The sequence below is a fragment of the Chitinophaga sp. genome, assembly GCF_036569185.1.
In the GTDB taxonomy this organism is placed as follows: domain Bacteria; phylum Bacteroidota; class Bacteroidia; order Chitinophagales; family Chitinophagaceae; genus Chitinophaga.
Window position 1 is genome coordinate 1 of the sequence record NZ_DATCRD010000003.1, and the last position, 42,006, is coordinate 42,006.

Genomic DNA, 42,006 nt, shown 5'->3' on the forward strand with positions numbered 1-42,006 from the left:
ATGTATTATACCGTGAGCTATAAGCATACGCCGCTGATCCTGGAATCGCTGCTGGATATACAGCTGGACAACCATCTCAGTGAAAGCGCCATGGCGCTGAAGGTGGACCATCATGCCAGCTGGTGTGAGAACCTGGCAGTGAAAGGTATTACCAAAAGAACACAGGATACCACCTGGGCGCCGGTGTATGGAGAAAGACAGCTTATCAGGGATTATTTCAACGAAGCAGTTGTTCACCTGGTAAAGGATGACAACCCCATCTACAATATGGATGTGGAGCTGAGAGCCTATAATGAAGGGATCGCCCTGCGTTACTTCTTCCCGGAAAATGAAAAAGGAACTTATTACCGGGTTACCGCAGAGCATACAAACTTCACCCTGCCCGAAGGAACAAGGGCATGGCATGCCAGCTGGGCACAGGCGCCGTATCGCCTGCTGCCGTTGTTCCAGTGGCCCGACAATAGCGAGCGCCCCCTAACCCTGCAGCTGCCCGATGGAAAGTTTGTATGCCTTGCAGAAGCACAGATGACGGATTATTCAAGAACGAAATTTACATTGGATGAGCGAAAGCCCAATACCATTGTAACCGCTATGCATGACCCTGCAGACCTGGTATCGCCGGTAGGTACGCCGTGGCGCGTGATCATGGCAGGGGAAAAGGCAGGGGATCTGATCGAAAATGATTTCCTTGCATTGAATCTCAACCCGCCGTCGAGGGTAAAAGAAACCAGCTGGATCAGGCCGGGAAAGATTATGCGGGTGATGACGCAAACCACCGCAGATGCTTTGTCGCACATCGACTTTGCCGCAGCTCATCATTTACAGTATATCCTGTTCGACTGGAAATGGTATGGCCCTGCATTTACTTTCACTTCAGATGTTACCAAAGTAGTGGCGCCCCTGGATATGCCTCGTATTATCGCATATGGCAAAGAGAAAAATATAGGCGTATGGTTATATGTAAATCAGCAGGGATTGCTGGCGCAATCGGATTCGCTGTACCGGGTGTATCACGACTGGGGCGTAGCGGGTGTTAAATTCGGTTTTGTACAGGTAGGATCGCACCGGTGGACCACGTGGATCCAGCAGCAGCTGCAAAAGGCCGCAGAGAACAACATCATGGTGAATATACACGACGAATACCGGCCAACAGGGGAACAACGCACCTGGCCTAACTTCCTCACCGCTGAAGGTATCCGCGGCAATGAAGAATTTCCTGATGCCACGCACAACACTGTGCTGCCCTTTACCCGCATGATAGCTGGTCCGGGTGATTATACCATCTGCTATTACGATCAAAGATTGAAGACAACCCATGCACACCAGCTGGCACTGAGCGTAGTGATGTACAGCCCGCTGCAAACGCTGTTCTGGTACGATAAACCGGCGTTGTATGAAAACGAGCCGGAGATCGAGTTCTTTGAAAAAGTACCTGCCAGCTGGGATGAAACAAAGATACTGGAAGGTGCGCCGGGGCAGTTTATTACTACCGCAAGGAGGAGAGGCGCCGAATGGTTTATAGGGGCCATCACTAACAATAACGCACGTACGCAGCGGCTGCCCTTATCCTTTTTAACGCCCGGGAAGAAGTACCTGGCCACTATCTATACAGATGATCCCAAAGCAGCTACCAAAACAAAAGTAGGGATCAAAACCGTAAAGGTAACGGCGGCTACGGTAATGGATATACGTCTGCAGGCTTCCGGTGGGCAGGCAGTATGGATACGCCCGGCATAATATTTATATTCAAATAAGCATTATCGCATGAATAAATTCAGAGCCGCTTTGCTGACCATAGGTATGATGGCTGCGGTTGGCGTTGCTTCGGCGCAAACGGCCAGACAAGGCCCGCATTTGTTTTTTACAGCAGAGAAAGTAGCCTTGCTGAAACAACGTATCCAGGCCGATACCTTTATTGCCGCCAACTGGAACGAAATACTGCAGCAGGCAGATGGGGTAGTACAGGGTGGAAATGCAAAGGGGAAAATTGATTACCTGGCCCTGGCTTACCTGGTAACCGGTAAAAAAGAATATGCGGAGAAAATAAAGATGCATTTGCTGCAGTTATGTTCCAAACCATCATGGACGGATCCCTCTATGATGCAGCGGGATCCGCCATGGACCTCGGACCTGGGCACCGCAGATAACTGTTGGGTAACCGCCATTGGCTACGACGCTATACGGAATACGCTTACAAAAGAAGAGCGCCATATCATTACCGGCGGCCTGGTACGCATGGGGATATTGCCTGCACTGAACGACTGGATCTTCCCTGAAAAAAGAATTCATTCACTGAACTCTATGGGGCATAACTGGTGGGCCGCCTGCGTAGGAATGGCCGGTGTAGCGGCATTGGCCATCCTCGACGATGAGCCGCGCGCCGCCGGTTGGGTGGAAACGGTGAACCAGGCCATGATAGAATGGTTTTCGTTTAACGGAGATGAACTGCATTTCAAACCCAAAAGCTGGGACGAAAAGGGGGCCATGTATGAAAGTGTGAACTATGCATCTTTTGGCGTATCCGAATATTTATTCTTCCGGCTGGCCTGGGAAAATACCTACCCTGGCAAACAGGCGCCGTTGATCCCGGTGCTGGATAAGGTACCCGGTTATTTCATGCACGTGGCCTATCCCCGTACCGGTATGCTGTATTCCCTGAACTTCGGCGACGGTGGTATGAACGCTATAGGCGAACGCCCGGTGAAATTGTTATACGCCATGGGAGATCATCATCCCAATAACCTCTGGTATTTATCGCAGATAGAAAAATTGCAGCACAAGGAAGGTTTGCCTGTAAATACGCCTATCGGTATCACTTATCAGCCGGATATGCGCAAAGCGCCTGCTGTACCTGATCTTCCTGCATCCGAAATTTTCAGCACCATTGGCTGGGCTACTATGCGCGATTCCTGGAAAAAGGATGCGACCATGCTGGGTGTTAAATCAGGATTTACCTGGAATCATTCCCATGCAGATGCCAACTCATTTATTTTATTTCACAAGGGGGAAGCCATCATCAAAGATGCGGGTAACAGCGGATATGGATCGGATGAATATGCGGGTTATTTTTTCCAGAGCCAGGCGCATAATGTGATCCTTTTTAACGGTCAGGCACAGCCTACAGAGCAGCAGTATTATGGCTCGCCGGAGAATGGCCATCTCAGTAACCTGCTGGATGGAAGTCATATTAAGTATATTTTGTCTGATGCCACTGGGCCTACTTCGAAGAATTTTACCCGTAATTTCAGGCATTACCTGTGGCTGGATAAAGTGATCCTGGTGATTGATGATGTGAAAACCTATAACACCGGTAAGTTTGAATGGCTGCTGCATCCCGGCGGCGAGGCCCGTAAAACAGGGATGGATATCAGTATACAAAATAATAAAGCTGCAGTGCTGGTAAGGCCGCTCTTCCCGGAAACACTGATACAAACGGGGTATAATCATGATTTCCCGGAGAAGATGAAGCTGGTGGAGAAAACTGCGCCACAGGCAAAAGACCTTACTAAAACAGAAACTTATTTCTCTATACAATATCCGGAGGAAGTGAGACAAACAAAATTTGTTACTGCCATCATCCTGAAAGATTCCGTGAACGATAATAACATTCCGCAGATAGAGCGCATAGCGGAGAAAGATTATATTGGTTTGCGTATCAGGCAGTCCGGGAAAGTAACAAACGTGTACCTGAACCTGCTGGCAGATGGAAGAAAGATGCACCTGAACAGTTGCAACAATATAAATGGATGGGATACGGATGCTTACCTGCTTGCCTTTACATGGCCGGAGCATAAGGATACCGGGAAGCCGGAAGATCTGCAGGATCTTTTTGTTGGCTATGGCAGTTATGTAAGAAAAGAACAGAAGGTGGTGTATGAATCGTTATCAAAATTAACCGGTATAGTAAGTTATGAGAAGCATAAAATAGCAGCGTATTTCAGTGGGCAACCCTATGCGCGGATAAGCATATTTGCCGATCATGCGCCGGGTATGTTTTCCCTTAACGGCAAGAAAACGCCTGTTAACTATGCATCATCAAAGTTTACATTTTTACTGAAGGAACCATCATGAAAAGAAGCAGGATGATAATTGTGCTCCTTGTTTTTCTATGTGCGCAACTGCATGCCCAAGAGTGGCAATGGAGTATACCGGTGAAGGGTATACGAAAAAATAATCCCCGTGCCTGGCTATGGATCCCTCCTGCCTGTAAACAGGTAAAAGGGATAGTGGTGGCGCAGCATAATATGGAGGAAATTGCTATTTTGGAAGATCCTGTTTTCCGGGAGAAGTTATCGGCATTGAATTTTGCAGAGATATGGGTATCGCCGCCGTTTGACCACCTTTTCCGTTTTAATGAGGGAGCCGGTGAAATATTTGATACCATGCTGCTGCGTTTAGCGGCGCTTTCCGGTTACAAAGAGCTGCTAACTGCGCCGGTGGTGCCGCTGGGGCATTCCGCCGCTGCCAGCTGGCCTTACTATTTCGCCGCCTGGAAGCCGGAGCGCACATTGGCCGCCATCTCCGTAAGCGGGCAATGGCCCTATTTCCGTGACGCCACATTTGCACCGGATATATGGGGCAACCGTAACATTGATTTTGTACCTTGCCTGGAAACAATGGGAGAGTATGAAGCGGCAGATACCTGGAGCAATGAAGGCTTAAAGGAGAGGGAAGCGCATCCTTATCTGGCGTTGAGTATGCTGGCTTGTCCTGCTGAGGGGCATTTTGCCTCCACTACTGAAAAAGCCGCCTACCTTGCTTTTTTTATCGGCAAAGCGGTGCAATACCGTATGCCCAATAATTATAACGGGGAAGGCTATCCGCAATTGAAACCAATTGATCCAACCCGTACCGGCTGGCTGGCCGACCGCTGGAGAAAGAATGAAGCGCCGCGATGGCCGGCTGCCCCGGTGGGGAAGTATATCGGCAACCCGGCGGAGGCTTTCTGGTTTTTTGATGAGGAAACAGCCAGGGTTACCACTACGTATGGCGCACGTTTCCGCAATAAAAAGCCGCAGCTGACAGGCTTTGTGCAATCCGGGAAAGTAGTGCCGCAACGCAATACGCATCAGCAGGTGGACCTGCAGTTTATACCGGAGCCTAATGGTACCTGTTTTTCTGTAGAAACCGTTTTTATGGATACAGTACCTGGTGGAAGCCCGCGGCTTACTGCATGGACGGATCTGCCCGTAGGGGCGCCATTGCAGCATGCGGCGGCAAAAAGTATAGGCGTAAGGGTGATTGCCGGTCCCGCAGTAGCGTTGGGCACGCACCGGTTCAGGTTACAGTTCCGCCCGGGAATGCTGCCAGACACCGGTCGATATGAGATCTGGCTGGTGGCGGAACATCCCGGCGATAGTGTATTTAAACCTTCTGTACAACAGGCGAAGATGACAGTGCCGGCTATTTTAACCGGCGGGCGTGCGCAGCATATCCGTTTTGATTCACTACAGGATACCCGGTATCACCGGGAGGGGATTGTGCTGAAAGCGGTGTCTGATGCTGGTTTGCCGGTACAATATTTTGTAATGGAAGGCCCGGCCCGCATCATTGACAACCAGGTCTACATCACACAGCTGCCGCCCCGCAGCAGGTTGCCCGTGAAAGTAACCATCGGCGCATGGCAATATGGTGTAAAAGACAGTGTCAACACCGCGGTACCCGTTTACCGTAGTTTTTATATCACCCGTAATAAATGATGATGCAGAAGTACCTGTTACATTTTTTTATCCTCCTGTTACTGTTACCGGCCCTGCCGGGAAATGCGCAACAGGATACGCTGTTGATGAGCGTGGATACCCGCAAAAGTAAAGGACCGTTGAACCCAATATGGGCCTGGTTTGGCTATGATGAGCCGAACTATACCTATATGAAAGACGGGAAGAAATTACTCACGGAAATTGCCGCTTTAAGCAAAGTGCCGGTATATGTGCGCGTACATAGCTTACTGGTAACCGGTGATGGCACAGCCGCATTGAAATGGGGATCTACCAACGCCTACACGGAAGACGCAAATGGCAACCCGGTGTATAGCTGGACCATCATCGATAAGATATTCGACACGTTTATAGAGCGGGGCATGAAACCCGTTGCACAAATAGGATTTATGCCGGAAGCATTGTCTGTAAAACCATCGCCTTACCGGCATCATTGGCAACCGGATAATAAGTATAACGATATATTTACCGGGTGGGCCTATCCCCCGAAAGATTATAAAAAATTTGCCGCGCTGGTATATGAATGGGTAAAGCATTCCGTAGCGCGTTACGGAAAAGCAGAAGTGGAAAGCTGGTATTGGGAGTTATGGAACGAGCCGAATATCGGTTACTGGAAGGGCACTACAGAAGAGTACATTAAGTTGTATGATTACACCGCCGATGCTGTAAAACGGGCATTGCCCACCGCCAGGATAGGCGGACCGGAAGTGACAGGCCCCAATTGGGATGTAGCGGCGAAGTTCCTCAAAACCTTCCTGGATCACGTAGTAAGCGGTAAGAACTATGCCACGGGAAAAACAGGCGCACCGCTGGATGTGATCACCTTTCACGCCAAAGGCGCGCCTAAGGTGATAGATGGCCATGTGCAGATGAATATGGCTGCACAGCTGCGTGATATCGACAAAGGCTTTGAAATAATAGCCGCTTATCCATCGCTGAAAAAACTGCCTGTTATTATCGGCGAATCAGACCCTGAAGGATGCGCAGCCTGCTCGGAAGCATTTCACCCTTCCAATGCTTACCGCAACGGCACTATGTATTCAAGCTATACAGCGGCCTCCTTTGCCCGGAAATATGACCTGGCGGCGGCCCGCGGCATCAACCTGGCAGGCGCGGTGACCTGGGCTTTTGAGTTTGAAGACCAGCCCTGGTTTGCGGGCTTCCGCGACCTGGCCACCAATGGCGTAGATAAACCGGTGCTGAATGTGTTCCGCATGTTTGGCCTCATGCAGGGCGACAGGCTGGAAGTAAGCGGGCAAACAAACTACGACTACCGGCAGATCCTCGACAGCAGCGTGCGGGGAGCCAAACGGGATGTGAATGCATTGGCTGCAGGCGACGCGCACAGCGCCAGCGTAATGGTGTGGAACTATCACGACGATAATATCATCCCGGCACAATCATCTCCCGTAAAAATAAAAGTAAAAGGACTGCCTTCCACCCGCGTATTACTGAAGCATTACCGGATCGATGCTTCCCATAGCAACGCTTATGAAGTGTGGAAAAAGATGGGGGCGCCACAGCATCCCGATGCCCTGCAAACCGCGCAACTGGAACGCGCAGGACAACTGGAAGCCATCACTTCACCGGAATGGGTGCTTCCCCGTAATGGCGAAATTATTTTAAATACAGACCTGCCCGGACAGGGAGTATCATTACTGCAATTAACGTGGTAACATGTAATTTTCCTGCGTAAAACCTGCCCTGCAGCTAATGCTGCAGGGTTTTTTATTTATGTCGCAAACTCCCCGTTTATTGTCTCATTTCGCCCTTTTTATTGAGAGTGAAGTAAATATCTTTGTGGCGATCATTTTTACCGGTAAAACATTTGCTTTTACCGGCAGAAAAATGATCCTGGCCGGAAAGGCTTTCTGTAGCGCATCTGCAGGGTATATATTTGAGCCCCGGATGAAGGAAGTTGGTTGCGAAAGAAAAAAACATCCGCCAGGAAATCGTCAGCAATATACAAAACCACTTATATGCACACATCCAGAAAGGCAGCTATCAGTTTTATTTTCGTTACGTTGCTCATTGATGTAATGGGATGGGGATTGATCATTCCCGTGATGGCAGATCTTATTGCACAGTTGAAGCACATCCCGGTTAACGAGGCCAGTACTTATGGCGCATTGTTGTTATCCGTTTTTGCGATCACACAGTTTGTATTTTCCCCGGTGATCGGAAACCTCAGTGATAAATATGGCCGTCGCCCTGTTTTATTGCTTTCCCTGCTGGGTTTCGGGATCGATTATATTATCCTGGCGCTGGCGCCGGCCTATGGCTGGTTGTTTGCCGGGCGTATCATTGCCGGTATCACAGGAGCCAGCTTCACTACGGCCACTGCCTATATTGCGGATGTAAGCACGGATGAAACATCCAGGGCAAAAAATTTCGGGCTCATAGGCGCAGCTTTCGGATTGGGATTTGTGCTTGGCCCTGCATTAGGCGCATTGCTGGCTAACTGGGGCATCAGGGCGCCTTTTTACGCCGCTGCGGTATTGTGCCTGGTAAACTGCATCTGGGGATACTTTTTCCTGCCGGAATCGCTGGGCAAGGAAAACCGTCGTCCGTTCGACTGGAAGCGCGCTAATCCTTTTGGCTCACTGAAATTTTTAACCCAACACCCTGAAATAGGCGGACTGGCATTCGGGTTTTTCCTGATCTACCTGGGCGCACAGGCAGTGCAGAGCAACTGGAATTTCTTTACCATTTATAATTTCCACTGGAGTGAAAAAATGGTAGGTATTTCCCTGGCCGTGGTAGGCGTGCTGGTGGGCGCTGTACAGGCAGGATTAACCAGGGTCATTAACCCGAAAATAGGTAATGAAAAAAGTATTTACCTCGGCTTATCGTTGTATACATTAGGCCTCGTATTATTTGGCTTTGCCACACAGGGCTGGATGATGTTCGTGTTCCTGATCCCTTATTGCCTGGGCGGGATCTGCGGGCCTTCCTTACAGTCCGTGATATCCGGTCATGTGCCGGCTAACCAGCAAGGGGAGCTGCAGGGAGCGCTTACCAGCCTGATGAGCCTTACCACCATTATCGGCCCATTGATCATGAACGGCGCCTTTGCTTATTTTACCTCAGCCAAAGCCCCGTTCCATTTGCCAGGTGTACATTTCCTGATCGGCGCGGTGTTTATATTACTCAGCATCGTTATTATTTATAAGGTGCTTTCCCGTGAAAAGAAAGAACATCCCGAACTGGCGGAAGTGCTTAATAAAGATTTGAGCAGTACGCCCATGCACTAACGGGAGCGGGTAGACTATATTTGTATCAGCAAACAGGACTGGCTACAATAGCCAGTCCTGTTTATTTTTTCAGGGAGAAAAAATGCCTTAGACCGGCAATACTGATTTCTTAATATCGATCACCTGTGTGTTCGTCCACCGGTCGTGCCAGGGATTGCAGTGATAGCCAAACCCGCTGAGGCCATTAAACGGAACGGCACGTATTAACCCTCGTAAAAATGCTTTGCCCGCGCTAACGGCAACACCATCTTCAGTCACTGCTTTGGTACCGGTGATCAGTTTACCTATGGAGCGGCCCTGGAATACTGCTTCTACCGTGCCCATATACAATCCGTACAGCAGCAGCGGTACAAACGGCTTCTCTATAAAAGAGAGAACGGATTCAGCAACTTCCGGAGCAGCGGCGCCAAGGACAAAAAATAAGGCGAATATAGCCGCGTAAAAAGTGATGATGTCTATCAGGTAATTGGCCAGGCGTTGCCCCGAACTGGCGTCATGAAGCTTTGTTTCATCTTCAAAAATAGATACTTCAGCAAGTTGTTCCATAGTATAAGGGTTTGGGAGTGACGGGACGAAGATAGCCCTTTTTTTAAAATGAAATTATGCCTGCTGAACCGGGGCTTATAAGAAATAGGTTACCCAAGCACAAACCGGTATCCCACGCCTTTAATAGTAAGAATCTGCAGGTTATCGTCTTCCTTCAGGTGCACCCGCAGCCGGGTGATGTATACATCCAGGTTGCGGCTGTTGAAAAAAGAATCGTGCCCCCAGAGCAGGTCGAGGATATTTTTCCGGTCGATGATACCGTTGCGGTTTTCGTAGAGTAGTTTCAGTAGCTCGCTTTCCTTGTACGATAGTTTTTTTTCTTCTGTATCATTGGCCAGCACCTGGCGGTTGGTATAAAACCGGAACTTACCGATCTTGATATGATTGGCGGAAGGAGCGGGGGCTTTGTCCGATTTGCGCAATACGTTTTCAATGCGCACAATCAGTTCTTCCATACTGAAAGGCTTACGGATATAATCGTTGCCACCCAGCGTAAAACCTTTTACCAGGTCGTTGGTTTGCGTTTTGGCGGTGAGGAACAGGATAGGCACTTCCTGGTTAACGGCGCGTATTTCCGCAGCAATTTCAAACCCGTCTTTATTGGGAAGCATAATATCAAGTACACATACCGCGGGGTTTACCTGTTGGAACAATTGCATCACATTGGCGCCATCGCTTTCCAGTATTACCTCATAGCCACGGCGTTGCAAACTTTCCTTCACTATTTTACCAAGCGATAACTCATCTTCGATATATAAAATTTTAATGTTCATCTCACCCAATTTTAAGCTTAACTACCCGGCCGTTATCATAATGGATCACTGGTGCCTCTGCAAAAGGCAGCTTGATGGAAAAGGTGCTGCCTTTATCCAGTTCGCTTTCCACTTCAATAAAGCCCATATGCGATTGTACGATGTGTGATACATAGCTCAGACCCAGGCCATATCCTTTTATATTATGCCGGTTGCCGTTTGGCACGCGGAAAAATTTCTCAAAGATCCTGCTTTTGTATTCGCGGGCAATGCCTACACCGTTGTCGGTTACACGCAGTTCGATATATTGTTTGTGATCAATAATATGGATCAGGATATTGGGATCCTGTGCACTGTATTTTAATGCGTTATCCAGCAGGTTATACAGTACGCTGGTCATATGCAGCTTATCGGCAGTGATGGTGAAGTTATGACCGGTTCTTTTTAAGGTAGTAACGGCGCGCTGTTTCTCGAACTGCAGCTTCATGGATATCATTACACTGCGGGCCAGGTCCGTAAGGTCGAAAGGTTCTTTATTCAGGGGGATTTCCCTGTTTTCAAACATCGATAGCTTCAACACTTTATCTACCAGCAACGCCAGCCGGTTCATTTCATTCGCTGAGATATCCAGGTATTCGAGCGTGGTTTGCAGGTCTTCCAGCGCGTCAAAACTCCTCAGTGCTTCAATGGCTACGCTCACTGTGGCGATGGGCGTTTTCAGCTCATGCGTCATGTTATTGATGAAATCATTTTTCAGTTGGGCCAGCCGCTGTTGCTGTTTCAGGTTCCGGTACAACAGCAGGAAGGAGAAGATGGTAACCGCCAGGAGGAAGAAAGATACCAGTATAGGCTGACTGATTCGCTTCAGCAGGTACCAGGTATTATTCTCAAACGTTACGGAGTAGTTCATGGGTTTGGTGAAGCCAATGGTAACCGTATTGCCGTCCAGGTCATCGGGGAAAGTGTTATATATCCGCGAGGTATCAAACGGGGCGGCAGTCACCATAAAAGGAACATCGATTTTTTCCCTTGCCAATGCCTGCTGATACCTGTCTACCACTTCCTTTACGGTGATGGAATCCCGGAGGGAATCCACCCCGGCCAGGAACTGGAAAACCCCGGCAGCAGGAGCTGCGGGAAGAGCCCTGGCTACGCGGTATCCTACGTTCACGGAAGTATCGTTGACAGGTATGGAGGTGGAGTTTAAAGCCACCACCATGGTTCGTTTAAACCCCCGGACCGCATGAGTGGGCACAAAGGAATCCCTTACCCCTTCCTGGAGCACATTGGAGATGCCGGTCATACCGGCGCGGTCTTGTACCCGCAGGCTGATATTGGAATCCAGGTTCAGTTTTACCGCCTGCAGCCGGAAAATGGTTTCCCTGAAAAGAATATTGGTGCGCACGGTGAACAGTCTTTTTTCTTCCCGGTAATTATTGCTCAGCCAGTAGGCCTGGAAAGCGGTGATCAGCAGGATGGTCAGCGCAATCAGGAAAACGGCAGCCGGTATGGAAAGTTTATATCGCACTAAATTGATTGAATGGTCAGAAATAACAATACTACGGCAAATGTATCATTTCCTCCTTCCCGAACACGGAAACATTAACCTAAATTAACATTAAATCAAGTCATGTTAACCTCCGTTCCGGCAGGAAGGAAATAGCTTTATTTCCTTAAAAGTATACAACATGAAGAAGATAATTTTTACGCTGGCTGCAGGTTGTTGCCTGTTAACCGCTTATGGCCAGCAGCAGCAGGGACGCGTGGTTTACGAACGCACCATACAAATGCAGCTACGTATGATGGGCATCGCCGCCGGCGCCGGTGCGGATGCCGGGCCGGACAACCTGCTGCCGCATTCCCGGAAAGATAAGCTGGAGGTATTATTCGGCAATGGCCAATCCTTACGCCGTGCAGTGGAAGAAGAAGCCCCGGAAGAATTTGCAGACGAAGGCGGTATGCATGTACATATGGTAACGGCTGGCGATAATGAAATAAGCTACACCAACTTTTCAAATAACCGGGTAGTGGACCAGCGGGAGTTTGCTGCGAAGAGTTATATCGTTACAGACAGTATTCATAAGCTCACCTGGAAAATGACCGGCGAAACCCGTACTATCCTCAATTATCCCTGCCAGCAGGCGGTGGCGCAGCGCATTGGCAAACGGCTCATGAGCACCGTGGAAAACGGGGAAATGAAAAGCAAAGAAGTAGCAGATACCGCTAATATCACTGCCTGGTTTACCCTGGCTATCCCTGTGCCAGCCGGCCCTGATTTCCAGGGACAGCTTCCCGGCCTTATCCTGGCTATTGATATCAATAACGGCGCTACCGTATACCAGGCCCTGGAAGTAGCTCCTGTAACGGATCTGGCAGCTATCAGGGAACCTTCTAAAGGGAAGAAAGTAACGGAAGCGGAATTTAATAAGGCAAGAGAAAAACTGATGGCGGAGATGCAGCGCAACGGGGGAGGTATGATACGGACAATGAGGATAGGCCAGTAAATAAATAACGGGAGGAAGGCGGATCATCTTCATAAAAATAGTATTTTCGGATCACAAGCCGCCAACATGAAATGGATCCCTGTATTTTTTGCCTGTTTTTATGCTACTGTTTATGGTCAGACCACTACCCCGGAAATAGTAAATACATCAGCTGCCCAGGCTTATATAAAAATTGCCGGCAGGCTTGAATCCGGGGAGCGCGTCGATTCAATTCAATGGTCCCGGTTATTTAGTACGCTGCCCTATCAAATGATGATCCAGGGGCACGCTATTGACACTACGGCATTTAAAGCGGATATGGTTGCCGTGTTCAGTCCGGCCTCAGCAGGAAATAATACTTCACAAAACAGGCAGTCATCTTATCACAACGAGTATAAACAAAACCTGCCCGCGCTGGAACAATACATCACCCGGTTAGCCAATGCGGATGTTGCCGACAGTGTGAAAAAATTGCTTTATCCTTTTCTACCGGAAAGACTGCAATCACCGGATCTGTTTCCCAAACTTTTCTATTTGTACTACGGTACTGCGGATGCCACCGGTAATAGCGGCCTGGTACTGAACGACCTCTTATTTTCCTATAAAATTGACAGCTATAAATTCGGGCTTTTAACAAGTCACGAGGCATTCCACGCCATTGTATCGGTGGCCTTTCAACAAAAATTAAAGGAGAATACAGACTATAACTCGCCAACCTTTAATTTGTTGTACCTGATGGAGATCATCAGCGAAGAGGGAATAGCAGATTTAATAGATAAGCCCATACTGGGGCAAAGTAATTCCCCGGTCTATACAACTGTAGAGAAACTGAGGAATAACGATACGGCGCTGTCAATAATGTATCTGCGGAGAATAGACAGCCTGTTAACGCTGGCTGCTGCATCTGATACATTATTAAACAAATATACTTTTCAAAGTTTATCAAGCCAGTTTGGTAAAAATGGTGGCCATATTCCCGGCAGGTTCATGGGTTTAATTATCAGGGAAGGGAATCTGCTGGATCACCAGATCGAATCCATAGAAGACCCGGTTTCCTTTTTTCTGAATTATCATCGCGCTGCGATGGCACTCAGGAAGAAAGGATACCCTGTATTTTCAGATGCGGCTATTGGCTATTTAAAGAAACTAAAACATGATCTGCTGAAGGAATAGCGCCTGATTCCCTATTGTTTTTCTAACGCCGTATCATCCTCATACCTGGCATGGCGGCACTTACAAGGCCATTTTTACTAAGACTGTAAGTAAAACTTAACAGAAAAAAACGTTGCAGGTTCCTGGTGCGGCTGTCTTCAATATAGTTCTGATTGGTGCTGCGGCTGATGCCCACATTTTCATTGAGGATATCAAACGCGCTCAGCTTCAGCTCTCCCCGGTTGAAGCGCAGGAACTGCCGGCTCACAGACGCATTCCACAATGGTACCCTTGCGTTGAAGCCATCTGTACGTCGACTGTTTACCGTATAATCCAGGCTGGTGCTGATATAAAAATTCGCAGGCAGCTGCCAGTTCACTTCCCCTTCATATTGTTGCATAAAGTAACCGCTGTTGAGCGCAGGTTGCAGGGAGTAATTGGTTTTGTAATAATTAACGCCCGCGCTGAAAGACAGGTTCAGTTTTTCCGTTGGGTTCAGATCAAAGCGCATGGCCGGACCCAGGGAAACGGTATTGATACCGTTGGCGGCTTTATTGATGAACTGTTTGGTTTTGCTGTAGCCTGCATTGCTGCTGAAATTCACCGTGCCTTTCAGGATGCGCAGGGGCAGCCCGAGATTGATACTGCCGGAGATATCCAACACGCCGTTCACATTCACGGGGCGACTGCGTTTAACACCTGCACTATCTACCATATCATCGTTTACTATTTTGTTTTGCGTTTCCCGGATATTAAAAAATGCAAAGAGGTTTTTATTCCTGAATGGATTTACGGAGATGAAATTCAGTTGTACAGCATGGGTCAGCTCCGGCTTCAGATCGGGGTTGCCTTCGCGGATATTGAGCGGATCGCTGATATCCGGTACCGGCTGCAGCTGGGACATATCCGGCTGACTGGTGATCGCGGCATAGTTGATACTGAGATTGCGGTAACGGGTAAAGTCGTACTGGAAACGCAGCGATGGCAGCAGGTTATAAAACGTTTGCCGGATCACGGAATCCTTTTTCCCTGCAATGATAGTACCTTCCAGGGAAGCGCTCTGCCAGTTGACGCCGGCCGCCAGGCTGAATTTCTTTTCTTTGGTACGCAGGCGTATACCGGCGTTGGTATAGCGATAGGTGTTTTCGAAGTTGTTGGTGAGCGCAGGGTTCAGCTGATCAAATTTCCCGTTATCCTTGTTGTAGTCCCAGGTGGTTTTGTCGGAAGTGGTTTTCGTATAGCTGTTACCGATACTAAACTCTGCCAGGGAATGTTTGAATAACGGTTCCGTATATACGGCGCGCGCGGTATAGCTGTTCATATCGCCGGATATGGTGTTGCGCTGGTGGATAGAATCGTATCCTGGCTGGGATGCAGCGCGTTGATAGAAGTGGTTCACCGACAGGAGGCTGCCATTGCTTTCGCTTTTATTGGCGCTGTTTTGCAGGGTCAGCGAAAAGGTTCTGCCTTTGCGTGGGAACTTTTTACGGAACAGGATATCATTACGCAAATTGCTGGCATGCCCGGTGGAGTAGTTGTTGCTGAAGCCTTCGTTGGCCAGCTGTTGATCTTCCGAAAGGGTTTCGTATTTGCTGTTGCTGTTGTTGCGGTTTTCCTGGTACCCCAAAGAGGAGGAGATCTTAACCGAGTGCAGGGAGTCGATCCGGATATCCGCGCCCAGGTTAAGGCGATGGGTGTTATTCAGGTTATTGCTGGTGGCGTGCTGGTTGTAGAAATAAGAAGAATCGGGCAGGAAATACTGCCGCCGTACATCGCTTTCCTGCTGGGGGTTATAGTGGTTGTAGAAATAGCTGCTGGTGAATTCGGTTTTTTTTCCGATGATGTTATTATAATTAAGTCCGCCTCCCCATACGGTATTGATGCCATTGCCGCTGCCACTGCTCATGAACGGGGCGGCGGCATCATCGCTGCTCATGGTGAAGCTGGCATTACCGCTGCCGCTTTGCCGGAGGCGGTTCAGTTCCCCGTTGAAGCTCATCATATCCATAAAGGAAAATCCTTCCGCATTGGTGTTGTTGGCCATGCCGATGGCGGAGAGTTGCCTGGCGCCTTTGAAAGAGTTGATATTGAAACGCCCTTCGTACCTGTCGCGGGTGCCTGCGCCGGCCATGGCTTTTCCAAACATGCCTTTCTTTTTATCCTGTTTTAGTTTCAGGTTGATGGTTTTTTCGCTGTTGCCATCGTCGAAGCCGGTAAGCTGTGCTGCGTCGCTGAGACGGTCGTATACCTGTACTTTGTCCACCGCATCCGCAGGAAGATTTTTGGTAGCCATTTTTGGATCATTGCCAAAAAACTCTTTGCCATCCACCAGTACACGGTTTACTTTTTGTCCCTGTGCTTTTACGGTGCCGTCTTTCGCCACCTGTACGCCCGGCAGTTTTTTCAGCAACTGTTCCACGCTGGAGTTGGGAGGTGTTTTAAAGGAGCCGGCGTTATATTGGATGGTATCGCCAACGAGCGTTACCGGTGGCGCTTCGCCGGTGATCTCCACCTCATCCAGGTTAATACGCAGGTCAGTCATGATAAGGGAAGGAAAACTGGCTACCGGCGATGCTGTGTTGATAGTAACGCGGCGTTGCAGGGAATGGTATTTCACATGGGTGATAAGCAGCCGGTATTCGCCGGGGGGAATGTTATTGATTTCGAAGTATCCTTTTTCGTTGGTCATGGTAAAGGATACCAGCGAGGAATCTTTTTGCTGTAACAGGGTGATGGTGGCCGACGCCACCGGGCGCCGGGCGCTGGTATCAGATATGGTTCCTCTGACCACCCCATTTTTCTGCGCGTTGGCTGCAAAGGATAAGCAGCAGGTGAGCAGCCACAGGTAGATTTTTTGCATAGCGGACATTTACTTTATCACCGAAAGTAGGTCCGCGCGCTGCAAAAACAGGTTAACAAGCCTTGCATTAATGTTAAGGAAGGTTAATGTATATATAGCTTACGATTATAATTCCTCCCCCGATTTCATTTTTTCTAATTCTTTGTGGTAAGCAGCCTCTATTTTTTCATTTTCAGCAAAATTGATGGCCATCGCCTGGTATTTGCCAGCCCGTTTACGTTTCCCGAGTTTGTAGTAACTTTTAGCCAGTATATTTAAAATATCCGATTGGTTTTTCTTTAGGGCCAGTGAGGTTTTACCCAGAGAAATACCCTTCTCGTAATCTTTCCGGTTACGGCCGTATAACAGAAATTTACCGGCTGCATTGTTAACCGTTAAAACCATATAGTCCGAATAGGGGCTAAGGGCCGCTTTCAATTGATCATAGTGTGCCTTATTTTTTATGCTATCACTTTTCCCGGTAAGGTAAGGGTTCATTTTTTCCTGGTATAGCAGTTGATTATTGGTGCTCACCTGTGCCAGCAAGCCGGGCAAAGTGGAATCTGAAAAGAAACGAAGCTCCTGTAGCAGGCCGATGCTGTCTTTCGCTGAAACGAAATATTGCATGCGGAACGCTGCGAACGATAGTGGAAACCGGATTGTCTGGTATTTTATTCCTTTTGCTTTTTCCGTTGCGAGGTCCAGCTTCTGTTTGTTGCCGCTGCTGATAGCGTTTATAATGGTAGCCACAATGGCGTTGTTAAAGGCAACGCTTACTGTTTCTACCGGGTCGTTTGCTGACTCGTACCTGTGAAAGATTTCCTGGTTGGTCTTAACAAAATCAAACGATGTAGATTGAGCATCTTTCAGATGTCGCAGTATAAAAAGTACATCTGTTTGCGTGATCCCGGCAGGGCTAAGTAAGCTAACATATTGATCCAATACGGATTCGGTTTCTTTTACCATGCCAAGGGAGTCGAGTTTACTGATATATGTTATAAGGAATGCTTTGTTATAGCGGTTTGTTTCATACCTCTTTTTCCAATCTTCAATAGTATAATTGCTTTGTGCATATTGCACAGCAGTGTGGCCCAGTTGCAGGAATATGCCGGGGTCGGCGTTATATCCCACACCCTGGTGGATAAGCTCTCCGGCACTGTTCAGGAAAAGATAAGTAGGATAACTGTTAACCTGGTATTTCTCCGCAATTACTTTGCCTTTGCCGGCCTCTGCATTTATCCTGTAATTGATAAAGTTTTCGTTATAGAAATCTCCTATCGCCGTCATCGGAAATATCTCTTCTGCCATCTTTTTGCAGGGCACACACCAATCAGTATATACATCAATAAAAATAGGCTTGCCAGTTGTTTGGGCAGTATGCAGTATTTCTTCAAAAGCGTTGTCAGAAAAACGGATCCCGGCAGATTGCGCCTCTGAAAGAAGTGGGAGCTGCAGCAGGCAGAAAAGAATGATCTGGAATGATACTGTTTTCATATGATGACGAAGGCAATTGTAAATAAAAATACAATTGTCCCGGTTACCATGCAAGATAGAAAGAAATATTACCCACTTCGTGATGCGATACGCCGTTTATTACGGGCGACATAGTCCTTTGTGTAAGCGAGAATCCTACTTTCCCGTATACGGCCACCAGGCCACAGTCGATCCCGCCGAGCAGCTTGTTGTTCGCAAAAGTGGGCTGGTCGGGTTTTCCCGGCTGCCCTTCGTCCTGCAGTGGCGCCACTCCTTTTACCAGGGCGTTGGTAAACACCAGTTCCACGCCGGGCCGGATAGTACCATACAATTGCCAGCGCTTAGTGCTGGCATATTGGGGAATATACCCGTTATAGTAGGGCGTCATTTTACCGATCCTGATCAGCGAATACAGGGCGAGGCCGTTCAGCATGGTGCCGGCAAATGCCTGGGCGCCTGCTGTTACTTCTGCTATCTTTTTAATAGCCACTACCTGTTTTTCGGCCGTAAAATTAAGATTGAGCAGTAGTTTATTCCCGATCTGGTTGCGCCAGCCCCTGGGCCGTTCGTAGCCGAGGATGCGGTGGGCAAGCGTCTGCGTTTCCTTTGCCAGCGCCCAGGGGCCCATTACACCGGCGAACCATTCGGTTTGCAGGTTGTATTTGTGCACCGGGTTGGTGGAGTGAATGGTATGTGTGAGGAACAATCCACCGGCATAAGAGAAATCGCCGGGCACGGGTTGTACCCGCCGCAGGTCTTTAGGGGTGAACATCACCTGCATAAATCCCCATCCGTATGTATTGACGCTTTCTTTACCGGCTTTAGGCATCCACCGGTCGAAGGAGCGGGGAGGCCGGCTGCGGGTATAGAACAGGTCGAAGCGCGTCCCGTTCGTATATGCCTGGTCCGTTCCATTACCATTGAGGTTAATGAAGTCATTGTCCTCGTAAAAGCGGAACAACCGCGTATTATCATCGGAAGTCTGTGCGCTCAGATCGTCCCGGGGTATACCTATTAAGCCACAGTATATGAATACTGATAAGATCGTCTTTTTCATCTTGTGCCCGACATCTGCACAAAGATCGTATAATGAAGATAAATAAAGATGGTTTTCCTATAAGTTTTATTGATAACGAAAGCCGGCTGTTATCAACCGGCTTTCTATTTTGAAAAGATCATGAAAAGATAATGTGCCTATTCTGCTTTCAGGCTTTTCACCGGGTTGGCCAGCGCCGCTTTTACAGATTGAAAGCTTACGGTAATAAGTGCAATGAGCATAGCAATTACACCAGCCAGTACAAAGATCCACCAGGAAACAGGCGCGCTGTAGGCAAAGCCCTGCAGCCACTTGTGCATGGCATACCAGGCAATGGGCGAGGCCAGCAGTGCGGCAATGAACACGTAGCGGAGAAAGTCTTTGCTCAGCATGGCGGCAATATTGCTCACACTGGCGCCCAATACTTTGCGGATGCCGATTTCCTTGGTGCGCTGCCGGGCCGTAAATGCAGCGAGGCCAAATAAACCAAGACAGGAAATAACAATGGCGATGGTCATGCCGGTGTTCATCAGTTGTTCCATTTGCCTTTCCTGTTCGTAAAATTTACGGATGGTATCGTCGTAGAAATGATAGTCGAATTTTTCATTGGGATAGATCTCCGCATATGCTTTCCTGATATCGCTGATAGTGCGCTGAAGCTGTTCCCCGCTATAACCTGCGAGTGTCAGTTTTACATTTAAGAAGCGGCATATCTCCTGCGAGGAAACAATGAATACCGGTTTGATCTGCTCGCGGAGGGCCAGGGCATGGAAATCGGCTACCACGCCGGCTACCGGAATGATTTTCCGGAAGTGGCTGTCGCTCATACCAGACTCCACATATTTCCCTACTGCATCCGCCGGGGTTTTAAATCCCAGCGCTTTGGCGCAGGTTTCATTGATCAGCATTTCACTGATCGTATCTGTAGTACGGAGGTTCCTGCCGGCCAGCAGTTTTAACTGGTATAGCGGTACATAATTTTCATCACCGAACTCCAGGTGGCAATCTGCCCGCATTTCGGTTTTGCCTGTATATTTCAGGGCGGTGCCCCAATGGCCTTTATCGGCGGGCGGCCCCTGGCTCAGGCTTACCATTTCCACCTGTGGCAGCGAGCGGAGCTTGTCGGCCAGCACACGGGGAAGAGTGTTGGCATATGCGCGGTTGGTATCAAAGGTGATGATCGCTTCTTTCTTAAACCCAAGATCCTTGTTCAGCATATACCTGATCTGGTTATTGATCACCAGGGAACCTATAATAAATACCAGGGAGATGGTAAACTGGAAAACGACCAGGCCTATACGAAGATATCCCCGTTGGTTTCCTTTAAGCCCGGTGCTTCCTTTGAGGCTTTGCACCGGCTGAAAAGAAGACAATATCTTTGCAGGATACAGGCCCGATAACAAGGTAGTAAACAAGGTGATGAGTAACAGGAACAGGAGGGTAGGCCAGCTGAATAAATGCAGCGATACGCCATTAGGCATAAACGAACTGAATGCCTGCAGCAAGGGCTTCACCGCCAGCAGCGACAACAACACGGCAGATACAGTAAGCAGGAAAGTTTCCGTAAGAAAATAAGTTACCAGGCTTCGTTTGTTGCTGCCCAGCACTTTGCGGATCCCTACTTCTTTGGAGCGCTCTACCGATTGTGCAGTGGAGAGGTTGATAAAATTGATAGCGGCAATCACCAGTATAAATAACGCGATGGCCATGAGCCCGTACATAGTAGGCAAATGTGCCCGGCGACTGAAATCGTCTGTATAGCCGCCATTGAAATGGATGTCTGACAATGGCTGTAGCCGGAAAGTTTTGGATTCCCCTGCTTCTGTATGCACACGCTCCCCGGCAAACGCTGCCAGCTGCCTGTTGAGCTGCACGGTGTCTGTACCGGGCACTAATTTCACATAGGCCTGTGTACCTCCGAACATGCCCCACTGATCAAACCCGAATTCATTTTTGAAAGGGCTGTTCTTTACTGTGGCAAAGGAAATAAAATCGTTGAAGATGAGGTCTGTGTTTTGTGGAAGGTCTTTCACAATACCTGCTACTGTTAACGGGATGGAATCGTTATAGTTCACTATTTTTCCCAGGTATTTTTCTGCCGGCAGCTCCCCGAAATATTTCGCGGCCTTACTGGCGGTAAGCACTACCTTGAACGGTTCCTGCAACGCTGCTACAGGTGTGCCGGCCAGCCAGGTGTATTGAAATACGTTGAAGTATTCGGGATAGGCAATCACCACATCGGGCTTATTACCGCTCTCAAATTTCTTCACCACGCCATTGCCGGCCGTTACCGACATTTTAGGATAAACGGGATGAATGGCTGCCAGTGCTTTAATGCCGGGAAACCTGTTGGATAGCACTTCAGGGGCAGGGTCAGGTACGCTGGACATCTTATGGATGCCCCGTTCAGGCGAACCAATCTCAGACACTACCCGGTAAATATTTTCCCTGCCGGGATGAAAGCTATCATAGCTCAGCTCAAAATGAACACTGAGAAAAATTACGAGGCAGGCGCTGATACCGAGCGCAAGACCTATCACATTGATACCGGCGTATACCTTATTGCGGAGCAGGTTCCTCCAGGCTATTTTTATGTAACTTTTGAGCATAACAATGATCGTGTGGAATACACGATAGGGAAATGAAAAATATGCCAGTAATAAAGGGTATTGATACTGATATTGTTATGATTTTTGTTGTTAGGTAAGTTGTCCGCTTGTGTAACCGGTGTGTCCGGAAATGAACACGGGATTATCGTGCAGGGTGCTTTTTCATTTCCGCATAACAATTTATATATTTTTCTGCAAAATCAATCTCCTTTGAGTCCAGGTCGGAAATACTCCATTCCATCACAACGCTTTGCCCATTATTGTCATAAAGTTCTATTCTCGTTACAATTCCGTTAAACAAATTATCTAATCCGGTACTTAACAGATGTACGCTCAGGCCATCGAGATCTTTATTAAGAAATGCCCTTGTTTTCCGGTAAGAGAAATTATTTATCTGAAAGCTAATGGTATCTTCCAATATTGCATATTTATATTTTCCTATGACAGTGTCCTGAACAAAATGGAAATTCTTTATTTGCTGCCGGAACTGTGGGTACATCTCATCCTGAAAAGTAAATCCACCAAACTTTTTCTTATTACTTATATTTATTTTTTCAAGTAATACAGGGGGGAACGATACCCCAAATTTTAAGCACTCTTTTGTATTGATATCGGTTAATACATAATTCATCAGGCTATCACCTGCGGCCTGTTCATTTCCCTGGTGCACCCTGCCGTCTTCGCCGCGTTTTGCATTTACTATAGTCTTATGCATATAGCGTTCTTCAAAAGCATACGCTTTAATGATTGAGATCTCATTCTTTCCTATCGGCACTTTTTTTTCATTATAGTATAAATTGAACGCTGCTTTTACAGGCGATTGTATCCTGTACCGGCAGTTTTGAAACAACATAAGGAATGGCGACAATAATAAGAAGTATCGGCTTTTGTAACAGGGAATCATTTTCAGATGTATTATTAACATGGAATATTATGAGGAATAACATCAACTGTCCCGTGTATGGAATCGAATACCCTGAACAGTTGATGCATTAATACGGCTAATGTTATAAACACAGCGTTATAAAACAAGTATTGTCAATATTTACATAGAACATTCCTATTCCTACCTCGCCGAAAACGCGTACGCTGGCTACACAGTCATAGAAAGGACGACTACTGGGATTAAGTGAATACCCAAGTTCCTGGAAGTCTACCGGGATAGGTATATAAGAATAAGCCGTAGATCCGTTATGCTCAAGATCGATAACCTCCGGCATAAGTGAATTACCTCTATTCCGTACTACTATTTTATCTGTAGATTTTACTTTCCAATAACCGGATTTGTTATCAGCTACTGTCCATTCAAGCGGGAAAGTCTGATCAGTATATGGATCTAACGAAAGTTGCTGCCACAAAGAGATTGTTTGGTAGTCTGCCCAGAATTCTCCCAGGCCGGGGTAATCATCGGTTAATGACTGGGTTTGCACCCGGGCGTTTCTCTTAACTGTACTTAATTTCTTTTGATCAGCGTAGCGACGAATAGCATCAATTTGGGCTGATACGGGTGAACCGGTTATGTTTTGCATTAACTTGTCGAGCTCGGTATCCTTAATGGCAGACCCTTTTGACAAGGCGCTACTCTTAACTTCATTTAAGGCGACAGCAGAAGGTTTAGCTGTTTCTTTCTGACAGGCAAAAAGCGTTATTGCAATAATAGCAATGTAAATTGTTTTCTTTTTCATATAAGGAATTTAGAATTTCAAGTTACTACAAGCCACAGGGAAGTCAGTTAAAAACAGAGGGGGTATTTTTATCAAATAGCGGGGGTATTTATATCAGTAACGTAACTTACAGCTATGAACACAATACCCTTTACACAATTATCTTAACGCTTCCGTATTATGACAACCGTAACGCTTCACAGTTCCGCCGGCAAATGGGTGATGGTGACCACCATCCTTGCATCCGCCATGGCTTTCATAGATGGTACGGCATTGAACGTGGTATTGCCGGCTCTGCAGCAAAGCCTTCATGCATCGGCAGCGGAATTATTCTGGGTGTTGAATGCCTATATGCTGATGCTGGCTTCCCTCATATTGATAGGCGGCTCGCTGGGCGACAGGCTGGGCCGCAAAAAGGTGTTTATGACCGGTATTTTTGTATTCATTCTCGGCTCTACTGCCTGCGGTTTTGCGGGCAGCGCTACCATGCTGATTATTTTCCGGATGTTACAGGGTATAGGCGGCGCGCTGATGATTCCCGGAAGTCTTTCTTTAATCACCTCTTCCATCAATGAAAATGAAAGAGGAAAGGCCATCGGTACCTGGTCGGCCGTTACTACCCTGGTAACCATGGGCGGCCCTGTGTTGGGCGGCGCTCTGGCAGATGCAGGACTTTGGAGATATATCTTCTTTATCAATGTACCCATTGGGGTGGCGGCGCTGGTATTCCTGGCCTGGAAGGTGAATGAAAGCCGGGAAACGGAAGGTGATCAGCGGCTCGATTTTCCGGGGGCGGTGCTCACCGCAGCCGGCCTGGCCCTGCTTACTTTTGGGTTCCTGCGTATGCCTTCGTTGGGGTTTGGTAACCCGCAGGTATATGGCACTATTGCCGGTGGAATATTGCTGCTGGTGATTTTTGTGATAGTGGAAAATAAAAGCCGGCACCCGATGTTGCCCGTACGGCTCTTCAGCAACTTAACTTTTACCGGTACCAACCTGCTTACCTTCTTTTTATATGCGGGCCTTGGCGCAGGCATGTTGTTCCTTTCCCTGGATATGGTGCAGGTACAGGGATACACCCAGTTACAGTCGGGGCTTACCTTCCTGCCGTTTACCGTGCTGATGATCCTTATTGCCCGTTTTACCGGAAGTATGGCAGATAAGTATGGCCCGCGTTTATTCCTGGTAGCTGGTCCATGTATTACCGGCGCCGGGTTGCTGCTGTTGTCTTTTGTAAAACAAACAGCGGGTGCAAAAGATTACTGGACTACTTTCTTCCCGGGCATTGTGGGTTTGGGATTAGGTATGTCGCTCACCGTGGCGCCATTAACCGCCACAGTGATGGGATCGGTAAGCGATCATTTATCCGGCACTGCTTCCGGGGTGAATAACGCAGTGACCCGTATTGCCGGTGTTTTTGCCAATGCTATCTTCGGTGCGCTGGCAGTGCTTTTTTTCTCGGGCGCAGTACAGCGGGAGATTCGCAGCTTGCCGTTAAACGATCCGCAGAAGGATGCGGTGGTAGCGCAAACGGTAAACCTGGGCAATGCTGCTGTACCGGCGGATATTGATCCTGCGCATCACCCCATGATCCGTAAAGTACATAAAGATGGGTTTATTATCGCCTATGGACGTATCATGCAGCTCTCTGCGGGGCTTGCTTTCCTGGGAGGGCTGATGGGTTTTCTTTTTATCCGTAAACAACCCGCTACCGGTTAGAAATACCGGTTTACAGGTATTGTTTCCCTGCCCGTCTTTTCTACATTTGCATATAACCGTTCCTCATGCAGCAATATCCTTTCCTGTCACTGAAACAATCGTTACTAATATTACGTATAGCGGTAGCCGTTATCTTCCTGGCGCACGCCATTGTGCGCATCTCTAATGGTTCTATCCCGCAGTTTAGTGAGTTTATGGAAAGCAAAGGACTGCCTTATGGCGTGGCATGGGTATGGGCAATTACCGCTTATGAAATTACCGGCGGCATATTATTGCTGCTTGGAAAGTATACACGTTGGCTCAGCGCAGGTTTTATTATACTGCTGCTGGTGGGCATAGTCCTGATACATGCTTCTCTCGGATGGTTTGTAGGAGAACATGGTACCGGCGGATGCGAGTATAGTGTATTACTTATTGTAGCTTTGCTGGTAATTGCAGCAGCGCAGCGGGAGCGCATCTCATAACCTGTTTTTTTACTATGAAATTATTACCCTGGATATTAATGATTCTTCCCATCGTACTTCAGGCCCAAACGATGGATGAAAAACTGTACGGATACCGGCATTTTCAGTTCCTGTATAAGGGCGATACCGTGGAGATACTGGTAAAGTCGAAAGAAGGTGAAGAAAATAAGCGGAAGCCGCTATTGCTTTTCTGCCAGGGAAGCCTCCCTGTTCCGCTTCTCATTCTTTACAATGAGGATGGGCATAGAGCAGCAGGAAATGCTTTTGTTTTCAACCCGGATATCTTAACAGAAAAATACCATCTGGCTATCACAGGCAAGCCCGGCATCCCGTTACAGGCCGACCGGCAGCTACTCTCAGACCATTTTACGTTTAAAGACAGCACCGGGTATTTTCCACGCTTTTATACTGCGCATAACCTGCTGGATTATTATGTGGAGAGAAATAAGGCAGTGATCCGTTTTTTGCGCCAGCAAAGCTGGATCGCTGAAGAGGGGCTGGTGATAGCCGGTCATTCAGAAGGAAGTACCATTGCCGCTAAAATGGCCATGGAAACCAAAGCTGTCAGCGCGTTAATTTATTCCGGTGGCAACCCTATGGGAAGGATCATGACTATTGTTGAACGGAACCGGGCGCTTGAAAAGGATTCCACCGATTTGACCGCGGAAGATATGAGTTACTGGCAGGAGGTAGTGAACGATCCCGAAGGGATGGATGCATCCAATGGCGATACGCATAAGGCTACTTACCAGTTTTCCATACCACCCCTGCAATATCTTGAAAAACTGAAGATCCCCGTGTTGGTGTCCTATGGTTCCAAAGATGCGGTAGCCCCATTCGATGAGTACCTGAGAGTGGAAACGATCCGGCAAAAGAAGCGGAACTTCAGCTTCCTTGTTTACCACGGAACAGAGCATAATTATTTCCCCGTAAGGGCAGATGGTAGTATTGATTATGATACTTTTAACTGGGATAAAGTGGCAGCCGGCTGGAAGCAGTGGTTACTGCAACTGAATACAGGTAAATAACATTTATCCAAACACAACCCGGTGCACCGCCCAGCGCCATGTTTCCAGCACAGCTTTATTATCCAGCTGGCAGAGGTCTTTCAGCACCGTAACAGATTCTATCCCGAAAAAAACAGCCAGCGTGTTTACCATGCGCCGGAAGGCGGCGGGCGACGATGTTTTCCGTAGTGGCTTCAGCGCTTCCTCTATCAGTACAATACGCCGGCCTGCCCTGGAGTAGCCGCTTTCAGGGTGAATGGATTCCGATATCACAGAACTGAGGAACAACCGGAACTCCGTTTCATTTTTTGTAAAGAGATCGAAATGATAATCGATCAGTTTATTCACTCTTGCCTTCAGGTCTTTTTCAGCGATACCGGCAAACAGGTCGTCGCTTGTTTTGGCTTTCAATTGCAGCGAAGCTTCCCGCTTTAAGGAAGATGTTCCTGTAAAGTAACGGTAGGCCGTGGCTTTGGAGATACCGGCTTCTCTGGCCACCAGCTCCACGCTGATCTCTTTTCCCTGCAACAACAGCGTGTTGGCCACTGCCAGCAGCTTTTCCCTTGTCTTTAGTTTTTGTTCCACCCTGCCGTCATCCAGTGATAATTTACTCATGCCTGTAGGTAATATTTGAATTATGATATAAAGGTACTATTTTCGTGAGACAAAAGTCTCATTAATTATGAAGCGCGAAATAAAAGTAAGAGGAATTAACATGGTATTCGATGATCATGGGAGTGGGGAGGTAGTGGTATTTGTTCACGGGCAGCCCTTTAACCGCAGCATGTGGGATCAGCAGGTGGAGGCTTTCAAAACCAATAAACGGCTGATTATACCGGATCTGAGGGGATATGGAGAAACCGGGATTCCATCCGGTACTACGCTGCTGGATGAACTGGCGCTGGACCTTATTCATTTGCTGGAGGCGTTGCAAATTACGAAGGCCACTTTTGTGGGACTGTCGATGGGCGGGCAGATACTTTTTGATCTGTACCGTTTGGCGCCGCAGTTGTTCCATGCCATGATACTGGCAGATACCGATGCGAAGGCGGAAAGCGCAGAAAGCTACCAGGCGCGGTTGCAGCTGGCGGCCGATTTAATTGAAAGGGGAATGCCTTCTTACACCGCCGGGCACCTGCACCGGTTTCTTGGTAAAAAAACGATGGCCGTGCAACCTGAAGTAGTAAAGCACCTGCGTGAGATGATGGATAGCACCAATCCCCTGGGCGCTGCTGCAGTACAACGGGGCAGGGCCGAAAGAAGGGACCATACCGCTATGCTGCCGCATATTCATTGCCCGGTATTGATCATAGTGGGAGAAGAGGACGGGTTTACACCGGTAGCCGTGGCGGAGGGTATGCAGGCACATATCAGTGGTGCGAAACTGGCGGTGATAAAGGATGCATCACATATGCCCAACATGGAGCAGCCGGAAATATTTAACCGTCACCTGGAATTGTTTTTACAAACAAATGCATAGCCCCGTTATTTATCTCCAGAAAAAAGCAACTTTTTAATTTATTTTATTATCTTTAGGGGAGAATATCCAATCACTGCATCTACGCAGCTTCCTGCCTTTATTCATTCCATGCATCTTTCCTTTATTCATTCCATGGAACTTTTTGAGCAATAAACCAGTTTAAAAACCAACACCTGATTTGCTATGAAAAAAAAGGGATTTCTAATCGACATGGATGGAGTCATCTACAAAGGCAGTGAACCAATTCCCGGAGCCGTAGAATTTATTAACGGGCTGAGAGAAAAAGGCCTGCCCTTTCTCTTTCTTACCAACAATAGCCAGAGAACCAGCAGAGATGTATGTTATAAGCTGAATAAGATGGGCTTTAAGGTAAATGATACTGATATTTTTACCTGCGCCATGGCTACCGCCAGGTACCTGGCTTCCAAGAAAGAAAACGGTACCGCCTATGTGATCGGCGAAGGAGGTTTGCTGACGGAGTTGTATAATGCAGGTTATTCTATAGTAGATGATCAGCCGGATTATGTGATTATCGGGGAAGGAAGAACCATCATGCTGGAATCTGTTGATAAAGCGATCAACATGATCATGAAAGGCGCTAAATTAATTGCCACCAATCTTGATCCCAATTGCCCCATGGGCGATGGTAAATACAGGGCAGGTTGCGGCGCATTGGTAGCCATGCTGGAATTTGCCAGTGGTATCAAGGCTTTCAGCGTGGGTAAGCCCAGCCCGGTGATGATGCGCATGGCGCGTAAAGCGTTGCAGCTCACCACAGATGAAACGGTGATGATTGGTGATACCATGGGAACAGATATCCTGGGCGCAGGCTCTATGGGCTTTACCACCGTGCTTACCTTATCTGGCGTAACCCATGAAAGCGATCTGGCGCACTTCGGTTATTCGCCTGATTTTATTATTAAATCCGTGAAAGACCTGCTGGATGAAGAGCTGTTTATGAAAGTGATGGGAGCGCACGCATTTGCGGAAGTTTATTAATATTATTACAGGGGCGCCTGTATAGCGCCCCTGCTTTTTACTACGCCTGCTGATTATAAGCAGCGGCAAAGTCCTTCGCAAAATGATGCAGGGAATCAATGCTGCCGGCGGCGTTGTGCCGGTGTTCCCGGTAGCTGCCCAGCAGCTTGTCTTCCCTCAACGCCATCCCGATTTCCAGTACATATACGCTGGCCATTTGTTCGGTAAGGCCGTTCTGCATCAGCCCATATAACAAGTCGTTGTCAGGGAACTCTATCCATGCCAGTTCCGGCCGGCCGATAGCATTGCCCAGTATGGCCGCTACTTCGGCGCCGGTGATCTCGTGGCCAATATAACGTATATGCTTTCCCGTGAACGAGCGCGTATCCAGCGCTTCCGCCGCTACTATGGCAATATCGCGGGGATGGGTAAGCACCATGTTGACCGATGCATCAAAATTATTACCGATGATGCCCTGTTGTTTTATCATAGGAATACTACCAAAGAAATTTGTGTAAAACATGCCGGGCCGTAAATGGAGTACATGCGTACCCGTTAGTTCGTTCAATTTTGCTTCCACATAGTGGTTAGCCCCTGCAGGACCAGCGCCGTTTGCCAGGTGAGCGCCTACGCTGCTGAGGTTTACCACGTGGCTGATGCCGTTTTCTGCAATGGCCCGGGCGTAGTTATCTCCTACCTGCCGCATATATTCCCGGATGTCTGCCGCCTGGAAACCTGGCGGTATCATCGTGTATACAGCGTCAGCGTCTTTAAAGGCGCTGCGGAGAAACTCCGGGTCGTCAACAGACCCGATGGCAGGAATGGCCTGCAGGGCCTCGATCGCTTTTATCCTTTCAGGGTTATGACTTACTATGGTTACGCTATGCCCGGCGGCAATCAATTGCTGTGCCAGCGGTAAACTGATATTTCCCAATGATCCTGTTAAAGTAATTTTCATAATTTGTTTGTTTATTTGTTGCTTGCACAAAAGTAGATTTGTACTTACTTTTGTACAAGTACTTACCCTAAAGTATGTATCATGACAAAAGTAAAAGAAGCCTCTGTAATACAGGCCAACAAACAGGCCGCCTTTAATGAATGCCCGGTTACGTATGTGATGGAGAAGATCGGCGGCTACTGGAAGCCTATCATCCTGTTTCAATTGCTATCCGGCGCCAAACGTTACAGCGATCTGAGAAAAGGTATCCCTGCTATCACGGAAAAAATGCTGATCCAACATCTCAAACAACTGGAAGCAGACAACCTGATAGTACGTATAGCCAAGCCCGTGGTACCGCCACATGTTACTTACAGCTTAACAAAAACAGGCGCCAACCTGAAGCCGGTTTTATATGCCATGGCAGTATGGGCGGTGTCTGACAGCAAAGAAAATTCAAAAGTATTCGCCAGGAACCTGAAGAACTTTCCCGGTATTCATTAAACCCACATCATCATGAAAAAGATCCGTTCCCTGTTCCTGCTATGCAGCATGCTCATTACAGGATATTACAGCCATGCACAAGAGGCCACCATACGGGAGGGCGTCCACAATTTTACCCTCCAGTGGATTGGATGGGATAACCCCGGCAAAGTGCAGATCAGGAAAAGTAAAGACGGTAATTATACCGTGAAAGGGGAGCAGCGCGATCCGCAGGGCGGCGGCTTCGTTACTATAGATGGGATACTGAAAGTGGTATCCGCCAGGGAACTTACCTTTGAAGGCACCATTCAAACCATGGATAAAAACCTGAATGGCGGAAAGGTATGCGATAAAACCGGCACTTATCATTTCCTGGCCAAGGGTACCCGTAAATACTGGCGCCTGCAGGAAATGGATAACTGTGAAGGGAATAATGTAGTAGATTATGTAGATATATTCTTTTAACAAAAATGGGTCGGTTTGTAATGCCCTCAAAAGTGTTCGGCTTTTGGGGGCATTTTATTTAAACAGCCTCTTTTTTTATTTCCGGCAGTTCATATATCCTCACTTCCCCGCTGTTATGTGTAATCAGCAACTGCCCTTGTGTAGTTACCCGTACTATTATGATATCCCCGCCATAATCAAGAATAGCAGCAGGATCCTTAGTGGGGGCACCGGCAGAATCATACGCCCTGATATCGCAGCCCTCCGGCAACAGTTCACCAAAGCAGGAGAGTGTATTACGGTCTACCAGCAGTAACCTGCCAAACCTCGTATATACAAGGAAAGTTTCGTTATTGATAAACAGCGCAATATAATTTACATCATCGGGATCTTCAGCTGCTTTATACCGGTCGTTGATATCAAACAATATTTCCTGCGGTAGTTCCGCTGCTTTCTCTATACCCGGGAAAGAGAACAATTGAATGGGCTCGCTATAATGCGGCGCGGTAATAAATATTTTCCCATCGGGAGAAAAATTCCCCGCCACCCGGTCGTGGCATTGTGTTAGTTCCTCTATCGTCATGGCTTCATCGCTGAAAGTAACAAGATAGAGTGTAATGCTGTCCTGGCCGGCGGGAGTTTCCAGCAGGAATTTATTTTTATCCGGGGTGGAATGAAAATTATAGGCGCACTCCTGGCTGGTTTCCAGCGGATGGCTATCTATTATGGCGAAATCTGATAACCGCAGCCGGTGCAGGGTATCCTGCTCTTCGGGCGATACGAACCACATAAATTTTGCATCAGCAGAAAAGAAACAGCCGGAGCCCAGGAAATGATACCAGGGGGCGTGGTCATATTGCCAAAGCAATTCCCCGTTGTGATCTGTTATTCTTATGGCCGTTTCCCCGGAAAGCGCTATCAGCCTGTTGTCGGGGGAGGCTGTTATTTCGCAGTTAACATAGTTGATCGTTTGCGCCTGGAGATCTTTACGCCACATCTCCTGCAGCGAAGCATCCAGCCTGATCACTTCGGGTTTTGCGCTGAAGTTGAGTAAATACCCGCCATCCGGCAACATAGCAATGCCGGATGGGTTTTGTGGTAATGATAACTTGTGAGAGATGGGTAATGATATATTCCTGAATGTTGCCATAATCTTTTTGCAATGAGCACTAAAGATAAGATGGCTGCTCTATCAAAAAAAATCAGCGGTAGCCTTTCTCCCGAAAAACTACCGCTGATGAATATTTCTTATCACTGAACCGCGGCCGTAGTGGTTATTCCATCCCGCAGGTGGTGGGTGTTGAGGTAATTGATCAGCGCTTCCGGGTGATCCGTTTGTACGCCCTGTATGCCCTTGTTCATAGCCGCCTGCCAGTCGGCCGGCCCTTCCGTGGGCGTTTGCACATCCAGCCAGATGGCGGCATTATACTTCCGTGCAACCGCCATCATTTCAGGGGTGGTAATATTATCGAATACGGCTATACGCACTTTTTTCAGGAAGTTATCCAGCTGTTCCGGTGTGCTGATCCCATCCGGTAAACTGGCCATCAGCGGCACTTCCGGCGCAGTGTTGCGCCAGGCCTTGTATTGTTCTTTTTCATTGAGATATACGATCACCTGTTTTTCCATACCCGCTGCCTGCAGTTGTTTCCAGGTTTCAGGAACATCGGCGGCTTTAAAGTCGAGGTAAATATTCAGCCTGCCTTTACATGCCTGCAATGCTTCCGCAAAGGTAGGCACCCGGTATACTTTTCCATCGGTGCTACGTACCTGCAATTGTTTTATCTCTGCCAGTGTGAGGTCGGCTACATTGCCTTTGCCATCCGTCATTTTATCTACCGTGGCATTATGCATGAGCACCAGCTGCCCGTCTTTTGTGGTGCGGAGGTCCAGCTCTGCATAATCTGCCCCGCAGCGAATGGTTTCTTCAATAGCTGCCACGGTATTTTCCGGCACCGCCACATGGTTGCCCCGATGCGCTACCACCACGAATTTATTTCGTGTAGCCGGCAACGTTTGGGCGTGGCTATTAACGGCAAAGCAGCAGACCGCTGCCAGGTATATGGCTGCTTTCATCAGAGAATGGCTTTAGTATCGGTTACGAATACACGCGTACTAACGGTATAGGTACCGCCGGTGGCGTTCTGGTATTTCAGGTCTACATAAAAAGCGCGGTAGCCGTTGGAGGGAAGGGTAGTGGTCACTTTTACCTTAGACTGATGCGCCTGTCCCAGGCTTTTGGATTCCCATTTATCGTTACGGAAATCCAGGTCGGAAGAATTGGCCGACCACAGGATCACATCCAATAAGCGGTCCGGCGTAGCTTTGGCAGTAAGCTGTACTTTGCCGCTGTGCGTGCTGGTGGTCCAGCTGCAATCAGGATAAGCCTGTTTGCTCAGCGTCATACCAAAGAAAGCGCTGAGGCCCTGGAATGCCTGTACTTTATCACCCAGATTATGACCGGCATTAGGTACATAGTTAATCAGGTTTTTACCGGGAATGCTGTCTATATAATTTTTAATATTATCTACTACCCAATATTCATCATTAGTACCCATGAAAATCATTTTGGGAATGGATAAATTGCTCCGGTAAGAGTAGGGATCGATCATGGTGTTGATAGCCTGGCCTTCGGTGGTATGCGCCGCCTGTGGAATGCCCAGTTTCACGTAGTCTTCTATCTGCACACTATATTCTTTCCATGTTTTAATCTGGTAGTCCAGGCTTACCGGCATATTCAGTACATCAATCACCATCGGTGCAATAGCCATTACACGGCTGTCGTTAGCGCCGGTGAGCCAGGTGGTCCACCCACGTTTGGAAGCGCCGGATACCACGAAGCCATTCACTTTGCGGTGAAGGTTGTTCATGCCAAACTCCTGGATCACATCCATGGCACGCACCGCGCTTTTCACCATGGGAAATAACAACGGCCAGTTGTAGTCGCCATCTTTTTTGAACTGGTGAAGGGTATAGGAAATGAGCGCATCTTCCGTTAATTTACCAAACAACGGCTGATTGGGCGTTTGCCGTAAAACGGCGGTGATAGCGTGATTGATCACTGCTACTTTTCCCATCTGCTGGTACAGCTCATCTTCGGGGCCATTCCAGTTGGGCATGCCTTCTTTTACGGAGCCGCCGGTAATGAACAGCAATGCGCCATCGTATTTAATATCATCGGGTACCAGGATGGTGAGCTGGTGTTTCCAGGTATATTCCCGCCATTGCTGCGAGGTAAGCAGTACGTTATAGCCTTTACCGTTAGTGATGTTGAAGGAATCTTTCAGTTCCCATTTAAACGAGGTATCTCCGTTGTTCAGGTAACTTTTAAGCGCGGTAGCGGGTGTTACTGTTTGCTGCGCAAAAATGTTGGCCTGGTTCAGCAGGAGCACAAACATGGCAGCGGCATTTAAAAAGAGTTGCTTCATATCCGGATAAATTGTTTGAAGGGTTTAGTGAAATATAAGAAATTACCATGGTTTTCCGGTGCCCTGGATCACCCAGGGTTTGGACCAGGGACTGTTTTTACTGCCATTGGCGCCAAAGGAAGAATAGCTGGTTACTTCCAGCCGGCCGGCGGCGGCTTCCATATTGGCTTTATTCAGGTTACGTTCTTCCAGCATATAGTACAAACGCACCGGCAGCACCGGGCCTTTGGCGTAAGGGCCGGCATGCAGTACAGGGAAGCCTGTTCTCTTGTAATCGGCCCAGGCTTCGGTGGCGGCGGTCCAGCTGGCCATCCATTTCTGCACAATGATCTGCTCCTGTGTGTGATTGAATTTTACAGCGGGCTGCGCGAGATAAGCGGCAGCGTTGGCACCTACGCCCCAAACATTCAGCGATGCCTGTATGCCTGCGTTATAGTGCGCTTCAGCATCGCCGGCGGCCCATCCTTTCACGGCGGCTGCTTCCGCCAGGATAAAATGTACTTCCGACGCGGAAATGATCCTGGCCTTCAGCAGGGGGCCTTTCGGTTGCTGGTAGATATCGTTCAGCCAGGAAACATGCGGGTTACGGGAAGCCTGGCTGGCATCGGGGCTGAGGTTATATACGGCAGGACCAGAAATGGCCGGCGGCAATCCCACATAATTTTCATCCTGGTTAATATCGTTGATGGTAAGCCCTTTGGAAGCCAGTACATCCGGGGAGATGTATCTTACCTTCCGTGGAACGCCGGCTATCACGGTGTCTGTGGCTTTATATACGTTGCCGGTGCCGGCTGGTTTGGTATCATCTACCAATAAAAAACACTGTACTTTATTAGCCCATACGCCCAACCGGGGATCATGCCTTAACTGCAGCGCATTTACAAGAGTGGCGCACATTTTTAAGCGGCGGTAATTGCTGCTGTCGGTATCGTAGGCTACATTCGCCGGCCATGAATCCGCATTGCTGTTGCCCGGAAAAGACATAGCGGCATCTTCTGAGCCATCTGTATTAAGGATCAGCGGATATTGCGCCGGATCTGCCACTATTTTTTCAATACCGGCTTTGGCAATGGCAGGCAGCTTTTCAGACAGCCGCATATAATAGCGCAATGCCAGGGAATTGGCCATTTTACGCCATTTCACCGGGTCGCCCTGGTAGTATACATCCACGGCATCAATGGGGTTGGAATAGGCGCTTTTAGGCTTTGAAAGCAGGGTGTTTGCTTTTTCAAGATCAGCGAGTATGCCGGCGTAAATAGTTTGCTGCGGATCAAATACCGGCAGTGTGGTTTCCGGGGTGCCGTTTTCCCCCTGCAGGGCAAAGGTATAGGGCGCATCGCCCCACAGGTCGGTGATGAGGCCAAAGAGCAGGGATTTCATCACCAGCGCCACGCCCTGGTGCAGTTCACTGTTCAGCGCTACGCCGCGATTGTATACCAGCTGGTTATTCCGCAATACATCGTAGTAACCGGTCCAGCTGTTGGAGCCCGACCAGTCGTATTCGTTATGCGTGGTGGTCCAGCCATCTTTCTGCGTGTGCTGCATCACGCCAGCCATATCCTGGTAGCCCAGCGTTACCAGCTGCATACCGGCGGTGGTGAGCACGGTAGACAATACCAGGTTGGGATTGGTGGTAGCGGGATTAGCGCCGTTGGGGTTTTCGTTCATACTGATCAGGTCCTTTTTACAGGAAGCGGCAGATAAACAAAGGAGCCCGATGCAGAGTATAATTGATGTACGCACTGTTTTCATATATCAGGATTAAAGAAGCTCTTAAAAAGTAACGTTCAGTTTAGCGCCCACGGGAATGGCCCAGGGAGTAACATTGTATCTTTCAATGCCCTGTTTGAACTGCATGCCCGAGCCCTGCACCGCGGTGGAAGGCTGGTAGGCGTTTTCAGGGTCGATGCCGATTTTGGCGGCCGTCCACAGGATAATGTTCCTGCTGTATACAGAGAAACTGGCGCGTTGCAGTTTGGCGGTACGGATCAGCTGTTGCGGGAGTTCGTAAGTGAGCGATACTTCCCTCAGCTTCAGGTACGATGCAGGAAATAAGAACGCTCTTGTAAACGACCACGCGGTGCTGCCGGCATAAGGCAGCGTAAGCGTTCCGTCGTTGCCCAGGTTTTCCGTATAGCCGGTAGGGTTACCATTGCTGTCGTATCCCTTCGCCCTTACACCGGGAATAAATACGCCGCCATAAGGGAGTACATACGGACCATAGGTAAACGGGAAGCTGTTGTATTCCGGCGTAGGCCCGCCCACAAGCGGGAAGTTATTGCCGGAAGGGATCACCAGCTGATCCTGGTGGCTCACCAGGTAATCGCGCAGTTCCTGTCCTTTCATATTGCCGGGGTTGGTGAGCTTATCGAGGAACAGTTGTGAGTTGCCATGTTCTTCTCCATAACGGTAAGTTTGTGAAACAAAATCACCGCCATTTCTCCAGTCGAATGTCATGTTCAGTGTAAAGTTTTTATAGGAGAAAGAAGTTTGCAAACCCATGATAAAGTCGGGGTTAAAATTGCCGATCTTATTTTTTGTATTGATGGCGTCTATACTTTGCCATTTACCGGTGTTATCCAGTATGGGATAGCCATAGTAAGGAGATGATTTGTCTGTAACCGTTACCAGCTGCGCATCGTAGATGTCGCCGATGTCTTCCCCCACATAAGTCCATGCGCCGCCTTTGCCTTCTTCCCAAAGCGTATAGTAAGGCATATCATCAGGCAGCGAAATAATGCGGGTCCGGTTGCGGGTGAAGTTCACATTCACATCCCATCTCCAGTTCCTGCTTTCTACAGGTGTGCCGCCCAGCGTTAATTCAATGCCCCTGCTCCTGAGTAAACCCGCATTGATGCTGCGGGAAGAGTAGCCGGAAGAAGGTGGTGTTTTAGGGCTGAAGATCTGGTTCTTGTTTTCAACGATATAGTAAGTGCCGGAGAAACGGAGGCGGTTCCTGAATAAATTAATGTCGGTCCCGCCTTCATAGGAAGTGGCTATTTCCGGTTTCAGGAAAGGGTTCAGCAGGGTGCCGGAAGTGGTAAGCCGGGGTATATTGCCCCAGGCGCCCACGCTGCTTAGTGTAGCTGCCAGCTGGTAGGGAGCGGCATCGTTACCTACCTGTGCGGCGCCGGCCCTGAATTTTACGAGGTTGATCTTATCGGAAGTAAGATGCGCCATTTCATTTACCAGCAGGCTTAGCGAGGCAGATGGATAAAAATAGGACGCTGCTTGGGGCAGGGTGCTGGACCAGTCGGTACGACCGGTTACATCCAGGTAGGCCATTCCTTTATAGCCCACATTCAGCATACCATATACGCTGTTCACACCTCTTTCAAAAGTGCTGCTGTAATAGTTGAGATTGGCAGGCGCAATATTCTGGATCGTATACACTCCCGGCGTATTAAGCCCTGTACCGTCTTTGGTGGAAGTGGTGGTGTTACTGCCTGTCTGGTAACGCATATTGCCGCCGGCGGAAACAGAGAAATCAAAATGACGGATCACTTTTTTATAGGTAAGCAATACATCCATGTTCCGCTCGTAATTATCAAGGTTGATGATGCCATAGGCGCCACCTGGGTTATTCAGATAGCTGTTGGCAATTTTTGTTTCCCTTTTTTCGCCGTAGGTATCCAGTGAGTAGCGTGCCATAAAACTTAGAGAGGGCAGTATTTTCCAATCGGCCCGTATATTCCCGAACAACCGGTCTCTTACAAATCCATTCTTTACCTCATACGCCAGGAAGTAAGGATTATTGAATACGCCGTTGTACTGGGTGCGTTGCTGCAGCCCTTCCTGGCCGGGCATCCAGTAGTTGGCCAGGTCGCGCACATCAATATGCGGGGAGATGCTGTACACCGCCTGCAGGGGATTGGCGCCACGATCGCCCGCAGCGCGGTTGTTGGAGTTGTTGCGGCTGAAATCGATGTTGGTGCTTAAACTGATCTTTGCGTTCACCTGTAAGGCGGAGTTCAGGCTCAGCGTATTTTTATACAGGTCGGTATTGGGAATGATCCCTTTGTTCGACATGTTGGCATAAGCAATACGATAGGAGAGCTTATCATTGTTGTTGGCAACAGAAGCACCGGCAATAGTGGTAATGCCGGTGTTAACGAAATTCTTTACGTTGTTCTTATGCGAGACGAGCGGCATGGGGATCTTTTTGCCGCTGGCATCGAGTGGACTGTTCCATTGCACTTCTTCATAGCCCATATCCAGCTCGGCGCCGAAAGTAGCGTCTACATTCTCCTGGATGATGGTGCCAAAGGGATTGGTGAGCAGGTTGCCGCTACGGGAAAAAGGAATGCCCGCCAGCTGGCCGGAACCGAATTTCGTTTGCCACTTCAGGTATTTATAGGGAATATCGAACACCGAGTTAACGTAGGCATCTACCGTTACCTTATTTACTTTCTTACCGGTTTTGGTGGTGATCAGCACTACGCCGTTACCTGCGCGGGACCCGTATAAAGCCGCGGCGCTGGGGCCTTTCAGGATGGTAACGCTTTCAATGTTATCGGGGTTGATATCTGAAATAGCATTGCCATAGTCCACCATATTATCCTTGCCGATCTGGCTGATGTTGTTAACGGTGTTGGCCACCGGTACGCCGTCTACTACGAACAAGGGCTGGTTGTCGCTGCTGAGGGAGGTGGCGCCGCGAATGATCATACTTACAGAGGAGCCGGTGCCGCCGGTGGAATTGATGGTAACGCCTGCTACTTTGCCCGACATGGAGTTGAGCAGGTTTTCCTGTGGTATGCGGTTAAATTCTTTGCCACCCAGTTCTTCCACGGAGTAACCCAGGGCTTTCTTTTCCCTTTTAATGCCCAGTGCGGTTACCAGTACCTGGTTTAACTCTTCTACTTTTTTTTTCAGTACCACTGATAGGGATAACCTGCTGGAGTCGTTGATCATATATCCCCGAAGGGTATCTGTAGTATATCCCATCTGCGACAGCACAAAATGATAGGGGCCACCGGCAGGTAATTTAATAAAGGTAAAAATGCCTTTTTCATTGGTGACGGTGCTGGCCAGTACTTTATTATCTGCATCTTCTATCTTCACCATTACGCCGGGAAGCGTTTCATTGCTTTCATTTTTTATCATACCAATGGCAGCAGGACGGGTATTTTGCGCCAGTACAGTTCCGGGAGTTAATTGCCACAGCAACAACAACAACCAGGTGATGGTTGCGCAGCAGGAAGGTTTGGTTTTTACACACATAAAATTTTCATTTTAGGCAAAAGGAAGTTTGTGCAGCCTCGTGGAGGTTGCGGGTGTTGTAAGTATGGGAAAATATTTTTCCGGGATTATTGTACTATGTAGATAACATCATCTTTCTGATTAATAGTAAGATTGTTTAACGTACCAATAGTTGCCAGAAATTCTTTTAATGTTTCTTTGTTACTGTCGAATGTACCGGTGAAATTCATGCCTGTAAGGCTGTTTTCCGTGTATTGAATCTTTACATGATATTTTTCGGAGAGCTGCCTGAAAACGCCAGCCAGCGGTTCGTTGTTAAAGGTGATAATTTCGTTTACCCGTACCCGTATTTTATCTTTTTGAATGCTGACAGCCGTATTCACAGTGGCCATTTTCTTTTGCAGGTTATAGCAAAGCTCCTGGCCAGGTGCCAGGTATACGTCTTTTACAGCGGCCTGTTCATGCTTTACTACTACCTTGCCGCTGATCAGCTGTACCTGTATAATATTTTTTTGTTTCCATGCTGTTATTTTAAAAACAGTGCCTAAGGCGGTGGCGCCCAACTGACCGGCGTGTACGGTGAAGGGATGGTTTTTATCAGCGTGTACCCTGAACAAGGCCAGGCCTGTTAAATAAAGCTCCCGGTGGTTGCCGGTAAATGGTTCCGGGTATTTCACTTCGCTTTGCGGCGCCAGTTCCACTATACTACCATCGCTTAGCTGCAGGAGCATCATTTTCTTTGTGTTATTTACCAGCGTGCGTAATGCAACCGTAGCTACCATATTTACCGGTTTTGCCGTGGCAATTTTCTCCTCCGGGGAAGAACGTAAGATAGTCCATAACAGCCCGCCGGAAATGAGCAGCGCCACCGCTGCTGCCGCTGTATACCAGCGTGTGTTGGAATGCTTTTTCTGAAAGGTATGCGCTTCGATCACCGTCATCATTTTACCGGAAACGGCTTCAGATAATTGTTCGCCGGTTTGAAAAGAATGCCAGCTCTCTTCTGTTAAATAAGGTTGTAAAGCTTCCGGATGTTGTGCAATGTATTCTTTCACCCATTGCTTTTCTGCTTCACTGCATTCATCCCGGAGAAACTTTTCAATAAGTATTGCTGAATGCTTCATAGTATGTATTCGTTTGAAAAGAGGAAATCCCTCACTCGTCATATTTACTTAACAAATGAAGAGGAGCAGCAATAGCAGCAGGGAGTTTTTCAGTTGCCGGATGGCGCGCACAATGTGATTTTCCACTGTTTTTGGGGAGATGGATAACTGCCTGGCAATTTCTTTATGCGGGAGCCCTTCAAAGCGGCTGAGTTTAAAAACATTCTTCCGGATGGGGGATAGTTGTTCTATACTGTTATACACCCGGGTCAGTTCTTCCTTCACCGTGATGTCTGTTTCCACGTGCCAGTTGGTGTTATCCCTTACCAGTATTTCTGTGTGGCGGTTGCGTACCTGTTGTTTGCGGAGCAGGTCGGTCATCACGCTTTTGCCTATACGAAATAACTGTGTGGAGATGCTGAAGCTCATAGAAAGTTTTTCCCGTTTTTCCCAGAGAAGGATGAAAGTAAGCTGCACAGTTTCTTCCGCTATGTATACGGAGTGTGTACATTTCAGAACGTAGAAGTAAAGTTTTGTATGGTACTGTTGGTATACCTCTTTAAAACTTTCGATATTCCCATTGATAATATCCTGTACAATACTTTCCATAATTGCCAGCAAATATCTGATCAGCCTAAACAAGATACAAGGAATTACCGATTATATTATTGTTATTTTCAACAATAGTATCCGATATCTCCGGCGGTTCATTTTATTTCTTCAGTTTTAATATAAGTGGTACTGTGGCTACACCCGGGATGGTTACCGTAAGGGAAAGATCCAGGTTAGTGCTGCTGATATTTTCAATCCAGTGCGGATCATTCTCACTTTTTGCGGATACGAGTTTTAACACGGAATCATGTACATCCAGGTTCCAGGTGCCGCTGTTGCCTGCTACCGGGAGTATCAGCGTGGTACAGCCTTCAATGGTAAAGGAGCCGTCTTCATTAAACCGGTAGGTGTTATCCGCCGTGCAGGTGAGCTGGGCGCCACCGGGCCCCAGCAGGGGAGCCAGCGCCAGGATGCTGCTGCCTTTGGGAATGTTCTTTTTATTCAGTTTAACGTCTACAGCCAGCACGATGTCCTGTTGTTTCCAGGTGCCCTTCACCAGGTCATATTTAGGCGATTTCAGGGGCGTTGCAGGCTTATCTTTTTTACAGGCTCCTGTAAGTAAACAAAATACAGGCAGCATAAATAATAGATAAGGGGGGATAAAAAAGCGCATGAGTGTTGGTA

Annotated in this window: 33 protein-coding genes; 14 read left to right on the forward strand and 19 right to left on the reverse strand. The window is 48.2% G+C overall.

What is annotated here, in order from left to right; translation table 11 throughout:
* From VIM72_RS00085 to VIM72_RS00105, 5 genes are all read left to right on the forward strand, one after another.
* A partial coding sequence (locus tag VIM72_RS00085; RefSeq protein ID WP_332000833.1) for a glycoside hydrolase family 97 protein occupies positions 1 to 1,737 on the forward strand: 1,737 nt, incomplete at its 5' end.
* Between the two features lie 27 nt (positions 1,738 to 1,764).
* Complete coding sequence (locus tag VIM72_RS00090; protein WP_332000834.1) at positions 1,765 to 4,071, forward strand: heparinase II/III domain-containing protein; 2,307 nt, start codon at positions 1,765 to 1,767, stop codon at positions 4,069 to 4,071.
* On the forward strand, positions 4,068 to 5,699 hold the full coding sequence (locus tag VIM72_RS00095; RefSeq protein WP_332000835.1) for a hypothetical protein: 1,632 nt from the start codon (positions 4,068 to 4,070) through the stop codon (positions 5,697 to 5,699). The genes VIM72_RS00090 and VIM72_RS00095 overlap by 4 nt, the downstream gene beginning before the upstream one ends.
* Positions 5,696 to 7,393 carry a GH39 family glycosyl hydrolase gene (locus VIM72_RS00100; RefSeq protein WP_332000836.1) on the forward strand — a complete coding sequence of 566 codons (1,698 nt, stop codon included), beginning with the start codon at positions 5,696 to 5,698 and terminating at the stop codon, positions 7,391 to 7,393. The genes VIM72_RS00095 and VIM72_RS00100 overlap by 4 nt, the downstream gene beginning before the upstream one ends.
* A gap of 303 nt (positions 7,394 to 7,696) precedes the next feature.
* Positions 7,697 to 8,971, forward strand: coding sequence for a TCR/Tet family MFS transporter (locus tag VIM72_RS00105; protein WP_332000837.1), 1,275 nt, complete (start codon positions 7,697 to 7,699; stop codon positions 8,969 to 8,971).
* An 87-nt stretch (positions 8,972 to 9,058) separates the two neighbouring features.
* On the opposite strand, the gene VIM72_RS00110 is transcribed toward VIM72_RS00105, so the two are convergent.
* The 3 genes from VIM72_RS00110 to VIM72_RS00120 form a co-directional block, all read right to left on the reverse strand.
* Positions 9,059 to 9,517: an RDD family protein gene (locus VIM72_RS00110; protein WP_332000838.1), complete on the reverse strand. Its 459-nt coding sequence runs from the start codon at positions 9,515 to 9,517 to the stop codon at positions 9,059 to 9,061.
* Between the two features lie 89 nt (positions 9,518 to 9,606).
* On the reverse strand, positions 9,607 to 10,290 hold the full coding sequence (locus VIM72_RS00115; RefSeq protein ID WP_332000839.1) for a response regulator transcription factor: 684 nt from the start codon (positions 10,288 to 10,290) through the stop codon (positions 9,607 to 9,609).
* A 1-nt stretch (position 10,291) separates the two neighbouring features.
* Entirely contained in the window at positions 10,292 to 11,797 is a 1,506-nt protein-coding gene (locus tag VIM72_RS00120; RefSeq protein ID WP_332000840.1) for a HAMP domain-containing sensor histidine kinase, read from the reverse strand.
* A 160-nt stretch (positions 11,798 to 11,957) separates the two neighbouring features.
* Between VIM72_RS00120 and VIM72_RS00125 the strand changes: the two genes are divergently transcribed.
* Together VIM72_RS00125 and VIM72_RS00130 are read left to right on the forward strand one after the other, a co-directional pair.
* Positions 11,958 to 12,773, forward strand: a complete 816-nt coding sequence (locus VIM72_RS00125; RefSeq protein ID WP_332000841.1) for a GLPGLI family protein — start codon at positions 11,958 to 11,960, stop codon at positions 12,771 to 12,773.
* 66 nt (positions 12,774 to 12,839) lie between these two features.
* A complete protein-coding gene (locus VIM72_RS00130) occupies positions 12,840 to 13,925 on the forward strand; it encodes a DUF5700 domain-containing putative Zn-dependent protease (protein WP_332000842.1) in 1,086 nt (361 codons plus the stop codon).
* 22 nt (positions 13,926 to 13,947) lie between these two features.
* Here VIM72_RS00130 and VIM72_RS00135 read toward each other — a convergent pair whose 3' ends face one another.
* The 6 genes from VIM72_RS00135 to VIM72_RS00160 all read right to left on the reverse strand — a co-directional run bounded on the left by VIM72_RS00135 (position 13,948) and on the right by VIM72_RS00160 (position 23,546).
* Entirely contained in the window at positions 13,948 to 16,764 is a 2,817-nt protein-coding gene (locus VIM72_RS00135) for an outer membrane beta-barrel family protein (RefSeq protein ID WP_332000843.1), read from the reverse strand.
* 105 nt (positions 16,765 to 16,869) lie between these two features.
* Entirely contained in the window at positions 16,870 to 18,237 is a 1,368-nt protein-coding gene (locus VIM72_RS00140; protein ID WP_332000844.1) for a thioredoxin family protein, read from the reverse strand.
* A 43-nt stretch (positions 18,238 to 18,280) separates the two neighbouring features.
* A complete protein-coding gene (locus VIM72_RS00145) occupies positions 18,281 to 19,273 on the reverse strand; it encodes a lipid A deacylase LpxR family protein (protein WP_332000845.1) in 993 nt (330 codons plus the stop codon).
* A 137-nt stretch (positions 19,274 to 19,410) separates the two neighbouring features.
* Positions 19,411 to 21,861, reverse strand: coding sequence for an ABC transporter permease (locus VIM72_RS00150; protein WP_332000846.1), 2,451 nt, complete (start codon positions 21,859 to 21,861; stop codon positions 19,411 to 19,413).
* 142 nt (positions 21,862 to 22,003) lie between these two features.
* Positions 22,004 to 22,636: a hypothetical protein gene (locus tag VIM72_RS00155; protein ID WP_332000847.1), complete on the reverse strand. Its 633-nt coding sequence runs from the start codon at positions 22,634 to 22,636 to the stop codon at positions 22,004 to 22,006.
* Positions 22,637 to 22,868: 232 nt separating this feature from the next.
* On the reverse strand, positions 22,869 to 23,546 hold the full coding sequence (locus tag VIM72_RS00160; protein WP_332000848.1) for a hypothetical protein: 678 nt from the start codon (positions 23,544 to 23,546) through the stop codon (positions 22,869 to 22,871).
* 159 nt (positions 23,547 to 23,705) lie between these two features.
* Between VIM72_RS00160 and VIM72_RS00165 the strand changes: the two genes are divergently transcribed.
* The 3 genes from VIM72_RS00165 (at position 23,706) to VIM72_RS00175 (ending at position 26,736) form a co-directional block, all read left to right on the forward strand.
* Complete coding sequence (locus VIM72_RS00165; RefSeq protein WP_332000849.1) at positions 23,706 to 25,244, forward strand: MFS transporter; 1,539 nt, start codon at positions 23,706 to 23,708, stop codon at positions 25,242 to 25,244.
* A 65-nt stretch (positions 25,245 to 25,309) separates the two neighbouring features.
* Complete coding sequence (locus VIM72_RS00170; RefSeq protein ID WP_332000850.1) at positions 25,310 to 25,708, forward strand: DoxX family protein; 399 nt, start codon at positions 25,310 to 25,312, stop codon at positions 25,706 to 25,708.
* Positions 25,709 to 25,722: 14 nt separating this feature from the next.
* Positions 25,723 to 26,736: an acyl-CoA thioester hydrolase/BAAT C-terminal domain-containing protein gene (locus tag VIM72_RS00175; RefSeq protein WP_332000851.1), complete on the forward strand. Its 1,014-nt coding sequence runs from the start codon at positions 25,723 to 25,725 to the stop codon at positions 26,734 to 26,736.
* A gap of 3 nt (positions 26,737 to 26,739) precedes the next feature.
* On the opposite strand, the gene VIM72_RS00180 is transcribed toward VIM72_RS00175, so the two are convergent.
* Positions 26,740 to 27,330, reverse strand: coding sequence for a TetR/AcrR family transcriptional regulator (locus VIM72_RS00180; RefSeq protein WP_332000852.1), 591 nt, complete (start codon positions 27,328 to 27,330; stop codon positions 26,740 to 26,742).
* Between the two features lie 67 nt (positions 27,331 to 27,397).
* On the opposite strand from VIM72_RS00180, the gene VIM72_RS00185 reads away from it, so the two are divergent.
* Entirely contained in the window at positions 27,398 to 28,195 is a 798-nt protein-coding gene (locus VIM72_RS00185; RefSeq protein ID WP_332000853.1) for an alpha/beta hydrolase, read from the forward strand.
* 183 nt (positions 28,196 to 28,378) lie between these two features.
* Positions 28,379 to 29,194, forward strand: a complete 816-nt coding sequence (locus VIM72_RS00190; RefSeq protein WP_332000854.1) for an HAD-IIA family hydrolase — start codon at positions 28,379 to 28,381, stop codon at positions 29,192 to 29,194.
* 40 nt (positions 29,195 to 29,234) lie between these two features.
* Here the strand turns inward: VIM72_RS00190 and VIM72_RS00195 are convergent, their stop codons facing one another.
* Positions 29,235 to 30,131 carry an NmrA family NAD(P)-binding protein gene (locus VIM72_RS00195; protein ID WP_332000855.1) on the reverse strand — a complete coding sequence of 299 codons (897 nt, stop codon included), beginning with the start codon at positions 30,129 to 30,131 and terminating at the stop codon, positions 29,235 to 29,237.
* Between the two features lie 81 nt (positions 30,132 to 30,212).
* Here VIM72_RS00195 and VIM72_RS00200 point away from each other — a divergent pair, with 81 nt between their 5' ends.
* Both VIM72_RS00200 and VIM72_RS00205 read left to right on the forward strand, forming a co-directional pair.
* On the forward strand, positions 30,213 to 30,614 hold the full coding sequence (locus VIM72_RS00200) for a helix-turn-helix domain-containing protein (RefSeq protein ID WP_332000856.1): 402 nt from the start codon (positions 30,213 to 30,215) through the stop codon (positions 30,612 to 30,614).
* Positions 30,615 to 30,626: 12 nt separating this feature from the next.
* Positions 30,627 to 31,058, forward strand: a complete 432-nt coding sequence (locus tag VIM72_RS00205; RefSeq protein ID WP_332000857.1) for a hypothetical protein — start codon at positions 30,627 to 30,629, stop codon at positions 31,056 to 31,058.
* 58 nt (positions 31,059 to 31,116) lie between these two features.
* Here VIM72_RS00205 and VIM72_RS00210 read toward each other — a convergent pair whose 3' ends face one another.
* The 8 genes from VIM72_RS00210 to VIM72_RS00245 form a co-directional block, all read right to left on the reverse strand.
* Positions 31,117 to 32,187, reverse strand: coding sequence for a hypothetical protein (locus tag VIM72_RS00210; protein WP_332000858.1), 1,071 nt, complete (start codon positions 32,185 to 32,187; stop codon positions 31,117 to 31,119).
* Between the two features lie 101 nt (positions 32,188 to 32,288).
* On the reverse strand, positions 32,289 to 33,113 hold the full coding sequence (locus tag VIM72_RS00215) for a glycerophosphodiester phosphodiesterase family protein (RefSeq protein ID WP_332000859.1): 825 nt from the start codon (positions 33,111 to 33,113) through the stop codon (positions 32,289 to 32,291).
* Positions 33,113 to 34,465: a PhoPQ-activated pathogenicity-related family protein gene (locus VIM72_RS00220; RefSeq protein WP_332000860.1), complete on the reverse strand. Its 1,353-nt coding sequence runs from the start codon at positions 34,463 to 34,465 to the stop codon at positions 33,113 to 33,115. Before VIM72_RS00220 ends, VIM72_RS00215 begins: the two co-directional genes overlap by 1 nt.
* Positions 34,466 to 34,507: 42 nt before the next feature.
* Positions 34,508 to 36,217 (reverse strand): SusD/RagB family nutrient-binding outer membrane lipoprotein, encoded by a 1,710-nt coding sequence (locus VIM72_RS00225; RefSeq protein ID WP_332000861.1) that lies wholly within the window; start codon positions 36,215 to 36,217, stop codon positions 34,508 to 34,510.
* A gap of 21 nt (positions 36,218 to 36,238) precedes the next feature.
* The gene (locus VIM72_RS00230; protein ID WP_332000862.1) at positions 36,239 to 39,688 is read right to left on the reverse strand and encodes a SusC/RagA family TonB-linked outer membrane protein; all 3,450 of its coding nucleotides are present in this window, start codon (positions 39,686 to 39,688) and stop codon (positions 36,239 to 36,241) included.
* An 86-nt stretch (positions 39,689 to 39,774) separates the two neighbouring features.
* Positions 39,775 to 40,791: a FecR family protein gene (locus VIM72_RS00235; RefSeq protein ID WP_332000863.1), complete on the reverse strand. Its 1,017-nt coding sequence runs from the start codon at positions 40,789 to 40,791 to the stop codon at positions 39,775 to 39,777.
* A gap of 48 nt (positions 40,792 to 40,839) precedes the next feature.
* Positions 40,840 to 41,379: an RNA polymerase sigma factor gene (locus tag VIM72_RS00240; protein WP_332000864.1), complete on the reverse strand. Its 540-nt coding sequence runs from the start codon at positions 41,377 to 41,379 to the stop codon at positions 40,840 to 40,842.
* 103 nt (positions 41,380 to 41,482) lie between these two features.
* Positions 41,483 to 42,006 (reverse strand): hypothetical protein (locus tag VIM72_RS00245; RefSeq protein ID WP_332000865.1); only part of this gene is annotated, 524 nt, incomplete at its 5' end.

Excerpts from the sequence above, each read along its gene's own strand:
- VIM72_RS00090 (WP_332000834.1), top strand. The coding sequence starts at position 1,765 with ATGAATAAATTCAGAGCCGCTTTGCTGACCATAGGTATGATGGCTGCG.
- VIM72_RS00095 (WP_332000835.1), top strand. The coding sequence starts at position 4,068 with ATGAAAAGAAGCAGGATGATAATTGTGCTCCTTGTTTTTCTATGTGCG.
- VIM72_RS00100 (WP_332000836.1), top strand. The coding sequence starts at position 5,696 with ATGATGATGCAGAAGTACCTGTTACATTTTTTTATCCTCCTGTTACTG.
- VIM72_RS00105 (WP_332000837.1), top strand. The coding sequence starts at position 7,697 with ATGCACACATCCAGAAAGGCAGCTATCAGTTTTATTTTCGTTACGTTG.
- VIM72_RS00110 (WP_332000838.1), bottom strand. The coding sequence starts at position 9,517 with ATGGAACAACTTGCTGAAGTATCTATTTTTGAAGATGAAACAAAGCTT.
- VIM72_RS00115 (WP_332000839.1), bottom strand. The coding sequence starts at position 10,290 with ATGAACATTAAAATTTTATATATCGAAGATGAGTTATCGCTTGGTAAA.
- VIM72_RS00125 (WP_332000841.1), top strand. The coding sequence starts at position 11,958 with ATGAAGAAGATAATTTTTACGCTGGCTGCAGGTTGTTGCCTGTTAACC.
- VIM72_RS00130 (WP_332000842.1), top strand. The coding sequence starts at position 12,840 with ATGAAATGGATCCCTGTATTTTTTGCCTGTTTTTATGCTACTGTTTAT.
- VIM72_RS00135 (WP_332000843.1), bottom strand. The coding sequence starts at position 16,764 with ATGCAAAAAATCTACCTGTGGCTGCTCACCTGCTGCTTATCCTTTGCA.
- VIM72_RS00140 (WP_332000844.1), bottom strand. The coding sequence starts at position 18,237 with ATGAAAACAGTATCATTCCAGATCATTCTTTTCTGCCTGCTGCAGCTC.
- VIM72_RS00145 (WP_332000845.1), bottom strand. The coding sequence starts at position 19,273 with ATGAAAAAGACGATCTTATCAGTATTCATATACTGTGGCTTAATAGGT.
- VIM72_RS00150 (WP_332000846.1), bottom strand. The coding sequence starts at position 21,861 with ATGCTCAAAAGTTACATAAAAATAGCCTGGAGGAACCTGCTCCGCAAT.
- VIM72_RS00160 (WP_332000848.1), bottom strand. The coding sequence starts at position 23,546 with ATGAAAAAGAAAACAATTTACATTGCTATTATTGCAATAACGCTTTTT.
- VIM72_RS00165 (WP_332000849.1), top strand. The coding sequence starts at position 23,706 with ATGACAACCGTAACGCTTCACAGTTCCGCCGGCAAATGGGTGATGGTG.
- VIM72_RS00170 (WP_332000850.1), top strand. The coding sequence starts at position 25,310 with ATGCAGCAATATCCTTTCCTGTCACTGAAACAATCGTTACTAATATTA.
- VIM72_RS00175 (WP_332000851.1), top strand. The coding sequence starts at position 25,723 with ATGAAATTATTACCCTGGATATTAATGATTCTTCCCATCGTACTTCAG.
- VIM72_RS00180 (WP_332000852.1), bottom strand. The coding sequence starts at position 27,330 with ATGAGTAAATTATCACTGGATGACGGCAGGGTGGAACAAAAACTAAAG.
- VIM72_RS00185 (WP_332000853.1), top strand. The coding sequence starts at position 27,398 with ATGAAGCGCGAAATAAAAGTAAGAGGAATTAACATGGTATTCGATGAT.
- VIM72_RS00190 (WP_332000854.1), top strand. The coding sequence starts at position 28,379 with ATGAAAAAAAAGGGATTTCTAATCGACATGGATGGAGTCATCTACAAA.
- VIM72_RS00195 (WP_332000855.1), bottom strand. The coding sequence starts at position 30,131 with ATGAAAATTACTTTAACAGGATCATTGGGAAATATCAGTTTACCGCTG.
- VIM72_RS00200 (WP_332000856.1), top strand. The coding sequence starts at position 30,213 with ATGACAAAAGTAAAAGAAGCCTCTGTAATACAGGCCAACAAACAGGCC.
- VIM72_RS00205 (WP_332000857.1), top strand. The coding sequence starts at position 30,627 with ATGAAAAAGATCCGTTCCCTGTTCCTGCTATGCAGCATGCTCATTACA.
- VIM72_RS00210 (WP_332000858.1), bottom strand. The coding sequence starts at position 32,187 with ATGGCAACATTCAGGAATATATCATTACCCATCTCTCACAAGTTATCA.
- VIM72_RS00215 (WP_332000859.1), bottom strand. The coding sequence starts at position 33,113 with ATGAAAGCAGCCATATACCTGGCAGCGGTCTGCTGCTTTGCCGTTAAT.
- VIM72_RS00220 (WP_332000860.1), bottom strand. The coding sequence starts at position 34,465 with ATGAAGCAACTCTTTTTAAATGCCGCTGCCATGTTTGTGCTCCTGCTG.
- VIM72_RS00225 (WP_332000861.1), bottom strand. The coding sequence starts at position 36,217 with ATGAAAACAGTGCGTACATCAATTATACTCTGCATCGGGCTCCTTTGT.
- VIM72_RS00230 (WP_332000862.1), bottom strand. The coding sequence starts at position 39,688 with ATGTGTGTAAAAACCAAACCTTCCTGCTGCGCAACCATCACCTGGTTG.
- VIM72_RS00235 (WP_332000863.1), bottom strand. The coding sequence starts at position 40,791 with ATGAAGCATTCAGCAATACTTATTGAAAAGTTTCTCCGGGATGAATGC.
- VIM72_RS00240 (WP_332000864.1), bottom strand. The coding sequence starts at position 41,379 with ATGGAAAGTATTGTACAGGATATTATCAATGGGAATATCGAAAGTTTT.